Source organism: Pseudomonas taiwanensis DSM 21245 (assembly GCF_000425785.1).
In the GTDB taxonomy this organism is placed as follows: domain Bacteria; phylum Pseudomonadota; class Gammaproteobacteria; order Pseudomonadales; family Pseudomonadaceae; genus Aquipseudomonas; species Aquipseudomonas taiwanensis.
In genome coordinates this window covers 56,976-112,438 of record NZ_AUEC01000024.1, presented here as the reverse complement: position 1 = coordinate 112,438, position 55,463 = coordinate 56,976, and the positions used below count along the sequence as shown (strand labels likewise).

56 protein-coding genes, 2 tRNA genes and 2 pseudogenes (1 of these 60 only partly in view) are annotated in these 55,463 nt (G+C 61.6%); 20 read left to right on the top strand and 40 right to left on the bottom strand.

The window, feature by feature from the left end; genetic code table 11:
• A protein-coding gene (locus tag H620_RS0111960) for an aldehyde dehydrogenase (NADP(+)) (RefSeq protein WP_023381783.1) crosses the window boundary here: on the top strand, positions 1–1,008 show its 3' portion. It extends 570 nt beyond the left edge of the window; 1,008 of the gene's 1,578 nt are visible here — the last part of the coding sequence; its start codon lies beyond the left edge, outside the window; it ends in the stop codon at positions 1,006–1,008.
• Positions 1,009–1,010: 2 nt separating this feature from the next.
• A complete protein-coding gene (locus H620_RS0111955; RefSeq protein ID WP_023381784.1) occupies positions 1,011–2,258 on the top strand; it encodes an FAD-dependent oxidoreductase in 1,248 nt (415 codons plus the stop codon).
• A 59-nt stretch (positions 2,259–2,317) separates the two neighbouring features.
• Here H620_RS0111955 and xenA read toward each other — a convergent pair.
• Positions 2,318–3,409, bottom strand: a pseudogene (gene xenA / locus H620_RS0111950) (xenobiotic reductase XenA).
• A 53-nt stretch (positions 3,410–3,462) separates the two neighbouring features.
• Between xenA and H620_RS0111945 the strand changes: the two are divergent.
• Entirely contained in the window at positions 3,463–3,798 is a 336-nt protein-coding gene (locus tag H620_RS0111945; RefSeq protein ID WP_023381786.1) for an ArsR/SmtB family transcription factor, read from the top strand.
• A 138-nt stretch (positions 3,799–3,936) separates the two neighbouring features.
• On the opposite strand, the gene mqo is transcribed toward H620_RS0111945, so the two are convergent.
• Positions 3,937–5,574, bottom strand: a complete 1,638-nt coding sequence (gene mqo / locus H620_RS0111940; RefSeq protein ID WP_023381787.1) for a malate dehydrogenase (quinone) — start codon at positions 5,572–5,574, stop codon at positions 3,937–3,939.
• A gap of 332 nt (positions 5,575–5,906) precedes the next feature.
• Entirely contained in the window at positions 5,907–6,425 is a 519-nt protein-coding gene (locus H620_RS0111935) for a carboxymuconolactone decarboxylase family protein (RefSeq protein ID WP_027907418.1), read from the bottom strand.
• Between the two features lie 129 nt (positions 6,426–6,554).
• On the opposite strand from H620_RS0111935, the gene H620_RS0111930 reads away from it, so the two are divergent.
• Positions 6,555–7,385, top strand: coding sequence for an AraC family transcriptional regulator (locus H620_RS0111930; protein WP_027907417.1), 831 nt, complete (start codon positions 6,555–6,557; stop codon positions 7,383–7,385).
• Between the two features lie 66 nt (positions 7,386–7,451).
• Here H620_RS0111930 and H620_RS25745 read toward each other — a convergent pair whose 3' ends face one another.
• From H620_RS25745 to H620_RS0111915, 3 genes are all read right to left on the bottom strand, one after another.
• Complete coding sequence (locus H620_RS25745; protein ID WP_049818778.1) at positions 7,452–8,837, bottom strand: MFS transporter; 1,386 nt, start codon at positions 8,835–8,837, stop codon at positions 7,452–7,454.
• Positions 8,838–8,918: 81 nt separating this feature from the next.
• Positions 8,919–10,502 carry an aldehyde dehydrogenase (NADP(+)) gene (locus tag H620_RS0111920; protein ID WP_027907416.1) on the bottom strand — a complete coding sequence of 528 codons (1,584 nt, stop codon included), beginning with the start codon at positions 10,500–10,502 and terminating at the stop codon, positions 8,919–8,921.
• 101 nt (positions 10,503–10,603) lie between these two features.
• The gene (locus H620_RS0111915) at positions 10,604–11,548 is read right to left on the bottom strand and encodes a LysR family transcriptional regulator (protein ID WP_027907415.1); all 945 of its coding nucleotides are present in this window, start codon (positions 11,546–11,548) and stop codon (positions 10,604–10,606) included.
• A 115-nt stretch (positions 11,549–11,663) separates the two neighbouring features.
• Between H620_RS0111915 and H620_RS0111910 the strand changes: the two genes are divergently transcribed.
• Positions 11,664–12,845, top strand: a complete 1,182-nt coding sequence (locus H620_RS0111910) for a fumarylacetoacetate hydrolase family protein (RefSeq protein ID WP_027907414.1) — start codon at positions 11,664–11,666, stop codon at positions 12,843–12,845.
• Positions 12,846–13,119: 274 nt separating this feature from the next.
• Positions 13,120–14,907 (top strand): IlvD/Edd family dehydratase, encoded by a 1,788-nt coding sequence (locus H620_RS0111905; protein WP_027907413.1) that lies wholly within the window; start codon positions 13,120–13,122, stop codon positions 14,905–14,907.
• A gap of 321 nt (positions 14,908–15,228) precedes the next feature.
• Here H620_RS0111905 and H620_RS0111900 read toward each other — a convergent pair whose 3' ends face one another.
• Positions 15,229–16,572: a sensor histidine kinase gene (locus tag H620_RS0111900; RefSeq protein WP_027907412.1), complete on the bottom strand. Its 1,344-nt coding sequence runs from the start codon at positions 16,570–16,572 to the stop codon at positions 15,229–15,231.
• The gene (locus H620_RS0111895) at positions 16,569–17,228 is read right to left on the bottom strand and encodes a response regulator transcription factor (RefSeq protein ID WP_023381798.1); all 660 of its coding nucleotides are present in this window, start codon (positions 17,226–17,228) and stop codon (positions 16,569–16,571) included. Before H620_RS0111895 ends, H620_RS0111900 begins: the two co-directional genes overlap by 4 nt.
• A 132-nt stretch (positions 17,229–17,360) precedes the next feature.
• Between H620_RS0111895 and H620_RS26950 the strand changes: the two genes are divergently transcribed.
• From H620_RS26950 to H620_RS0111875, 4 genes are read left to right on the top strand one after another with little or no spacing between them, the layout of a single operon-like run.
• Entirely contained in the window at positions 17,361–17,531 is a 171-nt protein-coding gene (locus H620_RS26950) for a hypothetical protein (protein ID WP_155950781.1), read from the top strand.
• Positions 17,528–17,998: a DUF2271 domain-containing protein gene (locus tag H620_RS0111885; RefSeq protein WP_027907411.1), complete on the top strand. Its 471-nt coding sequence runs from the start codon at positions 17,528–17,530 to the stop codon at positions 17,996–17,998. The genes H620_RS26950 and H620_RS0111885 overlap by 4 nt, the downstream gene beginning before the upstream one ends.
• 25 nt (positions 17,999–18,023) lie before the next feature.
• Positions 18,024–20,204, top strand: a complete 2,181-nt coding sequence (locus H620_RS0111880; protein ID WP_023381801.1) for a PepSY domain-containing protein — start codon at positions 18,024–18,026, stop codon at positions 20,202–20,204.
• Positions 20,194–21,159 carry an FAD:protein FMN transferase gene (locus H620_RS0111875; protein ID WP_027907410.1) on the top strand — a complete coding sequence of 322 codons (966 nt, stop codon included), beginning with the start codon at positions 20,194–20,196 and terminating at the stop codon, positions 21,157–21,159. Before H620_RS0111880 ends, H620_RS0111875 begins: the two co-directional genes overlap by 11 nt.
• A gap of 78 nt (positions 21,160–21,237) precedes the next feature.
• Here the strand turns inward: H620_RS0111875 and H620_RS0111870 are convergent, their stop codons facing one another.
• On the bottom strand, positions 21,238–21,543 hold the full coding sequence (locus H620_RS0111870; protein ID WP_023381803.1) for a DUF6482 family protein: 306 nt from the start codon (positions 21,541–21,543) through the stop codon (positions 21,238–21,240).
• A 289-nt stretch (positions 21,544–21,832) separates the two neighbouring features.
• Here H620_RS0111870 and H620_RS0111860 point away from each other — a divergent pair, with 289 nt between their 5' ends.
• The gene (locus H620_RS0111860) at positions 21,833–22,324 is read left to right on the top strand and encodes a DUF1543 domain-containing protein (protein WP_023381804.1); all 492 of its coding nucleotides are present in this window, start codon (positions 21,833–21,835) and stop codon (positions 22,322–22,324) included.
• Between the two features lie 56 nt (positions 22,325–22,380).
• A complete protein-coding gene (locus H620_RS0111855) occupies positions 22,381–22,596 on the top strand; it encodes a TIGR02450 family Trp-rich protein (protein WP_023381805.1) in 216 nt (71 codons plus the stop codon).
• A gap of 68 nt (positions 22,597–22,664) precedes the next feature.
• On the opposite strand, the gene H620_RS0111850 is transcribed toward H620_RS0111855, so the two are convergent.
• From H620_RS0111850 to dapA, 8 genes are all read right to left on the bottom strand, one after another.
• Entirely contained in the window at positions 22,665–23,123 is a 459-nt protein-coding gene (locus tag H620_RS0111850; RefSeq protein WP_027907409.1) for a DUF3429 domain-containing protein, read from the bottom strand.
• A gap of 70 nt (positions 23,124–23,193) precedes the next feature.
• On the bottom strand, positions 23,194–23,751 hold the full coding sequence (gene folE, locus H620_RS0111845; protein ID WP_023381807.1) for a GTP cyclohydrolase I FolE: 558 nt from the start codon (positions 23,749–23,751) through the stop codon (positions 23,194–23,196).
• On the bottom strand, positions 23,736–24,149 hold the full coding sequence (locus H620_RS26465; RefSeq protein ID WP_023381808.1) for a thiol-disulfide oxidoreductase DCC family protein: 414 nt from the start codon (positions 24,147–24,149) through the stop codon (positions 23,736–23,738). Before H620_RS26465 ends, folE begins: the two co-directional genes overlap by 16 nt.
• 237 nt (positions 24,150–24,386) lie before the next feature.
• A tRNA-Ser gene (locus H620_RS0111840) sits at positions 24,387–24,476 on the bottom strand.
• Positions 24,477–24,568: 92 nt separating this feature from the next.
• Entirely contained in the window at positions 24,569–25,279 is a 711-nt protein-coding gene (gene purC, locus H620_RS0111835) for a phosphoribosylaminoimidazolesuccinocarboxamide synthase (RefSeq protein ID WP_023381871.1), read from the bottom strand.
• Positions 25,280–25,311: 32 nt separating this feature from the next.
• Positions 25,312–26,070: an MBL fold metallo-hydrolase gene (locus H620_RS0111830; RefSeq protein ID WP_027907408.1), complete on the bottom strand. Its 759-nt coding sequence runs from the start codon at positions 26,068–26,070 to the stop codon at positions 25,312–25,314.
• Positions 26,071–27,189: an outer membrane protein assembly factor BamC gene (bamC, locus tag H620_RS0111825; protein WP_023381873.1), complete on the bottom strand. Its 1,119-nt coding sequence runs from the start codon at positions 27,187–27,189 to the stop codon at positions 26,071–26,073.
• A 17-nt stretch (positions 27,190–27,206) separates the two neighbouring features.
• Positions 27,207–28,094 (bottom strand): 4-hydroxy-tetrahydrodipicolinate synthase, encoded by an 888-nt coding sequence (gene dapA / locus H620_RS0111820; RefSeq protein WP_023381874.1) that lies wholly within the window; start codon positions 28,092–28,094, stop codon positions 27,207–27,209.
• Between the two features lie 259 nt (positions 28,095–28,353).
• Here dapA and H620_RS0111815 point away from each other — a divergent pair, with 259 nt between their 5' ends.
• Together H620_RS0111815 and H620_RS0111810 are read left to right on the top strand one after the other, a co-directional pair.
• On the top strand, positions 28,354–28,914 hold the full coding sequence (locus H620_RS0111815) for a glycine cleavage system transcriptional repressor (protein ID WP_023381875.1): 561 nt from the start codon (positions 28,354–28,356) through the stop codon (positions 28,912–28,914).
• An 11-nt stretch (positions 28,915–28,925) separates the two neighbouring features.
• Positions 28,926–29,399 carry a peroxiredoxin gene (locus H620_RS0111810; protein WP_023381876.1) on the top strand — a complete coding sequence of 158 codons (474 nt, stop codon included), beginning with the start codon at positions 28,926–28,928 and terminating at the stop codon, positions 29,397–29,399.
• Between the two features lie 32 nt (positions 29,400–29,431).
• On the opposite strand, the gene H620_RS0111805 is transcribed toward H620_RS0111810, so the two are convergent.
• Positions 29,432–30,502, bottom strand: a complete 1,071-nt coding sequence (locus H620_RS0111805; protein WP_023381877.1) for an AI-2E family transporter — start codon at positions 30,500–30,502, stop codon at positions 29,432–29,434.
• A 20-nt stretch (positions 30,503–30,522) separates the two neighbouring features.
• A complete protein-coding gene (locus H620_RS0111800) occupies positions 30,523–30,762 on the bottom strand; it encodes a sulfurtransferase TusA family protein (RefSeq protein ID WP_023381878.1) in 240 nt (79 codons plus the stop codon).
• 110 nt (positions 30,763–30,872) lie between these two features.
• Between H620_RS0111800 and H620_RS0111795 the strand changes: the two genes are divergently transcribed.
• Positions 30,873–32,309, top strand: coding sequence for a M48 family metalloprotease (locus tag H620_RS0111795; protein WP_023381879.1), 1,437 nt, complete (start codon positions 30,873–30,875; stop codon positions 32,307–32,309).
• A gap of 75 nt (positions 32,310–32,384) precedes the next feature.
• On the opposite strand, the gene nadA is transcribed toward H620_RS0111795, so the two are convergent.
• Together nadA and H620_RS0111780 are read right to left on the bottom strand one after the other, a co-directional pair.
• Positions 32,385–33,443, bottom strand: a complete 1,059-nt coding sequence (gene nadA / locus H620_RS0111790) for a quinolinate synthase NadA (protein WP_023381880.1) — start codon at positions 33,441–33,443, stop codon at positions 32,385–32,387.
• A gap of 301 nt (positions 33,444–33,744) precedes the next feature.
• Positions 33,745–35,253, bottom strand: coding sequence for a YdgA family protein (locus H620_RS0111780; RefSeq protein WP_027907407.1), 1,509 nt, complete (start codon positions 35,251–35,253; stop codon positions 33,745–33,747).
• Positions 35,254–35,804: 551 nt separating this feature from the next.
• Between H620_RS0111780 and H620_RS0111770 the strand changes: the two genes are divergently transcribed.
• The 5 genes and pseudogenes from H620_RS0111770 to H620_RS0111755 all read left to right on the top strand — a co-directional run bounded on the left by H620_RS0111770 (position 35,805) and on the right by H620_RS0111755 (position 41,169).
• Positions 35,805–37,157 carry an APC family permease gene (locus H620_RS0111770; protein ID WP_023381882.1) on the top strand — a complete coding sequence of 451 codons (1,353 nt, stop codon included), beginning with the start codon at positions 35,805–35,807 and terminating at the stop codon, positions 37,155–37,157.
• A gap of 65 nt (positions 37,158–37,222) precedes the next feature.
• Positions 37,223–38,431 (top strand): annotated as a pseudogene (locus H620_RS27790) (cache domain-containing protein); the annotation flags it as partial.
• A gap of 102 nt (positions 38,432–38,533) precedes the next feature.
• A complete protein-coding gene (locus tag H620_RS27785; RefSeq protein WP_371919402.1) occupies positions 38,534–39,289 on the top strand; it encodes a methyl-accepting chemotaxis protein in 756 nt (251 codons plus the stop codon).
• A 76-nt stretch (positions 39,290–39,365) separates the two neighbouring features.
• Positions 39,366–40,325: a cation diffusion facilitator family transporter gene (locus H620_RS0111760; protein ID WP_027907405.1), complete on the top strand. Its 960-nt coding sequence runs from the start codon at positions 39,366–39,368 to the stop codon at positions 40,323–40,325.
• 154 nt (positions 40,326–40,479) lie between these two features.
• Entirely contained in the window at positions 40,480–41,169 is a 690-nt protein-coding gene (locus H620_RS0111755; protein WP_023381885.1) for a CatB-related O-acetyltransferase, read from the top strand.
• Between the two features lie 40 nt (positions 41,170–41,209).
• Here H620_RS0111755 and H620_RS0111750 read toward each other — a convergent pair whose 3' ends face one another.
• The 19 genes from H620_RS0111750 to H620_RS0111660 form a co-directional block, all read right to left on the bottom strand.
• Positions 41,210–41,725 (bottom strand): GNAT family N-acetyltransferase, encoded by a 516-nt coding sequence (locus H620_RS0111750; RefSeq protein WP_049818777.1) that lies wholly within the window; start codon positions 41,723–41,725, stop codon positions 41,210–41,212.
• Positions 41,726–41,897: 172 nt separating this feature from the next.
• A tRNA-Lys gene (locus H620_RS0111745) sits at positions 41,898–41,973 on the bottom strand.
• A gap of 61 nt (positions 41,974–42,034) precedes the next feature.
• Entirely contained in the window at positions 42,035–42,709 is a 675-nt protein-coding gene (queC, locus tag H620_RS0111740) for a 7-cyano-7-deazaguanine synthase QueC (RefSeq protein ID WP_023381894.1), read from the bottom strand.
• A gap of 18 nt (positions 42,710–42,727) precedes the next feature.
• Positions 42,728–43,375, bottom strand: coding sequence for a 7-carboxy-7-deazaguanine synthase QueE (gene queE / locus H620_RS0111735; protein ID WP_023381895.1), 648 nt, complete (start codon positions 43,373–43,375; stop codon positions 42,728–42,730).
• 160 nt (positions 43,376–43,535) lie between these two features.
• Complete coding sequence (gene ybgF, locus H620_RS0111730) at positions 43,536–44,351, bottom strand: tol-pal system protein YbgF (RefSeq protein ID WP_027907403.1); 816 nt, start codon at positions 44,349–44,351, stop codon at positions 43,536–43,538.
• A 6-nt stretch (positions 44,352–44,357) separates the two neighbouring features.
• Entirely contained in the window at positions 44,358–44,855 is a 498-nt protein-coding gene (gene pal / locus H620_RS0111725) for a peptidoglycan-associated lipoprotein Pal (RefSeq protein WP_023381906.1), read from the bottom strand.
• A gap of 53 nt (positions 44,856–44,908) precedes the next feature.
• Entirely contained in the window at positions 44,909–46,180 is a 1,272-nt protein-coding gene (tolB, locus tag H620_RS0111720) for a Tol-Pal system beta propeller repeat protein TolB (RefSeq protein WP_041925740.1), read from the bottom strand.
• A 26-nt stretch (positions 46,181–46,206) separates the two neighbouring features.
• A complete protein-coding gene (gene tolA, locus H620_RS0111715) occupies positions 46,207–47,283 on the bottom strand; it encodes a cell envelope integrity protein TolA (RefSeq protein ID WP_023381908.1) in 1,077 nt (358 codons plus the stop codon).
• A complete protein-coding gene (gene tolR, locus H620_RS0111710) occupies positions 47,283–47,735 on the bottom strand; it encodes a protein TolR (RefSeq protein WP_012315816.1) in 453 nt (150 codons plus the stop codon). The genes tolA and tolR overlap by 1 nt, the downstream gene beginning before the upstream one ends.
• A gap of 14 nt (positions 47,736–47,749) precedes the next feature.
• A complete protein-coding gene (gene tolQ, locus H620_RS0111705) occupies positions 47,750–48,445 on the bottom strand; it encodes a protein TolQ (RefSeq protein ID WP_023381909.1) in 696 nt (231 codons plus the stop codon).
• A 2-nt stretch (positions 48,446–48,447) separates the two neighbouring features.
• Positions 48,448–48,900: a tol-pal system-associated acyl-CoA thioesterase gene (gene ybgC, locus H620_RS0111700; protein ID WP_023381910.1), complete on the bottom strand. Its 453-nt coding sequence runs from the start codon at positions 48,898–48,900 to the stop codon at positions 48,448–48,450.
• Positions 48,901–49,025: 125 nt separating this feature from the next.
• On the bottom strand, positions 49,026–50,072 hold the full coding sequence (gene ruvB / locus H620_RS0111695; protein ID WP_023381911.1) for a Holliday junction branch migration DNA helicase RuvB: 1,047 nt from the start codon (positions 50,070–50,072) through the stop codon (positions 49,026–49,028).
• A complete protein-coding gene (ruvA, locus tag H620_RS0111690; protein ID WP_023381912.1) occupies positions 50,069–50,686 on the bottom strand; it encodes a Holliday junction branch migration protein RuvA in 618 nt (205 codons plus the stop codon). The genes ruvB and ruvA overlap by 4 nt, the downstream gene beginning before the upstream one ends.
• 109 nt (positions 50,687–50,795) lie before the next feature.
• Positions 50,796–51,320, bottom strand: a complete 525-nt coding sequence (gene ruvC / locus H620_RS0111685) for a crossover junction endodeoxyribonuclease RuvC (RefSeq protein WP_004375291.1) — start codon at positions 51,318–51,320, stop codon at positions 50,796–50,798.
• Between the two features lie 130 nt (positions 51,321–51,450).
• On the bottom strand, positions 51,451–52,197 hold the full coding sequence (locus tag H620_RS0111680) for a YebC/PmpR family DNA-binding transcriptional regulator (protein WP_027907401.1): 747 nt from the start codon (positions 52,195–52,197) through the stop codon (positions 51,451–51,453).
• Positions 52,198–52,309: 112 nt separating this feature from the next.
• A complete protein-coding gene (gene aspS, locus H620_RS0111675; protein ID WP_027907400.1) occupies positions 52,310–54,085 on the bottom strand; it encodes an aspartate--tRNA ligase in 1,776 nt (591 codons plus the stop codon).
• A gap of 94 nt (positions 54,086–54,179) precedes the next feature.
• A complete protein-coding gene (locus H620_RS0111670) occupies positions 54,180–54,401 on the bottom strand; it encodes an FmdB family zinc ribbon protein (RefSeq protein ID WP_023381915.1) in 222 nt (73 codons plus the stop codon).
• A gap of 92 nt (positions 54,402–54,493) precedes the next feature.
• Positions 54,494–54,832 (bottom strand): ribbon-helix-helix domain-containing protein, encoded by a 339-nt coding sequence (locus H620_RS0111665; protein WP_023381916.1) that lies wholly within the window; start codon positions 54,830–54,832, stop codon positions 54,494–54,496.
• A 149-nt stretch (positions 54,833–54,981) separates the two neighbouring features.
• Positions 54,982–55,455, bottom strand: a complete 474-nt coding sequence (locus H620_RS0111660) for a Dps family protein (RefSeq protein WP_023381917.1) — start codon at positions 55,453–55,455, stop codon at positions 54,982–54,984.
• Positions 55,456–55,463 lie beyond the last annotated feature (8 nt).

Below are 55,463 nucleotides of genomic sequence, written 5' to 3'. Positions count from 1 at the left end.
GGTACCAGCGAGCTGGTCGGCCATGCCGTGGCCCGCGCCGTGAAACACTGCGGCTTGCCCGAGGGCGTGTTCTCGCTGTTGTACGGGGCAGGCCGTGAAGTCGGCATCGCCCTGGTCAGCGACCCGCGTATCAAGGCTGTCGGCTTCACCGGCTCGCGCAGCGGTGGCATCGCTTTGTGCCAGGCTGCCCAGGCGCGCTCGGAACCTATCCCCGTCTATGCGGAAATGAGCTCGATCAACCCGGTGTTCCTGTTCGAAGCCGCGCTGCAAGCCCGTGGCGAGGCACTGGCCCAAGGCTTCGTCGCCTCGTTGATCCAAGGCGCGGGCCAGTTCTGCACTAACCCCGGCCTAGTGATCGCTCGCCAGGGGCAGGCCCTGCAACGCTTCATCCAGGCAGCCAGCGAGCAGCTCCGGCAGGCGGACGCACAGACCATGCTCGCCCCTGGCATCTTCGCCGCCTATGAAGCCGGCGTCGGCGCCCTGGCCGCGAACGCCAATGCCCAGCATGCGGCCAGCGGCAAGCCGCACACTGGCCCGAACCAGTGCCAGGCGCAGCTGTTCATCACCCAGGCCAGTGCATTGCTTGCCGACCCGGCGTTGCAGGCAGAAGTGTTCGGCGCGGCTTCGTTGGTGGTGGCCTGCGACAATGACGAGCAGATGCGCCAAGTTGCCGAACACCTGGAGGGCCAACTCACCGCCACGCTGCACCTGGACGATGCCGATATCGGCCGCGCACGTGCCCTACTGCCGACACTTGAACGCAAGGCCGGGCGCATTCTGGTCAACGGCTGGCCGACCGGCGTCGAAGTGTGCGATGCCATGGTCCATGGCGGGCCGTTCCCGGCCACATCCGATGCACGCAGCACCTCGGTCGGTACTGCGGCGATCCTGCGCTTCCTGCGCCCGGTGTGCTACCAGGGCATGCCTGATGCACTGCTGCCGCCGGCACTCAAGCACGACAATCCGTTGCAGTTGCGCCGCCTGCTCGACGGTAGACGGGAAAGCTAGCCATGGTCGAAACCCTTGAAACCGATATCGCCGTGGTTGGCGCCGGCATCGTCGGAGTCGCCTGTGCCCTGCAACTGGCCCGACAAGGCCGCCGCGTGCTGCTGATCGACCGTCAGCAACCAGGCCTTGGCGCCTCCTACGGCAATGCCGGACACCTGGCGACCGAGCAGGTGTTCCCTATCGCCGACCTGTCGATACTCAAGCGCCTGCCCCGCATGCTGTTGGACCCGATGGGCCCGTTGCGGCTGGACTGGAAGTACCTGCCAAAGGCCTTACCCTGGTTCACCCGCCTGCTGCTCAACCTGCGGCCGGCACCGTTCCAACGCAGTGTGGCCGGCATCCGGGCGCTGAACGAAGCCAGCCTGGGGGCATGGCAGCGGTTGCTGGGGTCGATCGGGCGCAACGACCTTTTCAAGGAAGATGGCTCGTTGCTGGTGTTCGAGCGACCGGAAACGCGGCAGGCGCTCGATGCCCTGCAGGCGCGCATGCGTGAGCAGGCCGTGCCGGTGGAATACTGGTCCGGTTCTGCTGTTCAGACGGCGGCGCCGCAGCTCAATGCGCAGATCCAGGGCGGCTTGTTCTTCCCCCGTACCGGGCATTTCCTGGACCCTCACCGCGTGGTCGCCGAGCTGTTCGACGCTGCACGATCCTGTGGCATGCAGTTCGCTCGCCATGAAGTCGTGGGAGCCACACTGGAAGCGCATGGCGTGACCTTGGCCACCGCCCAACGTCAGCTCAAGGCGCGCCAGGTGCTGATCGCCTGTGGTGCCCATTCGGCGAAACTCACCAGCGCTCTGACCGGCAAACCGGTGCCGTTGGACACCGAGCGCGGCTACCACCTGATGTTGCCTGACGAGCAGCAGCGGTTGCCGTTCGCCGTCACCTCGTTCGAACGCAAGTTCATCATGACGCCCATGGCCGAGGGCCTGCGCCTGGCCGGCACGGTGGAATTCGCCGGGCTCGACGCGCCGCCGAGCATGCAGCGTGCCTGGCAGTTGCACCGTTTGAGCAAAGGGTTGTTCCGGCGAGACCTGAGCATCGAGGGGGCCACGCCATGGATGGGCTTCAGGCCATCATTGCCGGACTCGTTGCCGGTGATCGACCAGGTGTGCGAAGGACGGGTGATATTGGCGTTCGGGCATCAGCATCTGGGGCTGACCCAAGCGGCGGTGACGGCGCAATGGATTGCGCAAATGCTGGCGGGTAAGAGGGGATCGCAGATGGAAGCTTACCGGCTGGACCGGTTCTGATCCCCATTGCAAAGGCCGCGTCCACCTGTGGAAGCGGCCTTGCGTCGCGAAAGGGCCGCTCAGCGATAGCGCTCGAGCCAGTGTGCATATGGCGCTGGCAAGGTCCACGAGGCTTTATCGACCCCCAGTTCCTTGGCCGCGAAATACGCCCAATGCGGGTCCGCCAAATGGGCGCGGCCCACCGACACCAGGTCGAGCTGATCGGCCTTCAGTGCCCCTTCCGCCAACTGTGGCGTACCGAAGCCCCACGCCGAAGTCACCGGCAGACCCGCCTCACGGCGCACACGCTGGGCAATCGGCCCCATGAAGGCGGGCCCTCACGGAATGTGGGTGTCGGGAATGGTGAAACCGACGCTGACACTCAGCAGGTCCAGGCCACCCGCCTTGAAACGGCGCGCCAGCTCGATCGACTCTTCAAGGGTCTGCTCGTCGCGACCGTCATATTCCAGCACACCAAAACGCGCGGTCAGCGGCAGGTGCTCTGGCCACACTTCGCGCACGGCGGCGAGGGTTTCCAGCAGAAAGCGGCTGCGGTTCTCGAAGCTTCCACCATAGGCATCGGTCCGCCGGTTGGAATGCTCGGAGAAGAAGCTCTGGCCCAGGTAGCCATGGGCGAAGTGCAGTTCGATCCACTCAAACCCAGCATCGCGGGCACGGCGGGCGGCGTCGACGAAGTCCTGCTTGACCCGTGCGATATCCTCCAGGGTCATCGCACGGGGTACTTTCGGCAAGTGGGCACCGAAGGCGATGGCCGAAGGGGCGATGGTGTCCCAGCCTCGGGCGTCGTCGGCAGCGATATGGTCATCGCCCTCCCAGGGGCGGTTGGCACTGGCCTTGCGGCCGGCGTGGGCGATCTGGATGCCCGGCACCGAGCCTGCGGCCTTGATCGCCTTCACCACCGGGACGAAAGCTTCGGCATGCGCATCGCTCCAGATGCCCGCGCAACCGGGGGTGATGCGCCCTTCTGGCGATACTGCCGTGGCCTCGACCACCAGCAGGCCAGCACCACCCCGGGCAAGACCTGCCAAGTGCACATGGTGCCAGTCATTGATCATGCCGTCCTCGGCCATGTATTGGCACATCGGCGGGATCGCGATGCGATTACGCAGGGTGACATCCTTGAGGGTATAGGGTTCGAACAGCGCGGACATGGACAGACTCCAAGGGTTAACGACATTTACGATAGTTCGATCATATTCGAACTATGGCAATTTGTGAAACCCCCGTTATCATGGCGACCATGCGAGCCTACAAACATCCCAACCCCGAAGACCTCATCCTGGAGCGCGTGCTCTACGCCCTGAGCGACCCTGTGCGCATGGAGATCGTGCGCCATCTGGCAGGCGTGGCCGAGGCCAGTTGTGGCGAGCTGGACGGCGGTCGGCCAAAATCCAGCATGTCCCATCACTTCCGGGTATTGAGGGATGCGGGGCTGGTGCATACGCGCAACGTCGGCACCACGCACATGAATTCACTGCGTAGCGAAATGCTCGATGAGCGCTTCCCTGGCTTGCTGGGGTGCATCCTGCGGCAGGTGTAGAGAACGAACGAGCTTCTCGGTGCCCGCACCGGCCCTTTCGCGGGTGAACTCGCGTCTGCAGGCTCCATCACTGCCTACCCAAGCCAAAAAAAAAGCCACGAGGTCACCCCCCGTGGCTTTCGTTCACGACGCTGCCGCTTACAGCGCCATGTCGTTCTCGGGCTTACTTTCCAGCGGCTGGCTCACACCGGTGCTGGTACCGACGCTCTGGTCGATCACCGGCGGTTTCTCCAGTTGCAGCACTTCAGCGGTGTAGTTCCACTCTTTCTGAGTAGCCGCCGCCGAATCGTTCAACTTGGTGCCGTAGCTCGGGATGATCTGCTTGATCTTGGCCTGCCACTCAGGGGTCGCGACCTTCTCCTTGAACACGGTTTCAAGCACATGCAGCATGATCGGCGCTGCAGTCGAGGCGCCTGGCGAGGCACCCAGCAGGCCAGCGATGGTGCGGTCTTGCGAGGCAACCACTTCGGTACCCAGCTTCAGCACGCCGCCTTGGGCTTCGTCACGCTTGATGATCTGCACGCGCTGACCAGCCTGCCACAGTTTCCAGTCTTCTTTCTTGGCGTTCGGGAAGTAGGTGCGCAGGGCTTCGAAGCGGTCGTCGTCAGACTGCATCAACTGACCGGCGAGGTATTCCACCAGCGGGTACTGGTCGATACCCACCTTGGCCATCGGCCATACGTTGTGGGTGGTGGTGCTGCTCAGCAGGTCCAGGTACGAGCCGTTCTTCAGGAACTTGGTCGAGAAGGTAGCGAATGGCCCGAACAGGATCACGCGCTTGCCGTCCAGTACGCGGGTGTCCAGGTGCGGAACCGACATGGGCGGCGCGCCGGTCGAGGCGATGCCATAGGCCTTGGCCATGTGCTGCATGGCCACGGTCGGGTTCTCGGTGACCAGGAACGAGCCACCCACTGGGAAGCCTGCGTACTCCTTGGCTTCAGGAATGCCCGACTTCTGCAGCAGCTTCAGCGCGCCGCCACCGGCGCCGATGAACAGGAACTTGGCATCGGTAGCCGACTCGGTACCGTCCTTCAGGTTCTTGTACTCGACGTGCCACGAGCCGTCTTCGTTGCGGGTGATGTCCTGCACTTCGGTGGACAGTTTCAGGTCGAACTTGTCCTGGGTCTTGAGGTGACCGACGAACTGGCGGGTGATCTCGCCGAAGTTGACGTCGGTACCGATGGGGGTCCAGGTCACGGCCAGCTTCTGGTTCGGGTCGCGGCCTTCCATCATCAGCGGGACCCACTTGGCGATCTGCGCGTGGTCCTCGGAATACTGCATCGGGCGGAACAGCGGGCTCGCCTGCAGCGCGTCATAGCGCTTCTTCAGGAACTTGATGTTGTCGTCGCCCCACACGAAGCTCATGTGCGGGGTGGTGTTGATGAACGAGTGCGGGTTCTTCAACACGCCCTGGCGTACCTGCCAGGCCCAGAACTGACGCGAGATCTGGAAGGCTTCGTTGATTTCGATGGCCTTGGAGATGTTGACGTTGCCGTCTTTGTCTTCCGGCGTGTAGTTCAGTTCGGCCAGCGCGGAGTGGCCGGTACCGGCGTTGTTCCAGCCGTTGGAGCTTTCTTCGGCGACGCCGTCCAGGCGCTCGACCATTTCCATCGACCAGCTTGGCTCCAGCTCGTGCAGCCACACGGCCAGGGTGGAGCTCATGATGCCGCCGCCGACCAGCAGCACATCGACTTTCTTGGTTTCTTCGGCGTGCGCTTGCATGAAGCTTGCAGCGACAGCCAGACCCAGCAAGGTCTTGCCAGCTTTCTTGAACATTGATCAATTCCAGTCAGTAGAACGAAGGGGGTCTGTGGCTAACCCGGGTATTGCTTGTTCTTCAGCGCAGGCTTGTTGTTGATCATTGTTCAGCAGCCAGAGAACCAGAAAACGACCCAGCCTTTTGTCGTATTGACCGACATGGCTGAATCGTTTCGCCGATTGTATCTGAAATGCCAGCACAAACAAATTGCAGGGCCCAGCGTCAAGGCGACAGGATGTCTCACTGGACATCCACCGCTTGCGCCTGATTCCCCCCCAGGATATCCGGTCCCCCTGGTAAGGCGCAGTGGGTTTCCCCCCGACTTCTGGGCGCTTTGCCAGCGTACCTCCTAGTGTGCCGACGGCGGGAAGTCGATCTCGGTAGTGGCGATGTTGTTCAGGTAGTTGGTCAGGGTCAACAACGTGACCTGTGCCACCACCTCCACGATCTTGCCATCGTCAAGACCGGCCTCGCGTGCCGCAGCGATCTGCTCGTCGCTCAATTGGCCTCGGCTCTCGGTGATCTGGTGAGCCAGCGCTGCAACTGCGCTGAGTGTGCCGCTGCGGGCTTGGCCAATGGCCTCATCGCTCAGACCAGCCTTGGCACCAAAGAAGGCGTGTGCAGCCAGGCAGTAGTCGCAACCATTGATTTGCGAGGTGGCAAGGGCAACGACTTCACGCTCGGCGGCGCTCAGTGAGCTCTTGCCCAAGGCTTGGGCGAGGCCCAGGTAGCCCGTGAGCGCAGCCGGGGAGTGAGCCAGGGTCTTGAAGGCGTTGGGAATGAAGCCGAGACCTTTTTGAATGCCTTCGAGGGCTGTGCGCGAGCCAGCAGGAGCGTGGTCCAGCGAGAGAGCAGCGATACGCGTCATGGTAGTTCTCCAGTAGGTTGATTAGCCAGCTTGTCGATCAAGCCTGGAGCCAATCTTAGGGAGGTGGACTATCCTTTCGGATTCAGATCGTCGAATATTTGCAACAGATCGTCTAAATTCGAGTGCGCCATGGACCGATTATCGACACTGCTCAAGCACTTCAACCTGCACGCGTCCACCTTCCACCAGGGTGGTTTCTGTGGAACGACCGGCTTTGATGGGCAACACAGTCTCGGCCACGCACATCTGCTGCGTTCAGGGCGTCTGGCCTTCAGCGGCGCGCGCGGCCAGCTCACCGAGCTGACCGAACCCAGCCTGATTCTGGCGGTGCGGCCGCAGGCGCATCAGCTGCTGGCCAGCGAGGCAGATGAAGCAGAATTGGTGTGCGCTACCTTGCAGTTCGATGGCGGGGCCAATAATCCGCTGACCCTGGCTTTGCCGGACTTCATCATCAAGCCACTGCGCGAATTGCAGGGCCTCGATGGCACCCTCGACTGGTTGTTCGAAGAGGCCTTCGGCGACGAATGTGGACGGGATGTCATCCTCAATCGGCTGTTCGAGCTGATGGTGATCCAGCTACTTCGCCATCTGATCGCCAGCCGCAGCATTGCCTCGGGGATGATGGCCGGGTTGGCCAATGCTCAGCTGTCCCGCGCGCTGGTGAGTATCCACAACGAGCCACAGCGCAATTGGTCCGTGGCGCAGCTGGCTGATCGCTCAGGCATGTCACGCGCAAGCTTTGCTACGCACTTTCGCGACACCGTGGGTGTCACCCCCGCGGATTACCTGGCGAACTGGCGAATCAGCCTGACGCAAAAGCGCCTGCGCGAAGGCCGCCCCATCGCCCTGATTGCCGATGAGGTCGGCTACGAAAGTCCGTCAGCGCTGGCCCGCACCTTTCGCCGAAAGGTAGGCACGAGCCCAAGGGAATGGCTGCAGCAGATCACGCAAGACGCCTAGCCGAACGCTTTCCCCATTGCGTAAGCATCAACAGCACCGGCCTCGGCGTCCTGGTATGCAAGGTGCTCATGCCATCTCCGGCTCCATTTGCGTACGTCGCTCGACGCCGGACCGCTTCAGCATTGCAGCAGGTATCGCCAGGATGAGCATGCCACTGATGAATAGGCACAAGCCCAGCACGTAGGTGCCGTTGTTGATATTGCCAGTGAGGTTCTCCGCCACTGCCGTGATCATCGAGCCGGTGAAGCCGGACAAGTTGCCAATCGCGTTGATCATGCCAATGCCCGCCGCCGCCGCGACTCCCGACAACACGGTGCCTGGCAGCGTCCAGAAGATCGGCATCAGGCTCAGCACACCAGAAGCGGCAACCGTGAGGAAAACAATCGACAGCATGACGTTATCTGCGAACGCGGCGCTGAGCATCAAACCACAGCCGCCGATGAACGCAGGTATCGCTGCATGCCAGCGGCGCTCGCCCGTACGGTTGGAATGGCGCGCATTCAGGAACATCGCAATGACCGCCACGCTGTAAGGAATGGCGGTCAACAAGCCGATCTCCAGGCTGCTGGTCACGCCCGCGCTCTTGATGATCGACGGCATCCAGAAGGCCAAGCCATAGAAACCGGTATTGAACGTCAGGAGGATCAAGACCAGCAACCAGACTCGCGGGTTGAAGAATACATCGCCCAACCGCGAGACCTTACCGTGTTCCTCCTGTTGCAGGTTGGCCTTGAGCAATTGCTTTTGCGCATCCGACAGCCAACCAGCCTTGTCGATGTTGTCGCACAGGCAGGTGAACACCACCACGGCCATGATCACCGAGGGCAAGCCTTCGATCAGCAGCATCCATTGCCACCCCGCCAGGTCATGCCAACCATCCATTCGGGTCATCAGCCAACCCGACAGCATGCCGCCGAGGGTGAGGCTGACAGGCATCGCCATCAAAAAGCCCGACATGACTCGGCTTTGCCGATGAGTCGGGAACCAGTAGTTGAGGTACAGGATTACTCCAGGGAAAAAACCAGCCTCGCAAATACCCAGCAGAAAGCGCAGCACATAGAACATGGTGCTGGACTCGACGTGGAAAAACCCTGCCAACGGCTGGGTGAACGCGACGGCCATCGAAATGATCGCCCAACTCAGCATGATCCGCGCGATCCAGAAGCGCGCGCCGTAGCGATGCAACAGCAGGTTGCTCGGTACCTCGAACAGGAAATAGCCCCAGAAGAACACGCTCGCGCCCAGGGCGTACACGGTGTTGCTGAACTGCAGGTCATCGAGCATGCTCAGTTTGGCAAAGCCGATGTTGACCCGGTCCAGGTAGGCTGCGATGTAGCACAGCAACAGGACTGGCAGGATACGCAAGATGACCTTGCGGTAGGTGCGATCTTCGAACGCCTGATCGGGGGCGGGGGCGACATTGTGTTGAGCCATGGCCAAGCCTCTTGGCATGTCGTGCATGCCTGTTGTTGTTATCGAATGAGCACCGGGTACGACCGCACCCGGTGGTATTGCGCCTATCGGTAGCAGTGTTCAGCGAATCGGTTCACGGGTGGGCTGGCCGTCGACCAATCTCAGCAGCCCCAGGGGGTTGGCGTCGCGCAGTGCCTCGGGAAGCAGTGCATCAGGGAAGTTCTGGTAGCACACCGGACGCAGGAAGCGGTCGATCGCCAGCGTGCCGACAGAGGTGCCACGGCTGTCCGAGGTGGCCGGATACGGGCCACCATGAACCATCGCGTCACTGACTTCGACGCCAGTCGGGTAACCGTTGACCAGCACCCGGCCAACCTTCTGTTCGAGCACCGCCACCCAAGGCGCGGCCTGCGCCAGGTCGCCGGGTTCGCCAATCAGCGTGGCGGTCAGTTGGCCGCCAAGCGCGTGCAACGCGGCAACAAGCTGGTCCTGGTCAGCCAGTTCAACCACCACCGTGGCCGGGCCGAAGATCTCTTCTTGCAGCAGCGGCTCCCCCTCCAGCAACAAGTGCGCATCGGCCTGGAACAGCTGAGGCCAGGCCTGGTTACCCTGCTGCTCGGCCCCTGCAAGAAGGCGGATGCCGGCCCGCGCCTTGAGGGTGTCTACCCCCCGGGCGTAGCTGGCCAGGGTGTCGGCGTTGAGCATGGTTTGCGGCGCCTGCTCGGCCATCTGTGCGCACAGGTGCTCGACGAAGGCGCTGAATTGCGCTGAGCGTACCCCCAGCACCAAGCCTGGGTTGGTGCAGAACTGTCCACATCCCAATACCACCGAAGCGGTCAGTTCACGTGCCACGGCCTCGCCGCGAACGGCCAGCGCCTGGGGCAGCACCAGCACCGGGTTGATGCTGCTCATTTCGGCGAATACCGGAATCGGTCGAGGTCGCGCCGCCGCCATATCGCACAAGGCACGCCCCCCCTTGAGCGAACCGGTGAAGCCGACGGCCTGAATGTCAGGGTGCTTGACCAACGCCTCGCCGACCCTGCCGCCAAACACCATGTTGAATACACCCGCCGGCATGGCGCAGCGTTCAGCAGCGCCGACGATCGCCTCGGCGACCCACTGCGCCGTGGCCATGTGGCCGCTGTGTGCCTTGAACACCACGGGGCAGCCGGCGGCCAACGCTGCGGCGGTATCGCCACCGGCCGTCGAGAATGCCAGGGGGAAGTTGCTGGCGCCAAAGACGGCGACCGGCCCCAGGCCTATGCGGCATTGGCGGATGTCCAGGCGAGGCACTGGCTGACGCTCGGGCTGTGCACGATCGATGCGAGCGCCGGTGAAATCACCTCGTCGCAGTACGGTGGCGAACAGCCTCAGCTGGCCGCTGGTCCGCACCCTCTCGCCCTGGATACGCGCGGGGGGCAAGGCCGTTTCACGGCATACGGTTTCGATGAAGTCATCACCCAAGCCATCCAGGGCGTCGGCGATCGCATCGAGGAACTCGGCCCGGCGCGCGGCGGACAGTGCCCGGTAGACCGGATAGGCTGCAGCTGCCGCACGGGCAGCGGCGTCCACCTCCTGTTCCGTGGCTTGATGAAAGGCGTCGGGCAGTGCCTGTCCGGTGCGCGCATCGATGCTGTAAAGGGTCGCCTGGCCAGTAGCGCGGCGGCCCCCACCGATGAATTGTTGGCCTGCGTGTGACGTCATGGGTGATTCCTCGGCGTTACGAAAGACATGGGGCGCTAATCTAGGCGGCTCTGCGATTCTTGCCCAATGGCTTTTAGGGATCATCCGATAACGGAACGTTATCAATCCTCCGAAACACGACGCGCATGCGTCAGGAGGATCTCGGCAAATTCCAAGGCCGCGCCGCTCAAGGGCTCACCCTTGCGGGTGAGAATGCCGTAGTCCTGGGGTGTGAGGTGCAGTGGCGTGTCCAGATTGACCAGCACGCCACTGGCCAGGTGCGGCTCGACCATCGCCTGGGGCAACATGCCGATCATGGGCCCGCCCAGTAGCACCTTGAGGAAGGTCTGCATGGAAATGGTATCGATGGTGTTGCGCGGCACGGCAACGCCCGCCTCGGCGAAGGCCCGCTCCATGCGTCCGCGGATGGGCGTGCCCTTGGGGTAGAGAATCCACGGCCACTCCAGCAATTGTGGCAAGGTCACCGGCCCAACATTGCTCAAAGGGTGCTGGTCGTTGACCACGAAGCAGAAGGGCTCCGGCGCCAGCGGCTGGAAGTCGAAGCGCTGGCGCTGGGACACGTCGGTAAAGCGGGCCACAGCCAGGTGCAGGATCTTGTCTTCGAGCATGGCCATCAGGTGATCGCTGGTTTGCTCCACCACCTCGATCGACAGCAATGGCTTGCGCTGCTTGATCTCGACGATGGCATCCGGCAACGCCACGGCGGTGGCCGCGAAAATGCCACCCACCTTCAAGTGGCCGTGCCCACCCTGGCGCAGGCTGTCGATCTGATCGACGAAGTTGCGCGCATCGTTCAATGCGACCTGGGCATAGCGCAATACCTGCTCGCCCAATGCGGTGGGCGGCATGCTGCGCGGCAGGCGGTCGAACAGGGCGAAACCGAGCAGGTTTTCGATTTCCTTGAGCATCTTGCTGATCGCCGGCTGGGTAAGGTTCATCTGCTGCGCCGCCAAGTGCATGTTGTGGGTGCGCCCAAGGGTGTCGATGAGCAACAGGTGGCGGAACTTGAGCCAGTTGCAGACGTGGGAGAAAGACAGGTCCGACATGTGATCCACCTTTGTTGCAATAACCATATGTTATCGAATAGTGAAAAGATGCCATTGGAGTTTATCGCGCGGCTTGCCTAGCGTGCAGCTTTCCTGTTCCAAGAGATTTGATGCCATGCCGATAACCCTCACGCCCGCCAACACCCTGCCCGAGGATGGCCTGACCGGCACCCTGATCGGTCGCGCCTGGACCCCCGGCGAACCTGGGGGCCCTTCGCTGATCACCCTGCGAGCCGATGGCGTGTTCGATCTCTCCGAGCGCTTCGCCACCCTCAGCCAGCTACTCGAAAGCCAAGACCCCGTGCAGGCAGTGCGCAGCACCCCAGGCCGCTTCCTGGGCAGCGTAGAGGACTTGCTGGGCAACAGCGGCGAAGCGTTCGACGCCGACCTGCCCTATCTGCTCGCGCCGGTCGACCTGCAGGTGATCAAAGCAGCGGGCGTGACCTTCGCCGCCAGCATGATCGAGCGGGTGATCGAGGAGCAGGCTGGTGGCGATGCCAGCAAGGCGGAGTCCGTGCGCGCCACGGTGCGCTCGGTGATCGGCGACAACCTGCGCGCAGTGCGCCCTGGTTCTCAACAGGCCATGGCGCTCAAGGCACTGCTGATCGAACAGGGCATGTGGTCGCAGTATCTGGAGGTCGGCATCGGCCCGGATGCCGAGGTGTTCACCAAGGCCCCGGTGTTGGCGGCGGTCGGCAGTGGCAGCGCCATCGGCGTGCATCCGCATTCGGCCTGGAACAACCCCGAGCCTGAGGTGGTGCTTGCAGTGGACAGCCGCGGTCGCATCCACGGCGCGACCCTGGGCAATGACGTCAACCTGCGCGACTTCGAGGGGCGCAGCGCGCTGCTGCTGAGCAAGGCCAAGGACAACAACGCCTCCTGCGCGGTCGGCCCGTTCATTCGACTGTTTGACGAGACCTTCGACCTGGACGCGGTGCGCCGCTGCGTGATCGACCTGGAAGTCGTAGGCACCGACGGTTACCGCCTGATCGGCAGCAGCTCGATGGATCAGATCAGTCGCGACCCAGAGGATCTGGTCCGGCAGACGCTCAATGAAAACCACCAGTACCCCGACGGTTTCCTACTGTTCCTCGGCACCCTGTTCGCCCCGACCGAGGATCGCGACCTGCCTGGTGCGGGGTTCACCCACAAGCCTGGCGACCAGGTGCGCATCGCCAGCCCCTTGCTGGGCCAGTTGCACAACCAGGTGACCACGAGTGACAAGGCCCACCCCTGGACCTTCGGCCTCGGCGCGATGATGCGCAACCTGGCCGCCCGAGGGCTGCTGCAACACTGACGCAACGGGCACCCCTGGCACATGAAATCGGCGCCATGCGCTCCGGCGGCCTGGCGCCGATCCTGGGTATCTTCTGGTCGGCCTGACCGGTGGGGCCTACTGGGTGCTGACGCTCTATACACTGGCGCTGTCTGAGCTAGCCCTGATCGGCACCTGGCTGTCGACCGAAACCCGTGATAACGCGATTGGCAGCACCGTCTCAGGGGTGCCCAGCCTTGCCCAGGCCAGCGTGTTGCAACGCCGACCGGTGCCCATAAATACAAGAGAGAATGACATGACCGATACCCTGAAACGCCCGTTGCGCAGCCAGCAATGGTTCGACGACCCGAGCCACGCCGACATGACCGCGCTGTACGTCGAGCGCTACATGAACTACGGCCTGACCCGCGACGAACTGCAATCCGGGCGGCCGATCATCGGCATCGCCCAGACCGGCAGCGACCTGACGCCTTGCAACCGCCACCACCTGGAACTGGCCCAACGGGTCAAGGCGGGGATTCGCGATGCTGGAGGGATCCCCATGGAGTTTCCGGTGCACCCGATCGCCGAGCAGAGCCGCCGACCAACCGCCGCGCTGGACCGTAATCTCGCCTACCTGGGCCTGGTGGAAATCCTCCACGGCTACCCGCTGGATGGCGTCGTGCTGACCACCGGCTGCGACAAGACCACACCGGCCTGCCTGATGGCCGCTGCCACCACGGACATGCCAGCCATCGTGCTCTCCGGTGGGCCTATGCTCGATGGCCACCACAAGGGCCAGCTGATCGGGTCGGGCACGGTGTTGTGGCATGCGCGCAACCTGATGGCCGCGGGCGAAATCGACTACGAAGGCTTCATGGAGATGACCACCGCCGCCTCGCCGTCGGTTGGCCACTGCAACACCATGGGCACGGCACTGTCGATGAACGCCCTGGCCGAGGCACTGGGCATGTCGCTGCCAGGCTGTGCAAGCATCCCCGCGCCCTACCGCGAACGCGGGCAGATGGCCTATGCCACCGGCCGACGCATCTGCGAGCTGGTGATGCAGGACGTACGCCCGTCGTCGATCATGACCCGCGAGGCGTTCGAGAATGCCATTGCCGTGGCTTCGGCCCTGGGCGCTTCGAGCAACTGTCCGCCGCACCTGATCGCTATCGCCCGGCACATGGGGATCGAGCTGTCGCTGGACGACTGGCAGCGCATCGGAGAGGACGTGCCGCTGCTGGTCAACTGCATGCCGGCGGGCAAATACCTGGGTGAAGGCTTCCACCGCGCGGGCGGCGTACCGGCGGTGATGCACGAACTGCGCAAGGCCGGCCGTCTGCACGAGGCATGCGCGACAGTCAGCGGCAAGACCATCGGCGAGGTGGTTCGCGATGCAGTCACCAGCAATCGCGAAGTCATTCTCCCGTTCGATGCCCCGCTCAAGCACAACGCCGGATTCATCGTGCTCAGCGGCAACTTCTTCGACAGTGCGATCATGAAGATGTCGGTCGTCGGTGAAGCCTTCCGCAAGACCTATCTGGCCGAACCCGGCAAGGAGAACAGCTTCGAGGCCAGGGCCATCGTGTTCGAGGGGCCAGAGGACTACCACGCCCGCATCGACGACCCTGAACTGGACATCGACGAGCGTTGCATTCTGGTGATTCGTGGCGCCGGCACCGTGGGTTACCCAGGCAGCGCCGAGGTGGTCAACATGGCGCCACCTGCCGCGCTGATCAAGAAAGGCATCGACTCGCTGCCGTGTCTGGGGGATGGACGCCAGAGCGGTACGTCGGCCAGCCCTTCGATCCTCAACATGTCACCGGAGGCAGCCGTCGGCGGTGGCCTGGCGCTGCTGCAGACCAACGACTGGCTACGGGTGGACCTCAACCAGCGGCGCGTCGACCTTCTGGTGGACGACGAAGAGGTGGCACGCCGGCGTGCAGCCTGGACGCCGAACATCCCTGCCTCGCAGACACCATGGCAGGAGCTCTATCGCCAACTCGTTGGGCAGTTGTCCACCGGCGGCTGCCTGGAGCCGGCGACGCTACACATGCGTGTGATCGCCAGGACGGGCGGAGTGCCACGGCATTCTCATTGAAGATCCTGAAAAGGGCTCCCACGGTGAACCTGTGGGAGCTGGCGCAGCTTGCGATCGGACGCCATCACCCCCGCACCAGAGGCTGTTGGGCTACGTAAGGGACATGCCCCTCGCGTGCACGATGGACAGCGATGAACGCTCATCCGGGCCTCGCATGACCTGGACCCAATGGCCAAGGCGCTGCTGGAGGAAGCTGCGCTGGGGAGGATAAAACATTCAGACCGCAGCACGGAAAAGCCCCAGAAAACCTACCGTTTTCCAAGGCGTGATGTGCTCCCGGCAAGGGCTGATTCATGGTACCAATAGAACGCCGGTGACATCTCAGTCTTTTAGGTTGGGGGCAAGCGGTAACCAGATGCAGACTTCAAACCCGTCTTCTCGACCTGTTGCCGGGGAGCGCAATTTCATGCTGGCATTCACCCCCTGCACGATGGTTTTGGCAATCGCCAAGCCCAGTCCAGAACCACTGATCTCACTGTGACCGCGCACAAAACGCTCGGTCAGGTGCTCCAAGGTAGACTTCGGCACCGTTGGGCCGCTATTGATAACCCGTAGCTGTGCTTGTTCGGTCAGGCTGACTTCGACCGGTTGGTCCGTTGCTCCATACTTCAGCGCATTTTCAATCAGGTTGCGCAGCAGAATGCCAAAGGCGTCCGGGTCGATGATCGAGTAGACACCCGTCTGGCTTGGCAGTTGCAACTCAATGCGCTGCCCGCTGCGTTGGTTCCACTCGTCCACTCCGTGGGCAAGCAATGGAATCAGGTCCTGTGGCGTTTCGGACAACAGCCCGCCGCCCTCGGCTTTGGCCAGCTGCATGAGTTTTTCTGAAAGCCGTGAAAGCTCGCGCAACGCGTTCTCGATCTTCTGCGCACGCCTTCGCAATGGACCGTCGGGCGCTTCACGGTGTAACCGCTGGATCTGCGCCAGGGTCGAGGCCAACGGTGTGCGTAGTTCGTGGGCACTGTTGGCGGTAAAGCTGCGCTCGGCCTCCAGGGCATTGCGCAAGCGCTCCAGCAGGTGATTGACCGCCTCAGCCAGCGGATCGATTTCAGCCGGCAGGTGCTCCACCTTGATCGGCGACAGATCACCCACACCACGCGCTTCGATAGCACGGCGGTAAGCCAGCACGCTGCCAAGGCTGAAACGCACAAATAACCAGGTGCCCAGCAGGCTGATAGGAATCAACACCAACAAAGGCAACAACAACGCAAACAAGGCCTCCCGCGCGGCTTCGCGACGGTGACCAAGCGGTTCGGCAATCTCGATGAACAACGTCTGGCGCAGTGCACTGGCGCCATACAGTCGGTACTTTTCAGAAGTGGAAAAACCTTCGGTGGGTTGTCGATTGAAGATCTCCGGATTGGCGTCGTGAGACTGCATCAGAATCTTGCCCTTGGCATCGCGCACCAGGTACGTCAGGTATTCCTTGTGCATTTTCAGGGTCGCAACGTGCTGCGCAGTCCGAGGCGCTTGCCGATTGCTGATTTCCAGCTCGACCAAAGGCAGGATGCGTTGCGCTGTCTCTTCCAACGCGCCGTCGAACGCTTCGTTCAACTCGTGTCGCACCACCAGCCAGGCACCAACTGTCGCCAGCAGCCAGAGTAAAGTCATTCCCAGGGTTAGCCCCAGGCCGAGACGTATTTGCAGGCTCGAAGACGGCTTCATGCGGACATCAACCGGTAGCCCATGCCCCGCACGGTTTCAATCAGGTCGCGCCCAAGTTTTTTACGTAGGCGGCTGATGTAGACCTCGATGGTATTGCTTTCGATTTCGGCGCCGAAGGCATACAGCCGCTCTTCAAGCTGCGATTTGGACAGCAGCGCACCGGGGCGTTGTACAAACGCCTCGAACAGCGCCCACTCCCGCGCCGTGAGGTCCACCGTCGCACCGCTGCGCTGCACCGTACGGGCACTCATGTCGACCTGCAAGTCGCCGAGCTTGATCTGTGGATTGGGGTTGCCGCTATAACGTCGGGCCACCGCCGCTACACGGGCCGAGAGCTCAAACAGGTCGAACGGTTTAACCAGGTAGTCATCGGCACCGGCATTGAGACCCGCGATACGATCGGATATCTGGTCCTGTGCGGTCAGGATGATCACCGGCGTCACCTCCCCTGCCGAGCGTTGTTGACGCAGAAAATCCAGGCCAAGCCCATCCGGGAGCATCAGGTCCAGCAGAATCAAGTCGTAAGGCGTAGTACGGACGCTAGTGCGTGCGTGATCCAGGCGCTGCACCCAATCGACGGCGTGGCCGTCATCGGCAATCTGCTCGCGCACCGCTTCCCCCAAGCCTGGAGCGTCCTCGACCAATAGAACTCGCATCTGACACCTCCTGTGATGGTTGTCGGGCGGCACCTTAATCGTCCTAGCTGACGTGAATCTGAAGATTCAGCTGGTTGTCAGGAATGCACCTTAGGGTATGCCACAGACACCGACCCCGGCAGGAGATAGATCATGAAATCAGATTGTATCGCCAATGCCAGGCAGTTGAGCCTGCTGGTCAGCGGTTACGCCCTGGCCGCAGCCCTCGCGCCGAACGACGCCTCACCTGTCGATGAGTTTCAGGTTGCTGTCAGCAAGCAGGTCCAGACTCTCGATCCAACGATCAACAGGACGCTTTCATGAAAAAGATCATTGCAGCAACCTGCCTCGTCGGCGCCATTGCGCTGCCGGCGCTGGCCCAGGCCCGCGAAGTGGCCTTGACCACACAACTCAAGGACTACAGCGGTAACGATGCCTACCTGGCGATCTACGTCACCGATGCCAATGGCCAATATCAGAAAACCCTCTGGGTAGCCGGCAAGAAGGCCAAATATTACAAACACTTGGGCGACTGGGCCCGTGGCAGCGGCATGAACCCGAGTGAGTTCGATGGGGTCAGCGGCGCCAGTGTCGGCAGTGGAAGCACGCTCAACGTCAGCGTGGAACTGGCAGACACCCTGATCGATGCCGGGTATCAGATTCGCATCGACAGCGCGGTGGAGGACAAACGTGACGCCCGCGGCGATGTGAGCGTACCCCTGACGTCCAAGGGCTCAGGCAAGCCCGCGGCCGGCAGTGTCTACGTCGACACCTTTACTTACGATCTGTAACACCCGCCACCGCTGGAGGCTGAACATGCTTCGCCAGTTCCATTCTCTTCCTGGCCTGATCGCCGCGCTGTTGGTCATGGTATTGGCCATGAGCGGCGCGATCCTGTCTGTCGAGCCAGCGCTGGAACGCCTACACGCCACGTCCACCTCTGCCGGAGAACGCACCGTCGCCCAACTGGCAGATCGCGTTGCCAACCACTTTACAGGCGTGGAGCAGATCCAACGCTCAGCGTCCGGCACGGTGATCGTCTACTACAACCAGAATGGCCAGGCCCGAGCGGAAAAGGTCGACCCTCTGACCGGCCAAGGCCTCGCCCCTTACGAACCATCCGCGTTCTCCCGCTGGATGAAAAACCTGCACCGCTCGTTATTGCTCGGCACACCGGGACATGGAGTGTCGGCTATCGGTGCCCTGTTCATACTGACGTTGTCAGTGTCCGGCGCGCTATTGCTGGCCCGGCGCCTGGGTGGCTGGCACAACCTGCTGCGGCCGCTGCGGGGTACTTTCAGCCAGCGCTGGCACGCTGAAGTCGGGCGACTGGCCTTGCTCGGGATGCTGCTGTCGGCATTGACCGGGCTCTATATGTCCGCCACCACCTTTGGTTTGATCGCTGAGGGCAATCAACATGAACCCGCCTTCCCCACTCACCTCAATGCCGGCCCGGCTTTGCCGGTGGCGAAGCTGCAAGCCTTGCAGGCCACCGACCTGAACGACCTGCGAGAGTTGGTCTACCCGAGTCCCGGCAACCCCCACGATGTGTTTTCCCTGCGCACGGGCCAGGGCGACGGCTATGTGGACCAGGCCAGCGGCGCCTTACTGTCCTATCAAACGCATGATTCGATGCACAACCTCTACGAACTGGTCTACCAGTTGCACACAGGCGAAGGCCTCTGGTGGCTGGGCCTGCCGCTGGGGCTATGCGCCCTCTGCGTGCCGTTGATGAGCGTGACCGGCATAGTGTTATGGTGGCGCCGCCGCAAAGCCGGCCCGAGCATCCGCCACAACAGCCCGGCTCACTCCGCCGACAGCGTGATTCTGGTTGGCAGTGAAAACAACAGCACCTGGGGTTTTGCCAAGACCTTGCATGACGCCTTGCACCAGAGTGGCCATCAAGTGCACAGCACGGCGATGAATGAATGGTCGGCCGATTACCGTAATGCCCAACGGGTGTTCATCCTCACAGCGACCCACGGAGACGGCGATGCGCCGGCTTCGGCTTCGCAGTTCCTCGCGCGGCTCGCCAAAACCGGCCTCAAGCCCGGCCTGCCCTTCGCAGTGCTGGGCCTGGGCGATCGCCAGTTTGCGCAGTTCTGTCAGTACGCGTACCAAGTGCAGGATGCAATGGTGCAGGCCGGTGGCTCGCCATTGCTGGGACTGGAAACCATCAACCGCCAGTCTTCTCAGGAGTTCGCTCGCTGGGGCCACGCGTTGAGCGACGTGTTGGGACAGGAGTTGGCACTGGTTCACACCCCGCAACAGCCGCGTACCCATTCATTGCAGTTGACAGAGCGGATCACCTATGGCGAAGAAGTGAACGCACCTACCCATATCCTGCGCTTCAAGGCTTGCGGCGAACTGCCAGGCTTCCTGGCCGGCGACCTGGTAGGGATTTTCCCCCCGGGCAGCCCAATCCCCCGCCTCTACTCGCTGGCCAGCGGTTCCCAAGACGGCACGTTGGAGATCTGTGTGCGTAAACACACCGCTGGCCTGTGCTCGGAGTATCTTCATGGCCTGGACATCGGCGCGCAGATCGAAGCCTTCATCCAGCCCAACCCGCAATTTCGTCCCGCGTCGGGCGTGCACCCGGTGATCCTGATCGGCGCCGGTACCGGTATCGGTCCTCTGGCCGGCTTTATCCGCAACAACAAGGCCCGACACCCGATGCACTTGTATTGGGGCGGCCGCAACCCAGCCTCGGACTTTCTCTACGAACCGCAGCTCAACCAATATTTGTCCGACCGCCGCCTAACGGCACTGCGAGCCGCCTTTTCTCAGGTCCAGGACCGCAGCTACGTGCAGGACAGGCTGATCAGCGATGCCCTGGCCTTGCGCAGGCTGTTTGAAAAAGGTGCCCAAGTACTGGTGTGTGGCAGCCGCGAAATGGCCAAGGGCGTCAAGCAGGCCCTTGATGAAGTATTGGCGCCGCTTAACCTCAGTGTACTGACCCTCAGGGCACAAGGACGCTACCGTGAAGATGTCTACTGAACTGAAGCGCTACAGCCTGAACGGCGAAACCATGGGTACCCGCTATACCGCCCTTTTTTATGCCGCCGCCGGGCTCGATATCGACGAAGTTAGGTTGCGCCTGACCCGCGCCGTGGCCCGGGTGGATCAGCAGATGTCTACCTGGAAACCCGACTCGGACCTCAACCGCCTCAATGCAGCCCCCGAGCAGCAATGGGTGCCGGTGCCCAAGGAACTGACAACGGTCCTGACTGCTGCATTGCACGTCAGCCAGCAATCCGGCGGTGCCTTCGACATCGCTGTCGGTGACCTGGTGAACGCCTGGGGCTTCGGCCCAGGGAAGCAGACGGTCACCGCGCAGGCGATCGGCACCCTGACGCCGGGCGCCCGGCTGTTAGCCAGCGCCGCATTGGTGGTTGATCCACAACGCAATCAGGTGCTCAAGCGCGAGCCGTTGAACCTTGACTTGAGTGGCATCGCCAAAGGTTTTGGCGTGGATGAACTGGCCCGTTGCCTGGAGACTCTGGGTATCACTCGCTACCTGGTCGGTATCGATGGCGAGATGCGCGCCCGCGGTCTCAAACCTGACGGCCAAAGCTGGGCCGTGGCCCTGGAAAAGCCCAAACGAGGCGTGCGTGAAGTCATGGGCGTGATGGAACTCAGTGATGCCTCAATCGCGACTTCCGGCGACTATCGACACTGGGTCGACGTGGCCGGTCAGTCCTATGCTCACACCATGAACCCGGCCACCGGCGCGCCGCTGTGCAGTCCGCTCGCCGCCGTCACCGTGGTGGCGGCCTCGTGCATGCTCGCCGATGCCTGGGCCACGGCGCTCATGGTCCTGGGCGAGACCGAAGGCCCGCGCCTGGCTCAGGAACGCGGGATGGACGCGCTATTCGTACTGCGCGAGGGGGAACAGCTCAAAGAACTATCCATTGTCGGCGGACAGTTGCAGACGCAAATCGCCACCCGCTGACACGGATGCGGACGTGTTCCTGTCCGCGGTGTACCGCCTGATAACAGTGAATCACGTTGCACAGGCGCAGCGTTCAGGCTACCACTGGCTGGTCAGTGTTATCGGGACACGCAGCGGCGCAGCGGGGCCGTTACGCTGCCCGCACATCTCGTCGTGCACCACCTGTTGGACCAACATGCAGGGAATCGGTGGCATGTCGGCCAGCAAGTGCCGCAGCTCGGTCGTCGAGCGCACGCGAACCGGTTGCCCATGGGCATCGCTCAATGTCACGGGACCGGCGTCGGTCAAGGCACGGAGGACGTAGAAGCCACCCTCCAGCGACAACAGTTCCAATTCCTTTGCTTCGCCGGTCGATACCAGTTGGGTGAGCGCGATCAAGTTCATGATGTACCCTCGGACAGGTGGCGGAAAATAGGTTGGATCGACCGCTCTCCACGCCTGGTCGGCTTGCGTTCGAGGCGGCTGATCAGGGTGTCGTCATCCATGAGGTGCATCCAGTCGTCCAGTGCCGCCCGCCGACCGCAGCCCAACGAGCAGCACCCCATAATTCTGTACAAATATAGCACCACGTACAGATATTATACTTACTTGCATAGATTTCCATGCGCAGTGCCCCCGGTCAGGCAACGGCCTGGGCACCGCACGAGGCCAAGCCGGAAAGAAGGATTCGCTCATGCTGTACATAGTCATGCTCGGTGGTCGCCATCCACGGGCACGTATCGAGGTACACGACGTGCTGTTTGCACAGGCCGACTCACTCGAGCAAACGTACCCACAACTGTGCCAAGGCTGGTTCGGGAGCCGCCAGGGCCTGCACATCGACTCGTGGATCGAAGTCAGCGGTGTCGACCACTACCGCGTCGAGTTCAGTCAGGCGGCGCCTGGGTCGGATGACCCTCGACTGTTCTTCATCAACCTTGGAGGCTATGAGGACGGGGTGTTTGGCGAGGCCCACCGTTACCTGCTGGTGGTGGCCAGGGACAAGGCAGAGGCCAAGCGTCTGGGCAAACGACGCCTGCAGGCAAACTGGCTCAAGCAGCATATCGATACGGTACTGGAAGTCGACGACTGTTTGCCGATTGAGTGGGTGAACGGCCGTTACGTGCACCTGATCGAAGGGCCCCATGACGGCTTACGGCAATACAGCGACTATATCGTGCTCTGACCTTGTACAGGTTTAGCCTCGATCAACACTGCAACAGCCCACCGGAGGACCGCCTGATGAATCGCATTGCACCTGCGAAATTAAAGCTCTCCAAATGGACCGCGCGGCACCCTGAGAATAAAGAAAAGCACTTCCTGGTGACGGACCTTGAGCTCGACGACGATGGCATCTTGCTGCGTGTCGAACTGGAAGCGGTGCACAGTGGCCGTAGCCAATGGCTGGATTGGCGAACACTGCGCGACTCAGAGACCTGGATGATGGGCTGGCGCTGAAAACATCCGCCCGCACGCCGTGCACGGCGTCTTCGTGCAAGCCGATCGGGCTCCGCCATGTAGATCGGCTAGAACTCAAACAACACGGCAAATGCGCTGAGCAGCAAGCAGAGGCTCACCACAAGGGTTAAATACCCTCGCATCGGCAAGTACCATCGAGGCAACGCTTGCGCCAATTTCTGGTCCTGCCAAAGATGAACGATAAAACCGGCAGTCAACATCAAACAGCCCAATGGCACGGCGACAAGTGTACTGACCCAACCAACAAGGGCAGGTATGACGCTCCACACGAGCCGCGCTCGACGATGCTCAGCGAGCATACCCTGCACGGCCATGGCGAATCCCCAGTGCAAGGCGCCGATGAAGCTCAATATCACAGCGCCATAGCTCACCAGCATAGCCGACCACAACGACCGGTATTGAGCATAAAAAAGGACAAGCAACGTTAATCCAATAAACGGCAGCAAACCGCCGTAACCAAGGACAGCAAAGCGGCTGGGCGATAACGGGGTAGATACTGAATTCATTTGAATGACCCTCTTCGACCGGCACCCAATGGACCAGTCAACCAGACGCTTCTTTTCATACCGGTGTCAGTTATTTCTGCCCGATGAGCTGAAGAAACTCTTGTCGGGTCGTCGGTGAGTCGCGAAATTCGCCCAACATCACAGATGACAGCATGACGGAGTTCTGCTTCTCGACACCGCGCATCATCATGCACATATGCTTTGCTTCAATAACCACTGCCACCCCGGCAGCATCGGTAATATCCTGGATGGCACAGGCGATTTGCCGCGTTAAGTTTTCCTGTATCTGCAAACGACGCGCGAACATGTCGACCACACGAGCAACCTTCGATAGGCCGAGCACCCGTCCTGTCGGCAGGTAGGCGACATGAGCCTTGCCGATAAATGGCAATAAGTGGTGTTCGCACAGTGAATAAAGCTCAATGTCACGGACCACGATCATTTCATCGTTCTGAGACTCGAACAAAGCACCGTTTATGACCTCGTCAAGCTTCAAGGTATAACCGTTGCAGAGGTGCTGCATTGCTTTTGCCGCACGCTGAGGCGTATCCAAAAGCCCTTCGCGCTGCGGGTTTTCTCCAATGCCGATAAGAATGTCGCGGTAATACGCAGCTAACGATGGGTACATTTGGACGCCTCACGGGTGCAACGAAGAGCACCGTCGGGATGGGGTAGCCACGCCAAGTGTGGCCTCAAGCGACAGAAAAGCCTGTAACAACCGGCAAGCAGTGGGCGTAAAGGGCGCCAGGCCAGTGGCGCAACATACATGCCCACCCCTGCGGCCCGCCAGCTCCATAGGGTCGCGTCCAAGCCGGTGACCCATAGCCCATTGGCGAACCTCCCATGCAAAGAAGCCTTCAGTTGCTCGACAGTGACGCCCAACGATCCGGGGTCGAAATCCGCATCTCCGATGTCTACCAGAAGCAGCCTGCCCCCCGTCGACCGCCGCCGCAGGAAAGCGATTTCCCTGGCGCACAGTGGGCAAGCACCGTCGAAGTACAACGTCAAAGGCCATTCGCAATACATGTACAACACCTAATTTTTGTATAGGTTTTTGTACAATTTAGCCGACTTCGGGAAATGCGCAATACCCACGTGGTGCAACCACCACGTTCGAGACGGGGCCGTCTTTCAGGGGATGGGGTACAAGACGTAATGGCAGGGCCTGCAGTGGCCGGGTAAAACGCGGACCCTGAACGCGCCCCAAAAACACAAAACCCCTGACTCCTTATCAGGAATCAGGGGTTTCGCGCTTCACATGTATGGCGGAGAGATAGGGATTTGAACCCTAGGTACTGTTGCCAGTACAACGGATTTCGAATCCGTCCCGTTCGACCACTCCGGCATCTCTCCAATGCCGCGCATCATACCAGCGAATTCTGAAAACGCAAACCTTTATTTGCAAAAAAATCGCGTGGTATCAGGCGCTTGCGTGAACATGCGCCTTACAGCGGCACGCCCAGGCGCTTGGCAACTTCTTCGTAGGCTTCGATCACGTCGCCCAGACCCTGGCGGAAGCGGTCCTTGTCCATCTTCTTACGGGTTTCTTTGTCCCACAGGCGGCAGCCGTCCGGGCTGAACTCGTCGCCCAGGACGATCTGGCCGTGGAACACGCCGAACTCCAGCTTGAAGTCGACCAGCAGCAGGCCTGCGTCGTCAAACAGCTTGGTCAGTACCTCGTTGACCTTCAGCGACAGCTTTTTCATCTCTGCCAGCTGCTCGGCGGTGCCCCAACCGAAGGCAACGACGTGGGATTCGTTGATGAACGGGTCGCCCTTCTCGTCGTTCTTCAGGAACAGCTCGAAGGTGGACGGCTCGAGCTTGATGCCCTCTTCCACGCCCAGGCGCTTGACCAGGCTACCCGCTGCGTAGTTACGCACCACGCACTCGACCGGAATCATGTCCAGCTTCTTGACCAGGCACTCGTTGTCGCCCAGCAGCTTGTCGAACTGGGTCGGCACGCCGGCTTCTTCCAGTTTCTGCATGATGAAGGCGTTGAACTTGTTGTTCACCATGCCTTTGCGGTCGAGCTGTTCGATACGCTTGCCGTCGAACGCCGAGGTGTCGTTACGGAACAGCAGGATCAAGCGGTCGGCGTCGTCGGTCTTGTAAACCGATTTGGCTTTGCCGCGGTAGAGTTCGTCGCGTTTTTCCATGATGGAGGGCTCCGCTTGCTTGAGTTGTTGGGCTAGGCGATTTCACGCCAGTCGAGCCCGTGTTCCTGATTCGCCACCTGGAGCCAGTCCGGGTCGCACCCAAGGGTGTCGACAAAGCACTGGCGGGCCAGTTGTGGCAGGTTGTTCTTGCTGCTGAGGTGGGCCAGCACCAGGTGTTGCAGGTGCTGCCAGCCCAGCTCGGCCACCAGGTTTGCTGCCTGGTGGTTGTTCAAATGTCCTTGGCTGCCGCCGACCCTCAACTTCAAGAAGTGCGGGTAATGGCCGCGGGCAAGCAGGTCGCGGCAATGGTTGGCCTCGATGAGCAATGCATCCAGGCCTTGGTAACGCTCGACCAGGTGCCTGTCGTACGACCCCAGGTCGGTCAGCATGCCAAACCGTCGGCGCCCATCGCTGAACACATACTGCAACGGTTCGAATGCATCGTGCTCGACCCGCAGCGCGCTGACTTCCAGGCTGCCGATACGCAAGCAGTCGCCACAGGCGAGAAAACCGGCCACCTCCACCGGCTTGCGCAAACCGCGCAAGGTGCCCTGGCTGAGATAGACCGGTACATTGTAGCGCCGTGACAGCAAGCCCACCCCATGCACGTGGTCGGCATGTTCGTGGGTCACCAGCACCGCGCTCAGCTGGGCCGGCGACACACCGAGCAGCGCCAGGCGTCGCTCGGTTTCACGCAGGGAAAAGCCACAATCGACCAGGATGAAGGTGTCACCACTGGCGATCAGCGTGCCATTTCCCTGGCTGCCGCTTCCGAGTACCGCGAAGCGCACTTAGCCCAGGTGGTCCTGAATGGCGCTCAGCACGCGGCGGGCAACATCGGCCGGGGCCACGGTGTTGATGTTCTTCTCGACCGTTACCTGCACGCTCTCGCCCACCTTGCTCAGGCGGACCTGATAACGCTCGGCACGGGCTTCACGTTCTTCCTTGGTTGGCTCGCTGCCGAACATGCGGCCGAAGAAACCAGGCTCGTTCTGCTTGTCTTCAGGCTTTTCCGACAGGTTGATGTAGTACAGGCCCAGACTGCGGTTGATGTCCTCGACACGCCACTCGCCACCCTGCTCCAGGGCACGGCCTACGCTGGACCAAGCGCGGTCCAGGTCGGCGCCCAGGTACAGCACCGGGTTGCCACTGCCGTCTTCGCTCAGACTGACGCGGCTCGGAGCATCGAAGTCGCGGGCCGCGAGCAGCGAAACCGAACCGCCCTTCTCGGCGCTGCGGTTCATGCTGGCAAGCATTTCATCGACCAGCAGGGCATCGGCGCCGGTATTGCTGGAGCTGGACGGGAAGTCAGGCTCGGCGGTGCTACCGGCCGGGCGCTCGACGCTGACGACGTACACCTCGGAGGTGTTGCGCTGCACGCCGGGTTCCATGCGAACACGTACGCGCACTTCGCTGTCGCCGCTGCTGGCGGTGCTCGCCAGGCGCTGGCCGAGCGAAGCGGACAGTTCGTCGAAGCGCTGCCAGGTGGTGTTGAATTCACCGGTCTGCGGGCGCTCTTCGGCAATGCGGAAACCATTGTCCTCGAAGAACTGACGGGCCACCGGCCACACCTCGGCAGGCGAGTGCTGGGCCAGCACCCAACGGCTGTTGCCGCTGCGTTGCAGGCTGTAGTCGCTGGCTTCGGCCGCAGCGGTCAGTGGTTGCGGACGTGGCACTTCGAACTCGCCAGTGGCGCGGTCGTCGGCGACGTTGCGGGGGATCGGCAACAGCGGGTCAAGGCGCTTGACGTTGCTGGCGTCCGGCGGCAGCTGCATCGGCGCGGTCGGGTGCGCTTGCAGGTAGTCGCTGCCGCGGTCGCGGAAATAGCCATCCTCGCCCCACAACCAGCCACAACCACTGGTGCTGGAGATGATCAGGGCGAGCGTGGAAAGACCAGCCAGTCGCTTCATGCGGTGTACTTCCTCGATTAAACCAGTACGCCGGACTGGCGCAAGGCAGTACGGACTTTTTCGTGACAGCCTTCGCTCAGCCAGGTCAGCGGCAGGCGGATGCCCTTCTGCATCAGGCCCATTTCCACCAGCGCCCATTTCACCGGGATCGGGTTGGACTCGCAGAACAGGTCTTTGTGCAGCGGCATGAGTTTTTCGTTGATTGCACGGGCCTTCTCGGCATTGCCCTCAAGGGCGGCCTCGCACAGGTCGGCCATTTCGCGCGGGGCGACGTTGGCGGTAACGGAGATGTTGCCCTTGCCGCCCATCAGGATCAGCTCGACAGCGGTCGGGTCGTCGCCAGACATGACGATGAAGTCCTTGTCGACGCCATCGAGGATGGCCTTGGCACGCTGCAGGTCGCCAGTGGCTTCCTTGATACCGATGATGTTCTTGACCTTCGACAGGCGGATCACGGTCTCGGCCTGCATGTCGCAGGAGGTGCGGCCGGGTACGTTATAGAGGATCTGCGGGATGTCGACGGCTTCGGCGATGTGCTTGAAGTGCTGGTACAGGCCTTCCTGGGTCGGCTTGTTGTAGTACGGGACCACCAGCAGGCAGGCGTCGGCGCCAGCGTTCTTGGCGTTCTGGGTCAGGTGCACGGCTTCAGCGGTGGAGTTGGCACCAGTACCGGCGATGACCGGAATCGGCTTCTTGCTGTGCTTGACGCGCTCGACCACGTGCTTGATGACCAGGATGTGTTCTTCGACATCCAGCGTGGCCGACTCACCGGTAGTGCCGACTGCGACGATCGCATGGGTGCCGTTTTCCAGGTGGAAGTCTACAAGTTTGTCGAGGCTGTCCCAATCAAGACGCCCTTGTGCATCCATGGGTGTGACCAATGCCACCATACTGCCCGCAATCATGTAACTGCTCCTGCCGGAAAAAGAGAGCGGTAATGGTACTGGGGGCATCGGCCTTGCACAAGCGAAGCAGGCGGGCGGAGCATTCCCCTTCGCGTCGGTTTTCGCTACCCTTGATCCTTTGATCGGTGCAGCACGGCCCGCCGGGCCGTCGACCCTGCTCCCCGCCAGCGTCCGCGACCTCGCATGCGAGCCCGGGGCCCTGTCGACCGGAGGCTTTCGCCCGTCCTGTGCCGACCGCTCATCGCTTTAGGAATGCTGCATGTCCACCCCCACCGTCCGCGAACAATTCCTCGTCATCAGCGCCCTGGGGCCCAACCCCATGGAGCTGGCCAATGTCCTCAGCCGCGCCGCCTTCGAAAACCGCTGCGCGGTGGTCACCTCGCGCCTGAGCCGCCATGGCGAGACCAGCGCCCTGGTCCTGCAGGTCGGTGGCAGCTGGGATGCCCTGGCGCGCCTGGAAGCCATGCTGCCGGGCCTGGGCAAGAAACACGGCCTGACCCTCGATGTAGTGCGCAGCGCCGACCAGGAGGTACGCCCCCAGGCCCTGCCATACGTCGCCTACATCAGCGCCGCCTACCGCCCGGATATCATCAGCGAGCTGTGCCAGTTCTTCCTTGACCACCGCGTCGAACTGGAAGCCTTGACCTGCGACACCTACCTGGCGCCGCAGACCGGTAGCAGCATGCTCAATGCCCAGTTCACCGTGATCCTGCCGGCCGGCACCCAGATCAGCTGGCTGCGCGACCAGTTCCTCGACTTCGCCGATGCCCTGAACCTGGATGCCTTGATCGAGCCTTGGCGCCCACAGAACCCCATGTAAGGAAGCTTCCCATGGCCGTAGAACTCGACAAACCCGTCGCCGATTTCCAGGCCCAGGCCACCAGTGGCCAGGCCGTGAGCCTCGCTGCGCTCAAGGGCCGCCAAGTGGTGCTGTACTTCTACCCGAAGGACAGCACGCCGGGCTGCACCACCGAAGGCCAGGGTTTCCGTGACCAGCACGCAGCCTTCGAGGCCGCCAACACCGTGGTGTTCGGTGTTTCCCGCGATGGCATCAAGTCCCATGAGAATTTCAAGGCCAAGCAGGGCTTCCCGTTCGAGCTGATCAGCGACAAGGACGAGGCGCTTTGCCAATTGTTCGACGTGATCAAGCTGAAGAAGCTGTATGGCAAGGAGTACCTGGGCGTCGACCGGAGCACCTTCCTGATCGACAAGGACGGTGTGCTGCGCCAGGAATGGCGTGGGGTGAAGGTGCCGGGGCATGTGGACGCCGTGTTGGCGGCGGCCCAGGCATTGAACAAGGCTTGAGCCTGATGGGGCTGCCCTGCAGCCCCCCCAGATTACAACATCGGCGAAACGCTAGGCTCCTGCCGCGGCCAGGCATCCAGTACCGCCTTGATCAACGTCGCCAGCGGGATCGCGAAGAAGATCCCCCAGAAACCCCACAACCCGCCGAACAGCAACACCGCACAGATGATCGCCACCGGATGCAGGCTCACCGCTTCGGAGAACAACAACGGCACCAGCACGTTGCCATCGAGTGCCTGAATGATCGCGTACACCGTCATCAGGTAGATGAACTGATCACCCCAGCCCCATTGGAACAGCGCAATCAGCGTCACCGGCACGGTCACCACCACCGCTCCGACATAGGGCACCACCACCGACAGCCCCACCAACAGTGCCAGCAGCGCGGCATAGTTGAGTCCCAGGCTGATGAAGGCGATGTAAGTGGCAATGCCGCAGATCAGGATCTCGATGCCCTTGCCGCGAATATAATTGGCAATCTGCCGGTTCATTTCGCTGCCAACCCGGTTGAGCAGGCTGCGCTGACGCGGCAGGTAACCGCTGACCCAGCGGGCGATCAACTCGCGGTCCTTGAGGAAGAAGAACACCAGAATCGGCACCAGCACCAGGTAGATCATGGCGTTGACCAGCAAGGGCAGGCTGGACAGCGAGAAGGTCAGCGCCCACTGGCCGAACTTGCCGATTTCACCGCGCACCGACTCGATGGCGTGCAACACCTGCTCATCCGAGACCAAGTGCGGGTAGCGCTCTGGCAACAGCAGCAACAGCGACTGCCACTTGCCCAACATCCCCGGCAACTCGTTGAACAGCGTGATCAACTGGTGCCAGAGCAACGGTACCAGCACCAGCAGGACCACCGCCAAAGCCCCCATGAACAGCGCGAACACCACGCTTACCGCCACCCGCGTAGGTACCCGCAGGCGCTCCAGGGCGTTGACCAGCCCCTGCATCAGGAAGGCCAGCACCAGGCCCGCGAGCACCGGCGCCAACATGCCGCCAAGGGTCAGCACCGCCGTGAAGGCCAGGAACAGCAGGACCGCCAGCACCACCGCCTCCTCATCGGAGAAGTAGCGCTGTATCCAGTCGCGAAGCACTTTGAACATTGACGATCCTTGATTGAGACTCAGGCCTTGCGCAGCCAGTAGGTGAAGACGCCGGCCTCGGCCGTTTCGTGCAGCAGGGTATGACCGGCCAGCTGGGCAAAAGTGCGGAAGTCGCGCTGCGAGCCGGCATCGGTGGCGACCACCTTGAGCACCGCGCCACTGGCCAGGCGGTTAAGCTCCATCTTCGCCTTGAGCAGGGGCAGCGGGCAGTTCAGCCCGCTGGCGTCGAGTTCGGCGTCGCAGGTCAGGGTGTCACTCATTGCAGGCGTCTCCAGAGGCTTGGTCAGGCAGGTTCGCTAGGATACCGCCACTGGTCGCCAACGTGTGAGCGGGCTACAGTAGGGGCTTTGATCCGACGCGAGCTTCGTGCATGAATCTACTGCGCCCTACCCTGCTGACGCTGGCCTGCCTGATGGCCCTTCCCGGCCACGCCGACGACCTGCCGTCACTGGGCGACGCCAGTTCAGCAATCGTCTCGCCGCAGCAGGAGCACCAGCTTGGCCGCGCCTGGCTGAGCCTGTTGCGCGGCAACGTCAACCAGCTGAACGACCCACAACTCAAAGACTACGTCGAAACCAGCGTGTACCGGCTGGCCGAAACCAGCCAACTGCAAGACCGACGCCTTGAGTTCATTCTGATCGACAGCCGCGAACTCAACGCCTTTGCAGCGCCTGGCGGCATCGTCGGGGTCAACGGTGGCCTGTTCCTCAATGCCCAGACCGAAGGCGAATACGCCTCGGTCCTGGCCCACGAACTGGCGCACTTGTCCCAGCGCCACTTCGCCCGCGGCGTCGAGGCCCAGCAACGCATGCAGTTGCCGATGATGGCAGCGCTGCTGGCTGGTATCGTGCTGGCCGCAGGTGGTGGCGGCGATGCCGGCATCGGCGTGATCGCCGGCACCCAGGCAGCGGCCATTCAGGAGCAACGGCGTTTCTCGCGGCAGAACGAGCAGGAAGCCGACCGCATCGGCATCCAGAACCTCGAGAAAGCTGGCTACGACCCGCGCAACATGCCATCGATGTTCGAACGCCTGGCGCGCCAGTACCGCTACGATGCCAAGCCACCCGAATTTCTGCTGACGCACCCGGTGACCGAGTCGCGTATCGCCGACACCCGCAACCGCGCCGAACAGGCGCCCAAGGGGGGGGTGGAAGACAGCCTGCGCTACCAACTGATCCGCGCCCGCGTGGCATTGACCTACGAAGGCACCCCAGGCCTTGCAGCCAAGCGCTTCCGCGCCCAGCTCGACGAAAATCCGAACATGGACGCCGCCCGCTATGGCCTGGCCCTGGCGCAGATCAAGGGCGGCCAACTCAATGAAGCGCGGGAGAACCTCAAGCCGCTGCTGGCCAAGGCACCCAACGACATCACCTACAACCTGGCGCAGATCGACCTGGACATTACCAACAACCGCCTGGCCGATGCCATGCAGCGGGTGGAGCGGATGCGCGGTTTGTACCCGGGCAATTATCCGTTGAAACAAGTGCGTGCCGACCTGCTGGTCAAGCAGGGCAAGCCAGCCGAGGCGGAAAAAGTTCTGGATGACCTGCTCAAGAGCCGCCCGGACGACCCGGACGTGTGGTACGACGTGGCTGAAGTTCGCGGACTGTCAGGCAATACCATTGGCTTGCATCGCGCCCGCGCGGAGTACTTCACCCTGGTGGGCGATTTCGACCAGGCGATCCAGCAGCTCGACTACGCCAAGCGCCGTGCGGGCAGCAACTTCCCGTTGGCGGCGCAGATCGACCAGCGCCAGCGCGAGGTGATGGAGCAGCAGCGGATGGTCAAGGACATGATGGGACGCTGACGAGCGCCCGATCACTGCCAAGCCAGCACCTACAGGCATAGCACTTGTAGGCGCCGGCTTGCCGACGATCAGGTTTCAAGCATTTCCGGAAAGCTTCAGGCGCGCCGCCTGGGTGAAGTCCAGCATGCGATTCAAAGGCTTGATCGCCTTCGGCACCAGCGCTGGGTCCACGAAGATTTCATTGCTGCCCTTGCGCAGGCAATCCAGCACCCGCTCCAGGGTGTTCATGGCCATCCATGGGCAATGTGCGCAGCTGCGGCAAGCGGCGCCGTTACCCGCGGTGGGCGCTTCGACGAACTCTTTGTCTGGGCACAGCTGCTGCATCTTGTAGAAGATGCCGCGGTCGGTGGCGACGATGAAGGTCTTGTTCGGTAGGGTCTGGGCAGCCTTGATCAACTGGCTGGTGGAACCTACCGCATCGGCCAGCTCGATGACCGACTCCGGCGACTCCGGGTGAACCAGAATGGCAGCGTCCGGATAAAGCGCTTTCATATCGGCCAGCTGACGCGACTTGAATTCTTCATGGACGATGCACGCGCCGTCCCACAGCAGCATGTCGGCCCCGGTCTGCTTCTGGATGTACCGCCCCAAGTGCTGGTCCGGGCCCCAGATGATGGTTTCGCCGTTGTCCATCAGGCTTTCGACGATTTCAAGGGCGCAGCTGGAGGTCACCACCCAGTCGGCACGCGCCTTCACTGCGGCGGAGGTGTTGGCGTAAACCACCACGGTGCGCTCGGGGTGCTGGTCGCAGAAAGCGGAGAACTCTTCGACCGGGCAACCCAGGTCGAGCGAGCAGGTCGCTTCCAGGGTCGGCATCAGCACGCGTTTTTGCGGCGTGAGGATCTTGGCCGTTTCGCCCATGAAGCGCACGCCGGCGACAACCACGGTTTCGGCCGGGTGATTCTTGCCGAAACGCGCCATTTCCAGCGAGTCGGACACACAGCCACCGGTCTCTTCGGCCAGCGCCTGGATGACCGGGTCGCAGTAATAGTGAGCCACCAGAACGGCGTTCTGGGCCTTGAGCTCGGCGGCGATGGCCGCACGGTATTCGGCCTCCTGCTCGGCTGTCAGCGGGTTGGGCTGCTTGGCGTCAAGATGGGCCTGAACCAAAAGGCGTTCGGAAATCTGGGTCATGATCGCTGGACCTGCGGGCGCGCATGCGCGTCATATCGAGTGTATCACCCGGCCCTGGCAGATCGGCTAGCGGTGCCGGACGGCAGGCATGCCGCCACGGCCCTCTGCGGGCGCGGATTATTATCGGACGCCGAAGGCTACAGACAATCAAGGGAATTCAAAAGCGGTTTTTTGTGTTGCCGGTGCAGGCCTATTGCGGCCTGCGCCTGCTCCAACAGGTGCCCCCCCTGAAGGCTGTGGTTACCCGTATGAGCCGGCGCAGCCTGCAACAAGGCCAGCAGCAGCGCCCCAAAGAGTGGGTTTAGCCCTGAGGCTGCATCGACGCGAAGTGCGCCGCGAGAATCATGGCGAACTCTTCGACGGTCATCTTCTTGCCATTGAAGTCGACCATGCCGTTGGCGTAGTGCAGGCTCGACACCACATCAGTGCCTTGCACGGTCGCCATACCGCTTTGCAGCGCCATCATGCCGACCATTTCGCCGGCCTGGCTCGACTGCTGGGCGATCGCCTGGGCATCCGTCTGGCCCTCGAGCAGCGCCCGCAGGGTAGCCAGGTCTCCGATCATGGGCTTGGACAGCGACAGCTTGCCCTTCACCTCAGTAACCAACTGCTTGCCCAACTGGTCGGGCGGCAGGTCGAACGAGTCGGGCTTGGCGAAGTCCATCGACAGGCTGAAACGGCTCTCGCCATTGGCAGTCTTGAACGACAGGTTCTCCAGGGCCACCTGTGGCTTGGATGCCAGCAACTGCTGCAGGTCACCTTGGAATTTGGCCTTTTCCGCCTCGTCCATCTGGATTACCGGCACCGCCTGGCCAGCCTCCGCTGCCTCCTGGAATTCCGGCAGGTGCGCCTGGTACCACTTCGACAGTGCCTCCATGGCCGGGGCATTCAACGACTTGAGGCTTATCGCCATCTGCGCGCTGCCCACTGCGCGGCCATCCCAGGTGATGTCCTGCACCTTGTAGTCCACGCGACCACCAATGGTGTCCGGGCCATCCAGCGCTTGCACGGCTTTCTGTTCGAAGCCCTTGAGCATCAGCACTTCCTGCTTAAGCCCCAAGGTCGCCTTGGCCTCGGCCAGCAACAGATCGAAGTTGCCGACATAGAGTGCTTCGTGTTCGGTGGCGGCGAGGTTGCCGTCGACAGCCAACCCCTTCAGTTCGAACGTGGCAGGCGGATGATCGTCGCCCACCAGCTTCATCTCGAAACGCTCGGCGGTGCCATGGAACTTCGATGCCTTGCCTTCCCGGTCACTACTGACCGCCAACTGCATACCTGAGAAGTCCAGGGTCGAGCCATTGTCCTCAGTCACCTTCACGGGGGCCAGGAATAGGGTGCCTTCGACGCTGCCGTCATAACCGAGGCTGGTGTGCGACGTCAGGGGCGCCTTGTCCCCTGCCGCGGCATACCAGGCTGCGGTCGAGTCGTCCTTGTCCAGCGCACTGTTGCTGGCCGCCATCACTGGCACAAGCTTGAACGCTTTCACCCGAGACCATGGGAACGGGCCATGCTCGATCTGGTCGGTGACACCCAGATCGAAGCTCAGGGTTTCGCCATCGGACAGGTGAATATCCTTGGCCTTGACGCGATAGTGCGCGGTGCTGCTGAAAAAGTGCTGCTCGAGGGAGGCCACTTCGACGGTCATGCTACCGCCAATGCCGACCAGGGCTTTTTCAAGCTGTACGTTGGCCTGCTTGACGGAGCGCTCCAGCTCCGCCGGAAGTTGCTTGCCGGTGTACCAGGCGCCCGCGGTGGTTGCGACGGCAATGGCGATGGCCAGGCCGGAAAGAATGCCTACTGATTTCTTCATGAATAGAACCGATTGATGTCCATATGGGCGTGCACGCAGCCGAGGGCTACGTGGCAGCGGAAGAATATCACCGACACCCTTCCGGGGTGATGGCCAAGGGGTAGAAATAGCGTTTTTAGGAAACGCCTGACGCGTGAATTGGCAACGTCCTATTCGTCAATTTTTTCGAACATATGCAATGATCAAAACCGCAAAAAATCGCGCACAAAGCGAACAAATAGGGCTTTACGCTGATAAATATGACGTTTTCGTAACATCTTGTCATGTTTAACTTGACACCCACCCCACCCATCGTTTTTTATTTTTCTCACCTTGCTAGCGCCCGATCCACAAAGAAGAAAAGTCGCGTCGTGATCATGCCTTTTTGCACCCATCCTCACGCACCACCGTCCTAGCCCCAGGACCCGCCATACCCGACACCGGCGCCCGTCCGCGCCTCTTCCTGCTCCACACAATAAAGGTGAACAACATGGAGCCCACCCGCTCGCCCTTGCCGCACGCGCAGCTCGCCGCGCACGCCGTCCACGCCCAGCCGCAGGAGCCATGCCAGCATGCAGACTGACCACAGCGCCTCCGGCAGCCACCAGTTCCGCAAGTCCCTGCGTCTCTGGCATGTGGTGATCATCGGCCTCGCCTACCTGACACCGATGACCGTTTTCGACACGTTCGGCATCGTTTCAGGGATTACCTCCGGGCATGTACCCAGCGCCTACATCCTCGCACTGTTGGGCGTGCTGTTCACCGCCGTGAGCTATGGCACCCTGGTGCGACGCTTCCCTCAGTCGGGCTCGGCCTACACCTACACCCAACGCGCGATCAACCCGCATGTTGGCTTCCTGGTGGGTTGGTCGTCGCTGCTGGACTACTTGCTGCTGCCAATGGTCAACGCGCTGCTGGCCAAGCTGTACCTGTCGGCGATGTTCCCGGAAGTGCCGGAGTGGATGTGGGTGGCTGGCTTCGTCAGCCTGATCAGCCTGATCAACATGCGCAGCATCAACCTGGTGGCACACTTCAACCTGCTGTTCGTGGTGGTACAACTGGCAATCATGTCGGTGTTCGTCTACCTCTGCGTACGCGGCCTGAGCCAGGGCGAAGGCGTGGGCACCACCTGGAGCCTGACACCGTTCACCGACGCCCAGACCCAGTTCAGCGCCCTGGCAGCCGGTGCGACCATCCTGTGCTTCTCGTTCCTGGGCTTCGACGCGGTCACCTGCCTGTCCGAGGAAACCAAAGAGCCGGGCAAGATCATCCCTCGGGCGATCTTCCTTACCGCACTGATTGGCGGCGTGGTGTTCATCACCGTTTCATACTTCATGCAGGCTTACTTCCCGAACAACGCACGCTTCCATGACCCGGAAGCAGCCTTGCCGGAAATCGCCCTGTACGTCGGCGGCAAGCTGTTCCAGTCGATCTTCATCGCTTGCACCGTGATCAACACCATCGCCTCGGGCCTGGCCTCGCAGACCAGCGTCTCGCGCCTGTTGTACGTGATGGGCCGCGACAACGTGATTCCAAGCGGTGTGTTCGCCCGCCTGCACTCCCGCTACAAGACCCCGGTGGTCAACATCGCCGTGGTTGGCCTGATCTCGTTGTCGGCGATCTTCTTCGACCTGGTCACCGCGACGTCGATCATCAACTTCGGCGCACTGGTCGCGTTCAGCTTCGTCAACTTGTCGGTGATCAGCCACTGCTACCTGCGCGAAGGCAACCGTCAGGGGCTGGCCAACCAGATGAAGTACCTGGTCCTGCCGACCATTGGCTTCTGCATCATCGCCAAGCTGTGGCTCGACCTGAACGAGCACTCGCTGATGTTCGGCGGTATCTGGGCGCTGCTTGGCCTGCTGCACCTGGCCTGGCTGACCAAGGCGTTCCGGGTTGCGCCACCGAACTACATCGCTGAATGACGCTTGCCCCCGACAACGCCCGCGCCTGATCGCGGGCGTTGCCATTGATCGAAAAGGAAAGCCCCATGCCGCTGCGCCGCCTCTCTATCCAGTGGAAGATCACCCTGCTCGCCGGCCTGTGCCTGCTGGTTATCGTTGCATTGCTGGTATCGACCTCGCTGACCCAGGCCCGCCGCAGCGCGGCGCTGGTAAACCAGGCCAACACCGAAATGCTCGACCACAGCGCGCGCCTGCGCCTGCAAGCCCACGCCGAGACCCAGGCATTGCGCATCCAGCGCTACTTCATGGACGCCTATCAGTACGGCAATGGTTTCGCCCGCCTGGTGCAGGTGCTCAAGGCGCGCGGCGACGCCGACCTGCGCCCGGCCCTCACCCAACAGGCCAAGGCTGCCCTGGCGGCCAACCCGGATCTGTTCGGCCTGTACCTGGTGTTCCAGCCCAATGCACTGGACAATCAGGACACCCAGCACATCGCCCGCAGCAACGAGGGCAGTAACGACGCTGGCCGATTCTCGATGTACTGGTCGCAGCCGCGCCCCGGCACGCTGGAACTGGAAGCCATGCCCGAGTCGATGCTGGCGGACACCACCCTGGGCGTCGCCGGCTTCCCCAGCAACCGCTGGCTGACCTGCCCGCTAGAAACCGCCAAGCCCTGTGTGCTGGACCCTTACTTCGACGAAGTCAACGGCCGACAGGTGCTGATGACCAGCATCGCCCTGCCCCTACTGGAGAACGGCAAGGTGGTGGGCGTGATCGGCCTGGACATCGGCTTGGACAACCTCCAGCAACTGGCCCTCGCGGGCCGCAAGGAGCTGTTCGATGGCCAGGGCCAGGTCAGCATCGTCAGCCCGGCCGGCCTGCAGGCCGGCAACAGTCGCGACAGCAGCCAGCTGTCCAAACCTCTGAGCCAAACCCCTGCCGACGGCTTGCTGCGCATTGCCCGCAGCTTCGCCCCCATTCCCAATGCCGCGCCCTGGCAGGTGCTGCTAGAGTTGCCCGAGGCGGTGCTGCAAGCCCCGGCAGTAGCCCTGAACAAGCGCCTGGACGGGCACAATCAAAGTGCCAATCTCACCAGCCTGCTGATCGGCCTGGGCGCCGCGGTGATCGGCCTGTTGCTGGTATGGCTGACCGCCCGCGGCGTTACCCGACCGATTCTCGCCGTGGCAGCACGCCTGCAAGACATCGCCAGCGGTGAAGGCGACCTGACCCGGCGCCTGGACTATGCCCGCCAGGATGAACTGGGCCAGCTCACTGGCTGGTTCAATCGTTTCCTCGACAAGCTTCAGCCGGTGATCGCCCAGGTCAAAGGGTCGCTGCAGGAAGCTCGCGGGACCGCCGACCAGTCTGCCGCCATTGCCAGCCAGACCAGCGATGGCATGCAGCAACAGCAAAGGGAAATCGAACAGGTGGCCACCGCCGCCAACGAAATGAGTGCCACCGCGCAGGATGTCGCCCATAACGCGGCCCAGGCTGCCCAAGCCGCCCGGGGCGCAGACCAGGCCAGCCGCGAAGGGCTGCAACTCGTTGCCAGCACACGCCAGACCATCGACCAGCTGGCCGCCGACATGGACGCGGCCATGATCGAAGCCCGCAACCTGGAGAGCCGCAGCGAGCAGATCGGCTCGGTGCTGGAGGTGATCCGCGCCATTGCCGAGCAAACCAACCTGCTGGCCCTCAACGCCGCCATCGAAGCGGCCCGCGCGGGCGAAGCCGGCCGTGGCTTTGCGGTGGTGGCCGACGAAGTGCGCAGCCTGGCGCAACGCACCCAGGTGTCGGTGGAAGAGATCCGCCAGGTGATCGAAGGCCTGCAGCAAGGCACCCAGGATGTGGTGGGCGCCATGCATGAAGGCCAGCGCCAGGCCCAGACCAGCGCCACGCACATGGAACAGGCATTACCGGCACTGCAGCGTATCGGCGAGGCGGTGGCCGTGATCAGCGACATGAACCTGCAGATCGCCTCGGCTGCCGAGGAGCAGAGCGCCGTGGCCGAGGAGGTGAACCGTAACGTGGCGGGCATTCGCGACGTTACCGAGTCGCTGTCGGGCCAGGCCGACGAGTCGGCGCGGATCAGCCAGGCGCTGAACCGGCTGGCTAACCAGCAACAGGCACTGATGGAACAATTCCGCGTCTAGCCTGTAAAGGCCCCATCGCCGGCAAGCCGGCGACAAGGCCAACGCAAGACCCGCCCTTTCTGATCGAGCCATGACCATGGATGCACCCAACAAAACCCCATTCTTCGACCTGACCAGCGAACAGGGCCTGCTGCGGGCCTCTATTGCTGTCACCCTGTTCATCGCCACCATCGGTATCGCGTTCGGCGTAGCCTCCGGCTCGTTCTCGATCGTCTTCGATGGCGTCTATTCGCTGGTCGACGCCAGCATGAGCGGGCTGTCACTGGTGGTGGTCAAGCTGATCACCTCCCATACCACCACCCTGCATATGTCGCGCAAGCTGCGCGAGCGCTTCACCATGGGCTTCTGGCACCTGGAACCGATGGTGCTGGCGCTCAACGGCATCCTGCTGTGCAGCGTGGCCATCTATGCTTTGATCAACGCAGTGCTCAGCCTGCTGGAAGGCGGACGCCATCTGGAGTTCGACATCGCGATCATCTACGCGGTGCTTACCGTGATCGCCTGCGTCACCATTGCCATGATCGAAGCCCGCGCCAATCGCAAGCTCGGCTCGGACTTCGTGCGCATGGACGTCAAAGGCTGGATCATGTCGGCGAGCATCACCGCGGCCCTGTTGATCGCCTTCTGCTTCGGCTACTCCGTTCAGGGCACTGCCTGGGAATGGATGTCGCCATACATCGACCCGGCGGTGCTGGGCCTGGTCTGCCTGGTGATCATTCCGCTGCCACTGTCGGTGATCCGCCAGGCGCTGTCGGAGATCTTCCTGGTCACCCCCAGCGACCTGAAACTGCATGTCGATGAGGTGGCCAAGCACTTCGTCGCCCTTCACGGCCTGCAGTCGTACCGCGCCTACGTGGCCAAGGTCGGACGCTCGCGAGAGATCGAACTGTTCTTCATCGTGCCACCGGACATGGGGGCCAAGACCATTGCCGAATGGGACGCACTGCGCGATGAGGTGGGCAATGCGATTGGCGGCGAAGGGCCGGATCGCTGGCTGACGGTGGTGTTTACCGGGGACAAGGAGTGGGCGGAGTAAGGCGCGCTATGGGGCGACCACCGGCAAGCCGATCTGCCCACGTGATTTTTTTCGACGCCGTCTTTCCACTGACGGGATTGAGCACGCTGCAAAAGCTGCGGACAATGGGGCGCGATACCTCATCGCCCAATACCTTCCCGATGCGAACAGCGCCATGCTCAAAATCTTCAGAGAAAAAAAATTCAAGAAAGCATTCCGAAAAATGGGAGGCAAGGCAGCCGGGGGGCCAGATTCCTTCGCCTCCCGCGCCAGCGCATCCATCGAGGAGGGTGTCAAGCTAGGACACATCCGAGTGGAGCCCCCTTCGTTGTCGATTGGTGCGCATACCTACATCAGAAGCGGGACCAAATTATCCTTGATCGCCGAAATTGGCCGCTTTTGCTCCATTGGGTCTGACTGCACGCTTGGCCAGGAGAAACACACGCACCCAATGGACTGGGTGAGCACACACCCGTTTCAATACGAGACCGGAGCATTGTCCTACTCCCCCCAACTATCCTGGACCACCGTAGGACACGACGTTTGGATCGGGCACGGCGCCACCGTGTTGGAGGGCGTGAATGTCGGTACAGGGGCAATCATTGCGACAAGAGCCTTGGTGACCCGCGACGTGCCACCCTACGCAATCGTGGGGGGAAACCCAGCGAAGATCATCAGATACCGCCACAGCGCCGAAACCATTGAGCGACTTCTCCAAAGCGAATGGTGGAACCTTGACCTCGAATTCCTGAGAAGCCTTCCTCTTGACGATACGGAGGCGTTTCTCAAGATTATCGAAAACAGCGCCGGTCTACCGCAGGCAACGTACTCAAGATTGAAAGTCGCCAAACGCACCGCGCAGTGAACGTCCGCAATGGAGTGAAGGAGCCTTGAAAGGTTCGTGTTCAGGCCACCGGCCATACCATGGCACAGCGACTTTCCGGCGCGAATCCGTGCTTGTACTCCTCGCTCAGTATCGCCGCCAGCCGCTGATCAAGGTCTTTGGGGGCCTTGGCCTCAAAGCCCAGGCGGGCGTAAAAGGGGGCGTTCCACGGCACGCTCGTGAATGTCGTAAGCGTGACGAAACCAAGTCTGTGTGACCGCGCGTGATCCTTCGCCGCTTCGATCAGATGCCGCCCTATACCCTGACCTTGCATCGATTGGTCCACCGATACTTCATGGATGTGAAGTTCATTGCCGTGGCGCTCAGCGCTGAGAAATCCTTGCGGTCGATGTTCGGCATCGATTGCAACCCAGCAGGTCGACTGTGCAATGAGTTGGCGATGACGCTCTACGGACATCGGAGGCGACTCAGCCAGCCAACTCAGCTGATCGATCAGGCGAAAGGATTGAGCGGCGGAAGTTTCTATGGCGGGCAGAAGTGGCGCATCTTCCGGCACAGCGGGGCGGATGATAAGCATGCGTCGTCCAAAAAGGGTCACGGATCGTTCATGAATGCTAGAACGAAAAAGCCCACCATAGAAGGTGGGCTTTTCAACACATCTAAGTGAGGCTTGGGTGCCTCATACAGCAGCATGACCAGGTATGGCTTAGTGAAGCCGTGTTTCCTGTACTCGCGGACTGCTGTGAATATGGTGGGTCGTGTAGGATTCGAACCTACGACCAATTGGTTAAAAGCCAACTGCTCTACCAACTGAGCTAACGACCCGTTGGATGGCGCGTATAATACTGATTTCTAACGGGAAATCAACACCCCATCGCAAAATTTTTTAAAAATATCGCGTCGGGTCCTGTACACCGGCGGCCTTGAAGCCCTCGGCACGCAGGCGGCAGCTGTCGCATTTGCCACAGGCACGGCCGTCATCGTCGGCCTGGTAGCAGGACACGGTGAGGCTGTAGTCCACGCCGCGAGCAAGACCCGCCTGGACGATCTGTGCCTTGCTCATGTTCTGCAGTGGCGCCTGGATACGGAAGCCCTGCCCCTCTACACCAGCCTTGGTGGCAAGGTTGGCCATGCGCTCGAACGCTTCGACGAACTCAGGGCGGCAATCGGGATAGCCGGAATAGTCCACCGCGTTCACACCAATAAAGATATCGCGCGCTTCGAGCACTTCAGCCCAACCCAGCGCCAGCGACAGGAACACCGTATTGCGAGCCGGCACGTAGGTCACCGGAATGCCCTCGCCCGGGGTTTCCGGCACATCGATGCTGCTGTCGGTCAGGGCCGAACCGCCAATACCATCAAGGTTCAGGCCGATGACCTTATGTTCGACGACACCCAGGTCCCGCGCTACGCGAGCGGCTGCGTTAAGCTCGGCACGGTGGCGCTGGCCGTAATCGAAGCTCATGGTATAGCAGCTGTAGCCCTCGGCCTTGGCCATGGCCACCACCGTGGCCGAATCCAGGCCGCCGGACAGCAGAATTACCGCGCGTTTCTCACTCATGTACTGCTACTCCTTCAATCAACGTCCGGGTTCGTCGTTCCACAGCAGCTTGTGCAGCTGCAGCTGGAAGCGCACGGGCAGGTTGTCGGCTACGATCCAGTCCGCAAGGTCGGTGGCGCTCACCTGGTGATGACTTGGTGAGAACAACACTTCCCCGGCACGTTCAGCGAGGTTGTACTGAATGAGCTTGGAAACCGCCCAGTCATAGTCCTCGCGAGAGCAGATGACGAACTTGACCTGGTCATTGTGGGTCAGGTGCTCGATGTTCTCGTAACGGTTTCGGTGAGACTCCTCCGAGCCGGGCGTCTTGAGGTCGACTACACGGCTGACGCGGGTATCGGTGCCGGCGATATCCAGGGCACCGCTGGTCTCGAGGGAGACTTCGTAGCCGGCATCGCACAGCCGCTGCAGCAGCGGCAAGGCGTTGGGCTGGGCCAACGGCTCGCCACCGGTTACACAGACGTAACGCGGCTTGTAACCGGCCACCTGCTCGAGAATGTCGTCGAGGGTGCGGACGGTGCCGCCACTGAAGGCGTAGGCACTGTCGCAGTACTGGCAACGCAGGGGACAACCGGTAAGGCGCACGAATACTGTGGGCAGCCCAGCCGTTCGCGTTTCACCCTGCAAAGAGTAAAAGACTTCGGTGATGCGTAATGTGTCTTGCATGATCGCCACGGGCGTGACAGCTAAACAGGCTGTCCGCCTCCGTCAGGCACTGTTGCGGACTCGACATGGCGTTATCCGCAGCAGCGTGTTTACGAAAAAAGGGCATTGATTCTAACGAAAAAACCCGCGGCAAGCGCGGGTTTCTTTCAAGCATTGCAGCTTAGAGCTTCTGCAGGTCACGCTGGGCCAGTTGCGCGGCGGATGTGCCTGGGTACTGGCTGATGACTTGCTGGAGGATGCCCTTGACCTTGTCGGTATGCCCCATACGGCGCTCGACATCAGCCAGTTTGTACAGCGAATCCGGCACCTTGCTGTGCTTGGGGTACTTCTGGCCAACCTGGGCGAAGGCCTGGCTGGCAGCCTGCAGATCGCCCTTGGCCAAGTTCACCTCACCCAGCCAATACTGGGCATTGCCGGCGTACTGACTGTTGGGGTACTTGCGAAGGAAGGCGCCGAAGGCTTGTGCAGCCTTGTCGAAGTCCTTCTGCTTGATCAGGTCGAAAGCGGCATCGTAATACAGCTTCTCTTTCGCCGGATCACCCGGTTCGCTACTGGCGGCCGGTTGTTGCGCAGCAGCGCCAGCGGCACCTGCTGCAGCACCGGCGGCGGCACCAGGTGCACCGCCGGTAGAAGAATTGTCAGGGGTCGCGGCTGGCGCGGCGCCACTGTTGATGCGACGGTCCAGATCCTGGTAACGCTCCAGGTTTTCCTGCTTCATGCGGGCCACATCGTTCTGCAACTCTTCGATGATGCCCTGCTGGCGGGAAATCTGATCCTGCATCTGTTGCAGCTGCATGAACAGCTGGCCCTGTGCAGAGGCAGGGGTCGAAGCCCCTGCCCCGGCATAGGCGCCGCTCGTGCCATAACCCGAAGGTGGGTAAGCACCTGCGTTGTCATCTACTACAGGAACCTCAGCCCAAGCCGCAAGCGGCAGGCTGAGTGCGAGGACGGTTACTACACGGCGGCACATACGCATGAGAACTTACTTACGCAGTTCTACGCGACGGTTCTGAGCCCAGGACTGCTCGTCGTTGCCAGTGGCAACCGGACGCTCTTCGCCGTAGGAGACCAGTTCCAGTTGAGCAGGGGAAACGCCCTGCAGAACCAGGTAGCGCTGAACGGCCTTGGCACGACGCTCACCCAGAGCCATGTTGTACTCGCGGGTGCCGCGCTCGTCGGTGTTGCCTTCCAGAACAACGCGGTTGCCGTTGGCTTTCAGGTCCTTGGCGTGAACGTCCAGGGCGCGCATGGCTTCTGGCTTCAGATCCGAGCTGTCGTATTCGAAGTAGAAGGTGGTGATTGCGCGCAGGGCGGCTTCTTCGCTCAGGGAGCCGTCGACAGCGCCAGTGTTGGCACCGTAGCCAGCGTTCGGGTCAACAGCGCCTTCACCAGCGTTGTCGCCGCCTTTCGAGGAGCAACCTACAGCTACGGCCATGGCCAGAGCCAGCGCAGCAAATTTACCAAACTTCAGCATTTCCATCGTGAAACTCCTAATGAAACCCCAGTGTGTTAAGCAAAAGTATTACGCCGCAATCAGTTCAGGTAAGGGGACCAGGACGGTTCTCTGACTTCGCCTTGAGCGGTAGGAAGTGGGAGCCTCACGCGTCCATTAAGCGACACGAGCATCAAGACTCCCCGGCCCTGCTGGCGGGTGGCGTAGATTAGCATGGTGCCGTTTGGCGCAACAGTGGGAGACTCATCAAGACTGGTCTCGGAGAGAATCTTTACACTTCCACGTTGCAGATCCTGGGCAGCCACTTTGAAGTTGGTGAAACCCTGCTGACGGTGAATCATCACCAAGGTCTTTTCATCGGCCGAAAGTTTCGGGTTGGCGTTGTAGTTACCCACGAAAGTTACGCGCTCGGCACCACCACCGCTGACCGACTGCTTGTAGATCTGCGGTTTGCCGCCACGGTCGGAGGTGAAGTACAGGGTGTTGCCATCTTTACCCCAGAACGGTTCGGTATTGATACCCGGGCCGGCGGTGACGCGGCTGATCTGGCGCGAGGCAACGTTCATCACATAAATGTCCGGATTGCCATCCTTCGAAAGTACGAAGGCCAGGCGGGTGCCATCCGGGGACCAGGCTGGTGCACCGTTCAGACCCTCGAAGTTGGTGACCTGTTCGCGGCGACCGGTATCGATGTGCTGGATGAAGATACGCGGACGCTTCTGCTCGAACGAGACATAGGCGATGCGTTTGCCATCCGGTGCGAAGCGCGGCGACAGGATCGGCTCGCGCGACTGCAGCAGGGTCACAGCGCGGGCACCATCGTAGTCCGAACGCTGCAGGGTGTAGCGGGTGTTGTTGGCCGAGAAGCGCTCAGCGGTCACGTACAGCATGCGGGTGGAGAATGCACCCTTGATGCCGGTGAGCTTCTCGAACGACTGGTCGGCGATGTAGTGGGACATGTCGCGCAACTGGTCGACACCGCCCGCGACGCTGCCGGTCAGCACTTGCTGCTCGGTGGCGACGTTGAACAGTGCGTATTGAACCTGCAGGCGCCCGCCCGACGGCACGATGCTGCCAACCATGACGTACTGGGCACCAAGGGCTTTCCAGTCACGGAAGATCACTTCGCTGGCCTGGGTCGGCTGGCTGATCATGTTCTGCCGTGGAATTGGCGCGTAGTAGCCAGAGTTGCGCAGGTCGTTACCAATGATATCGGCCATGTCTTCCGGCAGCACGCTACCACCCTGCAGACCGAACGGCACAACCGCGATGGGCGTAGCCCTGTCGCTGCCGCTGGTGACCAGGATGTTCTTTTCCTCTGCCATGGCCATGCCAGCCACGCAGCAGAGCATGACCAGCATTCCTCGAAGGAGTTTAATCACAACGCAAGATCCTCAGGTGTAAATGTCATCTTGAACGAACGGTACGGATTGAACTCGTTCGGCTTCAAGCCCTGCATTTCGGTCAAGCGACCGATGTTCTTCACTGCTGCCACCGCCGAACTGTCGAATGGACCGTCTCCACTGGAGCGAGCCACACTGACGCCGGTAATGGTGCCATCCGGCAGCATGCTGATCTGCAGGACTACCGTCATGCCTTTGCGCGCAGAAGGTGGACGCGCCCAGCCTTCGGCCGCGCGCATACGAATCAGGTCGTCGAAATCGCCGGCCACCTGGTCCCCCTGCTCGTCGGCCAGGGCCTGCTGCCGCTCGGTGGTGTCGGACAACAGCTCGGCCAATGCCTGGGCTTTCTTGTCTTCCGCCGCCTTGCGAGCCGCTTCCTGTGCCTTCTTCTTCTGGGCATCTGCCGCGGCCTTTTTCTTGGCCTCTTCAGCTGCCTTCTTCTTCGCTTCCTCGGCCGCCGCTTTCTTCTTGGCGTCCTCGGCTGCTTTCTTCTTCGCCTCCTCGGCGGCCTTTTTCTTGGCCTCCTCAGCGGCTTGTTTCTTGGCTTCTTCCTCGGCCTGCTTCTTGGCCTCTTCCTCTGCCTTTTTCTTGGCGATGTCAGCCTGCTGTTTCTCAGCGGCTTTCTTCGCTTCTTCAGCCTTCTTGGCTTCGGCGGCTTTCTTGGCCTCGGCAGCCTTGGCAGCCTCTTCGGCCTTCTTGGCCTCGGCGGCTTCGCGGGCCTCTTCGGCCTTTTGAGCGGCGTCGGCTTTCTTTTGTTCCGCGGCCTTTATGGCCTCCTGCTCGACCTTCTTCTGCTCCAGCTGCTCGACCTCGGTCTGGCGCGAAGCGGTTTTCTTCGCTTCCCCGGCAATCTTCTGATTGGTCTGGGTGGTCGCCTGGCTCTTGGATTTGAGCTGGTACAGGGTCGCCTGGACGATCGGCTTGGAAGGCGGCAGCTCAGGCGTCATCGCAAAGCTGACGAACAGCATGGCGAACACCAGCACATGCAGGCCGATGGCCCAGATGCTGGGCCAGAAGTAGCTTTCCGAGGCGGATGGCTCTCGCTGCTGCATCAGGGCGCCTCGGTAATCAGGCCAACGTTACCGACACCGGCCTTCTGCAACCCGCCCATGGCGCCCATGACGGCGCCGTAGTCGACAGCCTTGTCGCCACGAATGAAGACCTGGGTCTGTTTGCCCTGGTCGCGACCGGCGGCGATGATCTTGGTCACCGCACTGGTCATTTCCGGCAGGGTCATGGCCTTGTCCATCTGCTTGTCGGTGTCGACTTCGCTGCCGAGGTTCCAGTAGTAGGTTTTGTCGGCCTTGATGGAGATGGTCAGGATCTGGACGTTGTTGTCCTGCGGCAAGGCTTCACTGGAAACCTTGGGCAGGTCGACCTTCACGCCCTGGTTGAGCATGGGGGCCGTCACCATGAAGATAACCAGCAGCACCAGCATCACGTCGATGTAGGGCACCACGTTCATCTCGGCGACCGGCTTGCGTTTGTGGCGAACTCGGGCCATGGGCTTCTACCTGCTTACTCTTCGCTGGTGTGCACTTTACGGTGCAGGATCGCCTGGAACTCGTCGGCGAAGGTGTAGTAACGGCCGATCAGCACTTCACTGCGGGCAGCAAAACGGTTGTAGGCGATGACCGCAGGAATTGCGGCGAACAGGCCGATTGCGGTGGCGATCAGGGCCTCGGCGATACCAGGAGCGACAGTGGCCAAGGTGGCCTGCTGGGCGCTGGCCAGGCCACGGAAGGAGTTCATGATGCCCCATACGGTACCGAACAGGCCGATGTACGGGCTGGTGGAACCGACGGTGGCCAGGAACGGCAGGCTCTGCTCGAGCTTTTCTTCCTCGCGGGAGATGGCAACGCGCATGGCACGGCCAACGCCTTCCATCACTGCATCCGGGTCGACGCCAGGTTGCTGGCGCAGACGCGAGAACTCTTTGAAACCGGCACGAAAGACCTGTTCAACACCGGAGTCAGGATCGGGGTTGCTGCCAGCCTGGCGATAGAGCTTGGACAGATCGATACCCGACCAGAAACGCTCCTCGAAAGCATCCAGCGCACGACGACCGGCACGCAGCATGGTGCTGCGCTGGAAGATCATGATCCATGAAGTGACCGAGGCAGCCACCAAGGCCAGCATGACCAACTGCACCACGATGCTGGCATTGCTGACCAGACTCCACATGGAGGTATGGTCGACGACGTTAGCTTCCACGCTTATTCTCCTGCATTCGATTGAGTACCCGTGCCGTCCGCCAGGAAGGCGTCACGCAGCTCTGGGGGAATGGCCCGGGGTTTGAAAGTGTCGGCGCGCACGGCGGCCACCAGGAACTGCCCCTCGCAGAGCAGCGTTTCATCCTTTTCCCGCCAGACCTGCTGTACGAAACGCAGACTGGCGCGATTGAGTTCAAGTACTTGCGCGGTGACCCGGAGCTCGTCGTCCAGGCGCGCCGGCGCGTGATAGCGTGCTTCGCTGGAGTGGACCACGAACAGGAGGTTTTCTCCGGCCAGCTGCGCCTGGGAAAAGCCCAGGTGGCGCAACCGCTCCGTGCGCGCACGCTCCATGAATTTCAGATAATTGACGTAATACACCACGCCACCGGCATCGGTGTCCTCGTAATAGACGCGACAACGGTGTGCGAACGGTTCCAGGCCATTTTGCGCGCGCATACTCTAGTGCTTACTCCTCAGCTTGCCAATCCGCTGTAGCAACTGTTTTTTCTTAAATAATGTCTGATTGCCAGCAACCCTGCGGCATGCCAGCGGTAGGACCACGAAAAGCGGGATTCGATCTGTCATTCATCGCCTGGCTCGCAATAATCGCCCCCCTCCCCCAGCCTTCCGGGCACGTTCAGACCGAAATGCAGGTAGGCATGCCGCGTGACTACGCGCCCGCGCGGGGTGCGCATGATATAGCCTTGCTGGATCAGGTAAGGCTCGAGCACATCCTCGATGGTGTGGCGCTCTTCGCTGATGGCCGCCGCCAGGTTGTCCACGCCCACAGGACCGCCGTCGAACTTCTCGATCATGGTCAGCAGCAGGCGGCGGTCGGAGTGGTCGAAACCACGCTCGTCGACATCCAGCAGGTTCAACGCCAAGTCGGCCACGGCCTTGGTGATCTGCCCCTTGCCACGCACTTCGGCGTAGTCGCGCACCCGGCGTAGCAGTCGGTTGGCGATACGCGGCGTGCCACGGGCACGCCGGGCAATTTCGAAGGCACCCTGGTCCTCGATCGAAAGCCCGAGGATGCTGGCCGACCGACTGACGATGGTGGCCAGGTCCTGGTTGCTGTAGAACTCCAGACGCTGAACGATACCGAAGCGATCGCGCAGCGGGTTGGTGAGCATGCCGGCACGGGTGGTGGCACCGACCAGGGTGAACGGCGGCAGGTCGAGCTTGATCGAGCGGGCGGCAGGCCCTTCGCCGATCATGATGTCGAGCTGGAAGTCTTCCATGGCCGGATACAGCACTTCTTCGACCACTGGCGACAGCCGGTGGATTTCGTCGATGAACAGTACGTCATGAGGTTCAAGGTTGGTCAGCATGGCTGCCAGGTCACCCGGCCGCTCGAGAATAGGGCCCGAGGTACTTTTGACCGATACGCCCATCTCATGGGCAATGATATTGGCCAGGGTGGTCTTGCCCAGCCCGGGCGGACCAAAAATCAGGGTGTGATCCAGCGACTCGTGGCGACCGCGAGCAGCCTGGATGAACAGGGACATCTGCTCGCGCACGACGGGCTGGCCGATGTATTCATCCAGCCGCAGCGGGCGAATCGCCCGGTCCTGGACTTCTTCACGGTCGCGGCCAGTGGCGGCGATCAAGCGGTCGGCTTCGATCACTTGGTAATCATCCCCTTCAGGCTACGGCGAATCAGCTCTTCGCTACTCAGGCCAGCCTTGTCCTTGATGGCGGATACCGCCTTGCTCGCCTCCTGAGGCTTGTAGCCCAGAGACACCAGCGCACTGACCGCATCGGCCTCGGCGTTATTGGCGCTGCTGACCGGCACCGGCCCATCGGAGACGAGCGTGAACATCGCAGGCGAGGTTTCCCAGGCCTTGAACCGGTCCTTGAGCTCGACCAGCAAGCGCTCGGCGGTCTTCTTGCCAACGCCGGGCACCCGCACCAGCGTCGAAGCGTCCTGGGCCTGGACACAGCGCACCAGTTCGTCGACCTCAAGGCCAGACATCAAGGCCAACGCCAGCTTCGGTCCTACGCCATTGAGACGAATCAGCTCGCGAAACAGCTCACGCTCGCGCTTTTCATGAAACCCATACAGCAGGTGCGCATCCTCGCGCACCACCAGGTGGGTATGCACGGTGACCGACTCGCCCACCTTGGGCAGACGGTACAGGGTGGTCATCGGCACTTCGAGCTCATAGCCCACGCCATTGACATCGATAATCAGGTGCGGCGGCTGTTTTTCCGCCAGGGTGCCGCGCAAACGTCCAATCACGTTCCGATCCTTCCTCTCGGGGAGCCGATCAAAGACCGCACAACCCTATCAGCAAAAGCAGCGGGTGAACGTTTCACCCGAGCAAAATGTGTATCAGCGCATGAAGTGCTTACAGACGCAAGCGTCCACCACGCCGCCGAGCCGTCGCCAAGCCGTGAGGCACCAGGCTGGAGCGGGTATGGGCATGACACAAGGCGATGGCCAGTGCGTCGGATGCATCGATCTGCGGTTTCTGGGTCAATTTGAGCAAATGCATGACCATCATCATCACCTGCTCCTTGTTGGCCCCCCCGGTACCGGCAACGGCCTGCTTGACCTGGGTGGCACTGTACTCGGCGATTTCCAGACCCGCCTCGGCGGCGGCAACGATCGCCGCGCCACGGGCCTGGCCAAGCTTGAGCGCCGAGTCGGCATTGCGAGCCATGAACACCCGCTCGATCCCCATGGTCACCGGGCCGTGCTGGGCGATGATTTCTCCGACACCACGAAAGACGATCTGCAATCGCTCATGCAGCTCGCCACTGCCGGTGCGGATGCAGCCCGACGCCACGTACTCGCAACCACGCGCGGTTTGGCGTACCACGCCGTAACCGGTGATCCGCGAGCCGGGGTCGATACCAAGAATCAGAGTCATAGTGCCTGTCGTACAAAGCCCATGTTTAAACACCATTGGGGCCGCTGCGCGCCCCATCACTGCAAGCCAGCGATGGGCTGCACAGCGGCCCCAATAAAGCTACCTGCCTGGCCCGGATGCCCAGGGCACCTTAGCCAAGTTTTTCCAGGATCTCTTCGGAAATCTCGGCATTGGAGTAGACGTTCTGTACGTCATCCAGGTCTTCGAGCATGTCTATCAGCTTGAGCACCTTCTCGGCCCCCTCCTGGTCCAGTTCGGCGCTGGTGGTCGGCTGCATCACGATCTCGGCATCGGCGGCCTTGAAGCCAGCTTCCTCCAAGGCGTTACGCACGGCATAGAAGCTGTTGAACGAGGTAAACACATCGAACGAACCGTCTTCGTTGGCCACAACGTCATCGGCATCGGCCTCCATGGCCGCTTCCATCAGGGCATCCTCGTCAAGGCCAGGGGCAAAGCTGATCTGCCCCTTGCGCTCGAACAGGTACGCGACCGAACCATCGGTACCGAGGTTGCCGCCACATTTGGTGAAGGCATGGCGAACGGCCGCTGCGGTGCGGTTGCGATTGTCGGTCATGGCTTCGACCATGATGGCCACGCCACCTGGGCCATAACCTTCGTAGCTGAGTTCTTCGACGTTGTCGCTTTCGTTGGTGCCAGCACCACGGGCCACGGCCCGGTCGATGATGTCGCGGCTCATGTTGGCGCCCAGCGCCTTGTCCAACGCCAGACGCAGGCGCGGGTTGGAGGCCGGATCAGGCCCGCCCTGCTTGGCGGCGACCGTCAGCTCGCGGATCCACTTGGTGAAGATCTTGCCTCTCTTGGCATCCTGGCGCTCTTTGCGGTGCTTGATGTTCGCCCACTTGGAATGACCAGCCATATCGACTCCAAAATCCTTGATACAGAAACAAGTTCCGCCCCGTAGGGCGGAACGCGTGTGATCTTGCGCAAAAGCGCATGGGCGCAACCCTGCGGGTGCGCCCGCGGTCCGCTTACTCGACCTTGGTCTGCTCGCGCAGACGGATGTGCAGCTCGCGCAGTGCCTTGGCATCGACCATGCCAGGGGCCTGGGTCATGACGCACGCGGCGCTCTGGGTTTTCGGGAAGGCGATCACTTCACGGATCGACTGGGCGCCGGTCATCAGCATGACCAGACGGTCCAGACCAAAGGCCAGACCACCGTGTGGCGGTGCGCCGAACTTCAGAGCGTCGAGCAGGAAGCCGAACTTCTCTTCCTGCTCTGCCGCCTCGATACCCAGCAGGCGGAATACCGCCTGTTGCATTTCCTTGCGGTGAATACGGATCGAACCGCCACCCAGTTCGGTACCGTTGAGCACCATGTCGTAGGCACGGGACAGCGCACCGGCCGGGTTGGCCTCGAGCTCTTCAGGGGTGCACTTCGGCGCGGTGAACGGGTGATGCAACGCGGTGAAGCTGCCGTCTTCGTTCTCTTCGAACATCGGGAAGTCGACCACCCACATCGGCGCCCACTCGCAGGTCAGCAGCTCGAAGTCGTGGCCCAGGCGGATACGCAGCGCGCCCAGGGCTTCGCTGACGATCTTGAACTTGTCGGCACCGAAGAACACGATGTCGCCGTCGACCGCACCCACGCGATCGAGGATCACGTTGAGGTTGGCCTCAGGGATGTTCTTGACGATTGGCGACTGCAGGCCTTCGACGCCCTTGGCACGCTCGTTGACCTTGATGTACGCCAGGCCCTTGGCACCATAGATGCCCACGAACTTGGTGTACTCGTCGATCTTGCTGCGCGGCATGCTGGCACCGCCAGGCAGGCGCAGGGCGGTCACGCGGCACTTCGGATCGTTGGCCGGGCCGGCGAAGACTTTGAAGTCGACGTCCTTGAGCTGATCGGCAACGTCGACCAGCTCCAGCGGAATACGCAGGTCTGGCTTGTCGGAACCGTAACGACGCATGGCCTCCTCGAAGGTCATGTGCGGGAACTCGCCGAACTCCAGGTCCAGCACTTCCTTGAACAGCTTGCGGATCATGCTCTCGGTGAGGCCCATGATCTCGGATTCGTCCAGGAAGCTGGTTTCGATGTCGATCTGGGTGAATTCCGGCTGACGGTCGGCACGCAGGTCCTCGTCACGGAAGCACTTGGCAATTTGGTAGTAACGGTCGAAACCGGCCACCATCAGCAGCTGCTTGAACAGCTGCGGCGACTGCGGCAGGGCAAAGAAGCTGCCAGCGTGGGTACGGCTCGGCACCAGGTAGTCGCGCGCACCTTCCGGCGTGGCTCGGGTGAGGATCGGGGTTTCGACGTCGAGGAAGCCGTTCTCGTCGAGGAAGCGACGAATGCTGCTGGTGATGCGCGAACGCAGGCGCAGCTTGTCGGCCATTTCCGGACGACGCAGGTCGATGAAGCGGTAGCGCAGACGGGTTTCCTCGCCCACGTCGGAGTATTCGTTCAACGGGAAGGGAGGGGTTTCCGCTTCGTTGAGCACATTCAGCTGGTAGCCGAGGATTTCGATGGCGCCGGAGGCCATGTTGGCGTTCACCGCACCTTCCGGACGCTTGCGTACCTTGCCAGTGATCTGCACGACATACTCGCTGCGCACGCGGTCGGCAGCGGCGAAGGTTTCGGCGCGATCCGGGTCGAACACGACCTGAGCCATGCCTTCGCGGTCACGGATATCGAGGAAGATCACCCCGCCGTGGTCGCGGCGACGATGGACCCAGCCGCAAAGGGTGACTTCCTGGCCGTCCAGGCTCTCGTTCAGTTGGCCGCAATAATGGCTGCGCATCATGATGGTGGTTTCGCTTCTCGTGATTCGTGTATTCGGTGGAGGTCTTGACCGCCCAGAGGGCTAATACTGCAAGACCCGACTACTGCAATTCAACTCAGTCGGCCTTGTCGCCGCCTGCCAGATTCTTTTTTGCCCCGGTCTTGAAGTCGGTTTCGTACCAACCGTTACCGCTCAGGCGGAAACCGGGCACCGACAGCAGCTTCTTCAACGCAGGCGCCTGACACGCCGGGCAATCGGTCAGCGGCGCGGCGCTGATCTTCTGCAACACCTCCATCCGGTGATCGCAGGATTCACATTGATAGTCATACAGGGGCATGGATGTCTCTCGTCAACCACAACGCAGGCTGCCGGGGCAGCAAAAAGCGGGATTATATATGGTTAACAGGCGCTGCGCAGCCCGCCCGGCGATCAGCGTCCGCTCGGCGGCTCAAGCAGCCAGGCGACGCAGATCACCCGAATCAGGCCACTGAAGTTCCTCACCCCGCCCTGACGCAGGTGCACCTCGCGGTCCACGTACGACAGCACAGCACTGACCGAACAGCCATTGGCTGCGGCAATCCGCTCCAGGATGCGCCAGTAGACCGCCTCCAGGCGCAAGCAGGTGGAAAATCCGTTGAGCCTTACCGAACGGGACACCGGCTGGATCTGCAACATGTCGAAATCGGCCTTGAACGGGTCGACGCACTGCCGACCTGGCCAGCGCCCTTGATTACCCCCTCGCTTCATCGCTTGCGTCGTGTCTTGCATCGGGTCACTCCACTGCCACGGGAACTCAGCCCCAATGAAGCCCGCGACACCCACCGCTAAGCAGCGGCAAGGGTTTCCCGCCAAAACGCCAAAGCCCGATTGCGCTGGGCACAACCGGGCTTTATCAGGATTCCGACGCAATAAGACGACTATTTACCGTCCAACAGCACCCGCAACATCCAGGCCGTCTTCTCGTGCACCTGCATCCGTTGAGTCAGCAGGTCGGCGGTCGGCTCGTCACTGACCTTGTCCACCACCGGGAAAATGCTGCGCGCCGTACGCACCACCGCCTCCTGGCCCTGCACCAGCTGCCGGATCATTTCGTCCGCTGCTGGCACGCCCTCTTCTTCCTTGATCGACGAATGTCGCGCGTAAAAGGCATAGGAACCGGGCGCAGGGAAGCCCAAGGCACGAATGCGCTCGGCGATCGAATCGACGGCCAGCGCCAACTCGTTGTATTGCTCCTCGAACATCAGGTGCAACGTGCGGAAGGACGGGCCGGTGACGTTCCAGTGAAAGTTGTGGGTTTTCAGATACAGCACATAGGTATCCGACAACAGGCGAGAAAGCCCTTCGACGATGGATTTGCGATCTTCTTCAGAGATACCGATATCGATTGCCATGAAGTTCC

Excerpts from the sequence above, each read along its gene's own strand:
- H620_RS26950 (WP_155950781.1), top strand. The coding sequence starts at position 17,361 with ATGAAATCAGATTGTATCGCCAATGCCAGGCAGTTGAGCCTGCTGGTC.
- H620_RS25745 (WP_049818778.1), bottom strand. The coding sequence starts at position 8,837 with ATGCCAAGAGGCTTGGCCATGGCTCAACACAATGTCGCCCCCGCCCCC.
- tolB (WP_041925740.1), bottom strand. The coding sequence starts at position 46,180 with ATGCTCTGCTGCGTGGCTGGCATGGCCATGGCAGAGGAAAAGAACATC.
- bamC (WP_023381873.1), bottom strand. The coding sequence starts at position 27,189 with ATGAAGCGACTGGCTGGTCTTTCCACGCTCGCCCTGATCATCTCCAGC.
- H620_RS0111805 (WP_023381877.1), bottom strand. The coding sequence starts at position 30,502 with ATGTTCAAAGTGCTTCGCGACTGGATACAGCGCTACTTCTCCGATGAG.
- H620_RS0111680 (WP_027907401.1), bottom strand. The coding sequence starts at position 52,197 with ATGGCTGGTCATTCCAAGTGGGCGAACATCAAGCACCGCAAAGAGCGC.
- H620_RS0111755 (WP_023381885.1), top strand. The coding sequence starts at position 40,480 with ATGCTCAAAATCTTCAGAGAAAAAAAATTCAAGAAAGCATTCCGAAAA.
- queE (WP_023381895.1), bottom strand. The coding sequence starts at position 43,375 with ATGCAAGACACATTACGCATCACCGAAGTCTTTTACTCTTTGCAGGGT.
- H620_RS0111795 (WP_023381879.1), top strand. The coding sequence starts at position 30,873 with ATGAATCTACTGCGCCCTACCCTGCTGACGCTGGCCTGCCTGATGGCC.
- H620_RS0111895 (WP_023381798.1), bottom strand. The coding sequence starts at position 17,228 with ATGCGAGTTCTATTGGTCGAGGACGCTCCAGGCTTGGGGGAAGCGGTG.
- dapA (WP_023381874.1), bottom strand. The coding sequence starts at position 28,094 with ATGATTGCGGGCAGTATGGTGGCATTGGTCACACCCATGGATGCACAA.
- H620_RS0111860 (WP_023381804.1), top strand. The coding sequence starts at position 21,833 with ATGCTGTACATAGTCATGCTCGGTGGTCGCCATCCACGGGCACGTATC.
- H620_RS0111920 (WP_027907416.1), bottom strand. The coding sequence starts at position 10,502 with ATGACGTCACACGCAGGCCAACAATTCATCGGTGGGGGCCGCCGCGCT.
- purC (WP_023381871.1), bottom strand. The coding sequence starts at position 25,279 with ATGGAAAAACGCGACGAACTCTACCGCGGCAAAGCCAAATCGGTTTAC.
- H620_RS0111780 (WP_027907407.1), bottom strand. The coding sequence starts at position 35,253 with ATGAAGAAATCAGTAGGCATTCTTTCCGGCCTGGCCATCGCCATTGCC.
- H620_RS0111665 (WP_023381916.1), bottom strand. The coding sequence starts at position 54,832 with ATGCAAGACACGACGCAAGCGATGAAGCGAGGGGGTAATCAAGGGCGC.
- H620_RS0111760 (WP_027907405.1), top strand. The coding sequence starts at position 39,366 with ATGGATGCACCCAACAAAACCCCATTCTTCGACCTGACCAGCGAACAG.
- aspS (WP_027907400.1), bottom strand. The coding sequence starts at position 54,085 with ATGATGCGCAGCCATTATTGCGGCCAACTGAACGAGAGCCTGGACGGC.
- H620_RS0111815 (WP_023381875.1), top strand. The coding sequence starts at position 28,354 with ATGTCCACCCCCACCGTCCGCGAACAATTCCTCGTCATCAGCGCCCTG.
- ybgF (WP_027907403.1), bottom strand. The coding sequence starts at position 44,351 with ATGCGTATGTGCCGCCGTGTAGTAACCGTCCTCGCACTCAGCCTGCCG.
- H620_RS0111915 (WP_027907415.1), bottom strand. The coding sequence starts at position 11,548 with ATGTCGGACCTGTCTTTCTCCCACGTCTGCAACTGGCTCAAGTTCCGC.
- H620_RS0111855 (WP_023381805.1), top strand. The coding sequence starts at position 22,381 with ATGAATCGCATTGCACCTGCGAAATTAAAGCTCTCCAAATGGACCGCG.
- tolR (WP_012315816.1), bottom strand. The coding sequence starts at position 47,735 with ATGGCCCGAGTTCGCCACAAACGCAAGCCGGTCGCCGAGATGAACGTG.
- H620_RS0111880 (WP_023381801.1), top strand. The coding sequence starts at position 18,024 with ATGCTTCGCCAGTTCCATTCTCTTCCTGGCCTGATCGCCGCGCTGTTG.
- H620_RS0111850 (WP_027907409.1), bottom strand. The coding sequence starts at position 23,123 with ATGAATTCAGTATCTACCCCGTTATCGCCCAGCCGCTTTGCTGTCCTT.
- H620_RS0111955 (WP_023381784.1), top strand. The coding sequence starts at position 1,011 with ATGGTCGAAACCCTTGAAACCGATATCGCCGTGGTTGGCGCCGGCATC.
- H620_RS0111885 (WP_027907411.1), top strand. The coding sequence starts at position 17,528 with ATGAAAAAGATCATTGCAGCAACCTGCCTCGTCGGCGCCATTGCGCTG.
- tolA (WP_023381908.1), bottom strand. The coding sequence starts at position 47,283 with ATGCAGCAGCGAGAGCCATCCGCCTCGGAAAGCTACTTCTGGCCCAGC.
- H620_RS0111750 (WP_049818777.1), bottom strand. The coding sequence starts at position 41,725 with ATGCTTATCATCCGCCCCGCTGTGCCGGAAGATGCGCCACTTCTGCCC.
- H620_RS0111870 (WP_023381803.1), bottom strand. The coding sequence starts at position 21,543 with ATGAACTTGATCGCGCTCACCCAACTGGTATCGACCGGCGAAGCAAAG.
- nadA (WP_023381880.1), bottom strand. The coding sequence starts at position 33,443 with ATGACCCAGATTTCCGAACGCCTTTTGGTTCAGGCCCATCTTGACGCC.
- H620_RS27785 (WP_371919402.1), top strand. The coding sequence starts at position 38,534 with ATGCAGCAACAGCAAAGGGAAATCGAACAGGTGGCCACCGCCGCCAAC.
- ybgC (WP_023381910.1), bottom strand. The coding sequence starts at position 48,900 with ATGCGCGCGCAAAATGGCCTGGAACCGTTCGCACACCGTTGTCGCGTC.
- H620_RS0111945 (WP_023381786.1), top strand. The coding sequence starts at position 3,463 with ATGGCAATTTGTGAAACCCCCGTTATCATGGCGACCATGCGAGCCTAC.
- H620_RS0111800 (WP_023381878.1), bottom strand. The coding sequence starts at position 30,762 with ATGAGTGACACCCTGACCTGCGACGCCGAACTCGACGCCAGCGGGCTG.
- H620_RS0111930 (WP_027907417.1), top strand. The coding sequence starts at position 6,555 with ATGGACCGATTATCGACACTGCTCAAGCACTTCAACCTGCACGCGTCC.
- ruvC (WP_004375291.1), bottom strand. The coding sequence starts at position 51,320 with ATGACTCTGATTCTTGGTATCGACCCCGGCTCGCGGATCACCGGTTAC.
- folE (WP_023381807.1), bottom strand. The coding sequence starts at position 23,751 with ATGTACCCATCGTTAGCTGCGTATTACCGCGACATTCTTATCGGCATT.
- H620_RS0111900 (WP_027907412.1), bottom strand. The coding sequence starts at position 16,572 with ATGAAGCCGTCTTCGAGCCTGCAAATACGTCTCGGCCTGGGGCTAACC.
- H620_RS0111910 (WP_027907414.1), top strand. The coding sequence starts at position 11,664 with ATGCCGATAACCCTCACGCCCGCCAACACCCTGCCCGAGGATGGCCTG.
- H620_RS0111905 (WP_027907413.1), top strand. The coding sequence starts at position 13,120 with ATGACCGATACCCTGAAACGCCCGTTGCGCAGCCAGCAATGGTTCGAC.
- queC (WP_023381894.1), bottom strand. The coding sequence starts at position 42,709 with ATGAGTGAGAAACGCGCGGTAATTCTGCTGTCCGGCGGCCTGGATTCG.
- H620_RS0111935 (WP_027907418.1), bottom strand. The coding sequence starts at position 6,425 with ATGACGCGTATCGCTGCTCTCTCGCTGGACCACGCTCCTGCTGGCTCG.
- H620_RS26465 (WP_023381808.1), bottom strand. The coding sequence starts at position 24,149 with ATGTATTGCGAATGGCCTTTGACGTTGTACTTCGACGGTGCTTGCCCA.
- H620_RS0111810 (WP_023381876.1), top strand. The coding sequence starts at position 28,926 with ATGGCCGTAGAACTCGACAAACCCGTCGCCGATTTCCAGGCCCAGGCC.
- mqo (WP_023381787.1), bottom strand. The coding sequence starts at position 5,574 with ATGTTCAAGAAAGCTGGCAAGACCTTGCTGGGTCTGGCTGTCGCTGCA.
- H620_RS0111670 (WP_023381915.1), bottom strand. The coding sequence starts at position 54,401 with ATGCCCCTGTATGACTATCAATGTGAATCCTGCGATCACCGGATGGAG.
- H620_RS0111660 (WP_023381917.1), bottom strand. The coding sequence starts at position 55,455 with ATGGCAATCGATATCGGTATCTCTGAAGAAGATCGCAAATCCATCGTC.
- H620_RS0111875 (WP_027907410.1), top strand. The coding sequence starts at position 20,194 with ATGTCTACTGAACTGAAGCGCTACAGCCTGAACGGCGAAACCATGGGT.
- pal (WP_023381906.1), bottom strand. The coding sequence starts at position 44,855 with ATGGAAATGCTGAAGTTTGGTAAATTTGCTGCGCTGGCTCTGGCCATG.
- H620_RS0111770 (WP_023381882.1), top strand. The coding sequence starts at position 35,805 with ATGCAGACTGACCACAGCGCCTCCGGCAGCCACCAGTTCCGCAAGTCC.